The organism is Streptomyces doebereineriae, assembly GCF_031845645.1.
Lineage (GTDB): Bacteria > Actinomycetota > Actinomycetes > Streptomycetales > Streptomycetaceae > Streptomyces > Streptomyces canus.
Genome location: NZ_JAVREZ010000031.1, coordinates 1 through 57,671 on the forward strand (window position 1 = coordinate 1; position 57,671 = coordinate 57,671).

48 protein-coding genes and 1 pseudogene (1 of these 49 running past the window's edge) are annotated in these 57,671 nt (G+C 70.9%); 25 read left to right on the forward strand and 24 right to left on the reverse strand.

Annotated features, from left to right (window positions below):
• Window positions 1-362: 362 nt before the first annotated feature.
• Complete coding sequence (locus tag RNB18_RS47210; protein WP_311720358.1) at window positions 363-1,370, reverse strand: stage II sporulation protein M; 1,008 nt, start codon at window positions 1,368-1,370, stop codon at window positions 363-365.
• Window positions 1,371-1,500: 130 nt separating this feature from the next.
• On the opposite strand from RNB18_RS47210, the gene RNB18_RS47215 reads away from it, so the two are divergent.
• On the forward strand, window positions 1,501-2,457 hold the full coding sequence (locus RNB18_RS47215; RefSeq protein ID WP_311720359.1) for an RDD family protein: 957 nt from the start codon (window positions 1,501-1,503) through the stop codon (window positions 2,455-2,457).
• 69 nt (window positions 2,458-2,526) lie between these two features.
• Here the strand turns inward: RNB18_RS47215 and RNB18_RS47220 are convergent, their stop codons facing one another.
• Together RNB18_RS47220 and ahcY are read right to left on the reverse strand one after the other, a co-directional pair.
• Window positions 2,527-3,156: a hypothetical protein gene (locus RNB18_RS47220; RefSeq protein ID WP_311720360.1), complete on the reverse strand. Its 630-nt coding sequence runs from the start codon at window positions 3,154-3,156 to the stop codon at window positions 2,527-2,529.
• Between the two features lie 131 nt (window positions 3,157-3,287).
• On the reverse strand, window positions 3,288-4,745 hold the full coding sequence (ahcY, locus tag RNB18_RS47225) for an adenosylhomocysteinase (protein ID WP_311720361.1): 1,458 nt from the start codon (window positions 4,743-4,745) through the stop codon (window positions 3,288-3,290).
• A gap of 491 nt (window positions 4,746-5,236) precedes the next feature.
• Here ahcY and RNB18_RS47230 point away from each other — a divergent pair, with 491 nt between their 5' ends.
• A complete protein-coding gene (locus RNB18_RS47230; protein WP_311720362.1) occupies window positions 5,237-7,387 on the forward strand; it encodes a fructose-specific PTS transporter subunit EIIC in 2,151 nt (716 codons plus the stop codon).
• 88 nt (window positions 7,388-7,475) lie between these two features.
• Here the strand turns inward: RNB18_RS47230 and RNB18_RS47235 are convergent, their stop codons facing one another.
• The 7 genes from RNB18_RS47235 to RNB18_RS47265 form a co-directional block, all read right to left on the reverse strand.
• A complete protein-coding gene (locus tag RNB18_RS47235) occupies window positions 7,476-8,459 on the reverse strand; it encodes a cation diffusion facilitator family transporter (RefSeq protein WP_311720363.1) in 984 nt (327 codons plus the stop codon).
• Window positions 8,460-8,603: 144 nt separating this feature from the next.
• Window positions 8,604-9,755, reverse strand: a complete 1,152-nt coding sequence (gene manA / locus RNB18_RS47240; protein ID WP_311720364.1) for a mannose-6-phosphate isomerase, class I — start codon at window positions 9,753-9,755, stop codon at window positions 8,604-8,606.
• Window positions 9,756-9,800: 45 nt separating this feature from the next.
• Window positions 9,801-10,928, reverse strand: coding sequence for an SIS domain-containing protein (locus RNB18_RS47245; RefSeq protein ID WP_311720365.1), 1,128 nt, complete (start codon window positions 10,926-10,928; stop codon window positions 9,801-9,803).
• A gap of 156 nt (window positions 10,929-11,084) precedes the next feature.
• Window positions 11,085-11,255 (reverse strand): Trm112 family protein, encoded by a 171-nt coding sequence (locus RNB18_RS47250; protein WP_007382472.1) that lies wholly within the window; start codon window positions 11,253-11,255, stop codon window positions 11,085-11,087.
• A 155-nt stretch (window positions 11,256-11,410) separates the two neighbouring features.
• Window positions 11,411-12,778, reverse strand: a complete 1,368-nt coding sequence (locus tag RNB18_RS47255; protein WP_311720366.1) for a phosphomannomutase/phosphoglucomutase — start codon at window positions 12,776-12,778, stop codon at window positions 11,411-11,413.
• A gap of 114 nt (window positions 12,779-12,892) precedes the next feature.
• Window positions 12,893-14,509, reverse strand: a complete 1,617-nt coding sequence (locus RNB18_RS47260) for an L-lactate permease (RefSeq protein WP_311720367.1) — start codon at window positions 14,507-14,509, stop codon at window positions 12,893-12,895.
• Window positions 14,510-14,644: 135 nt separating this feature from the next.
• Window positions 14,645-15,019 (reverse strand): DUF3499 domain-containing protein, encoded by a 375-nt coding sequence (locus RNB18_RS47265; RefSeq protein ID WP_057611542.1) that lies wholly within the window; start codon window positions 15,017-15,019, stop codon window positions 14,645-14,647.
• Window positions 15,020-15,375: 356 nt separating this feature from the next.
• Between RNB18_RS47265 and RNB18_RS47270 the strand changes: the two genes are divergently transcribed.
• Window positions 15,376-15,819, forward strand: coding sequence for a metallopeptidase family protein (locus RNB18_RS47270; RefSeq protein WP_079072306.1), 444 nt, complete (start codon window positions 15,376-15,378; stop codon window positions 15,817-15,819).
• A gap of 22 nt (window positions 15,820-15,841) precedes the next feature.
• Here the strand turns inward: RNB18_RS47270 and RNB18_RS47275 are convergent, their stop codons facing one another.
• From RNB18_RS47275 to RNB18_RS47285, 3 genes are all read right to left on the reverse strand, one after another.
• Window positions 15,842-17,332, reverse strand: coding sequence for a DUF5719 family protein (locus RNB18_RS47275; RefSeq protein ID WP_311720368.1), 1,491 nt, complete (start codon window positions 17,330-17,332; stop codon window positions 15,842-15,844).
• Complete coding sequence (locus tag RNB18_RS47280; RefSeq protein ID WP_311720369.1) at window positions 17,329-20,985, reverse strand: glycosyltransferase; 3,657 nt, start codon at window positions 20,983-20,985, stop codon at window positions 17,329-17,331. The genes RNB18_RS47275 and RNB18_RS47280 overlap by 4 nt, the downstream gene beginning before the upstream one ends.
• 183 nt (window positions 20,986-21,168) lie before the next feature.
• Window positions 21,169-21,432, reverse strand: a complete 264-nt coding sequence (locus RNB18_RS47285; protein ID WP_003990679.1) for a WhiB family transcriptional regulator — start codon at window positions 21,430-21,432, stop codon at window positions 21,169-21,171.
• A 701-nt stretch (window positions 21,433-22,133) separates the two neighbouring features.
• Between RNB18_RS47285 and RNB18_RS47290 the strand changes: the two genes are divergently transcribed.
• From RNB18_RS47290 to RNB18_RS47305, 4 genes are all read left to right on the forward strand, one after another.
• Window positions 22,134-22,643 (forward strand): cysteine dioxygenase, encoded by a 510-nt coding sequence (locus RNB18_RS47290; RefSeq protein WP_311720370.1) that lies wholly within the window; start codon window positions 22,134-22,136, stop codon window positions 22,641-22,643.
• Between the two features lie 34 nt (window positions 22,644-22,677).
• Window positions 22,678-23,637: a 2-phospho-L-lactate transferase gene (cofD, locus tag RNB18_RS47295; protein WP_311720371.1), complete on the forward strand. Its 960-nt coding sequence runs from the start codon at window positions 22,678-22,680 to the stop codon at window positions 23,635-23,637.
• Window positions 23,638-23,960: 323 nt separating this feature from the next.
• Window positions 23,961-25,262, forward strand: coding sequence for a coenzyme F420-0:L-glutamate ligase (locus tag RNB18_RS47300; protein ID WP_311720426.1), 1,302 nt, complete (start codon window positions 23,961-23,963; stop codon window positions 25,260-25,262).
• Between the two features lie 121 nt (window positions 25,263-25,383).
• Window positions 25,384-26,406, forward strand: a complete 1,023-nt coding sequence (locus tag RNB18_RS47305) for a DNA-3-methyladenine glycosylase family protein (protein ID WP_311720372.1) — start codon at window positions 25,384-25,386, stop codon at window positions 26,404-26,406.
• 154 nt (window positions 26,407-26,560) lie between these two features.
• Here RNB18_RS47305 and RNB18_RS47310 read toward each other — a convergent pair whose 3' ends face one another.
• Both RNB18_RS47310 and RNB18_RS47315 read right to left on the reverse strand, forming a co-directional pair.
• Window positions 26,561-27,643, reverse strand: coding sequence for a mannose-1-phosphate guanylyltransferase (locus RNB18_RS47310; protein ID WP_311720373.1), 1,083 nt, complete (start codon window positions 27,641-27,643; stop codon window positions 26,561-26,563).
• A 162-nt stretch (window positions 27,644-27,805) separates the two neighbouring features.
• Window positions 27,806-29,272 (reverse strand): peptidoglycan recognition protein family protein, encoded by a 1,467-nt coding sequence (locus tag RNB18_RS47315; protein ID WP_311720374.1) that lies wholly within the window; start codon window positions 29,270-29,272, stop codon window positions 27,806-27,808.
• Between the two features lie 129 nt (window positions 29,273-29,401).
• Between RNB18_RS47315 and RNB18_RS47320 the strand changes: the two genes are divergently transcribed.
• From RNB18_RS47320 to RNB18_RS47345, 6 genes are all read left to right on the forward strand, one after another.
• Window positions 29,402-30,136, forward strand: a complete 735-nt coding sequence (locus RNB18_RS47320) for a TIGR03089 family protein (RefSeq protein ID WP_311720375.1) — start codon at window positions 29,402-29,404, stop codon at window positions 30,134-30,136.
• 122 nt (window positions 30,137-30,258) lie between these two features.
• Complete coding sequence (locus RNB18_RS47325) at window positions 30,259-31,440, forward strand: LCP family protein (protein ID WP_311720427.1); 1,182 nt, start codon at window positions 30,259-30,261, stop codon at window positions 31,438-31,440.
• A gap of 153 nt (window positions 31,441-31,593) precedes the next feature.
• Window positions 31,594-33,336, forward strand: a complete 1,743-nt coding sequence (locus RNB18_RS47330) for an LCP family protein (RefSeq protein WP_311720376.1) — start codon at window positions 31,594-31,596, stop codon at window positions 33,334-33,336.
• Window positions 33,337-33,421: 85 nt separating this feature from the next.
• On the forward strand, window positions 33,422-35,023 hold the full coding sequence (locus RNB18_RS47335) for an LCP family protein (RefSeq protein WP_311720377.1): 1,602 nt from the start codon (window positions 33,422-33,424) through the stop codon (window positions 35,021-35,023).
• Window positions 35,024-35,183: 160 nt separating this feature from the next.
• A complete protein-coding gene (locus RNB18_RS47340; RefSeq protein WP_311720378.1) occupies window positions 35,184-36,923 on the forward strand; it encodes an LCP family protein in 1,740 nt (579 codons plus the stop codon).
• Between the two features lie 63 nt (window positions 36,924-36,986).
• Entirely contained in the window at window positions 36,987-38,621 is a 1,635-nt protein-coding gene (locus RNB18_RS47345; RefSeq protein WP_394817782.1) for an LCP family protein, read from the forward strand.
• A 34-nt stretch (window positions 38,622-38,655) separates the two neighbouring features.
• Here the strand turns inward: RNB18_RS47345 and RNB18_RS47350 are convergent, their stop codons facing one another.
• Window positions 38,656-39,684 carry a glycosyltransferase family 2 protein gene (locus RNB18_RS47350; RefSeq protein WP_311720379.1) on the reverse strand — a complete coding sequence of 343 codons (1,029 nt, stop codon included), beginning with the start codon at window positions 39,682-39,684 and terminating at the stop codon, window positions 38,656-38,658.
• A 131-nt stretch (window positions 39,685-39,815) separates the two neighbouring features.
• On the opposite strand from RNB18_RS47350, the gene RNB18_RS47355 reads away from it, so the two are divergent.
• Window positions 39,816-41,276: an LCP family protein gene (locus RNB18_RS47355; protein WP_311720380.1), complete on the forward strand. Its 1,461-nt coding sequence runs from the start codon at window positions 39,816-39,818 to the stop codon at window positions 41,274-41,276.
• Between the two features lie 38 nt (window positions 41,277-41,314).
• Here RNB18_RS47355 and RNB18_RS47360 read toward each other — a convergent pair whose 3' ends face one another.
• Window positions 41,315-41,872 (reverse strand): acyl-CoA thioesterase, encoded by a 558-nt coding sequence (locus RNB18_RS47360; protein WP_311720381.1) that lies wholly within the window; start codon window positions 41,870-41,872, stop codon window positions 41,315-41,317.
• A 119-nt stretch (window positions 41,873-41,991) separates the two neighbouring features.
• Between RNB18_RS47360 and RNB18_RS47365 the strand changes: the two genes are divergently transcribed.
• Window positions 41,992-43,305 (forward strand): LCP family protein, encoded by a 1,314-nt coding sequence (locus tag RNB18_RS47365; RefSeq protein ID WP_311720382.1) that lies wholly within the window; start codon window positions 41,992-41,994, stop codon window positions 43,303-43,305.
• Between the two features lie 12 nt (window positions 43,306-43,317).
• Here the strand turns inward: RNB18_RS47365 and RNB18_RS47370 are convergent, their stop codons facing one another.
• The 3 genes from RNB18_RS47370 to RNB18_RS47380 all read right to left on the reverse strand — a co-directional run bounded on the left by RNB18_RS47370 (window position 43,318) and on the right by RNB18_RS47380 (window position 45,994).
• Complete coding sequence (locus RNB18_RS47370; protein WP_311720429.1) at window positions 43,318-44,091, reverse strand: class I SAM-dependent methyltransferase; 774 nt, start codon at window positions 44,089-44,091, stop codon at window positions 43,318-43,320.
• Window positions 44,092-44,295: 204 nt separating this feature from the next.
• Window positions 44,296-44,658: a four-helix bundle copper-binding protein gene (locus tag RNB18_RS47375; protein WP_057611561.1), complete on the reverse strand. Its 363-nt coding sequence runs from the start codon at window positions 44,656-44,658 to the stop codon at window positions 44,296-44,298.
• A gap of 178 nt (window positions 44,659-44,836) precedes the next feature.
• Window positions 44,837-45,994, reverse strand: coding sequence for an acyl-CoA dehydrogenase (locus RNB18_RS47380; RefSeq protein WP_311720383.1), 1,158 nt, complete (start codon window positions 45,992-45,994; stop codon window positions 44,837-44,839).
• A gap of 178 nt (window positions 45,995-46,172) precedes the next feature.
• Here RNB18_RS47380 and RNB18_RS47385 point away from each other — a divergent pair, with 178 nt between their 5' ends.
• The 6 genes from RNB18_RS47385 to RNB18_RS47410 all read left to right on the forward strand — a co-directional run bounded on the left by RNB18_RS47385 (window position 46,173) and on the right by RNB18_RS47410 (window position 52,046).
• Window positions 46,173-47,516, forward strand: a complete 1,344-nt coding sequence (locus RNB18_RS47385) for a UDP-glucose dehydrogenase family protein (RefSeq protein WP_311720384.1) — start codon at window positions 46,173-46,175, stop codon at window positions 47,514-47,516.
• Window positions 47,517-47,801: 285 nt separating this feature from the next.
• Window positions 47,802-48,440 (forward strand): hypothetical protein, encoded by a 639-nt coding sequence (locus RNB18_RS47390; RefSeq protein WP_311720385.1) that lies wholly within the window; start codon window positions 47,802-47,804, stop codon window positions 48,438-48,440.
• Window positions 48,437-49,756, forward strand: a complete 1,320-nt coding sequence (locus RNB18_RS47395; protein WP_311720386.1) for a copper resistance CopC/CopD family protein — start codon at window positions 48,437-48,439, stop codon at window positions 49,754-49,756. Before RNB18_RS47390 ends, RNB18_RS47395 begins: the two co-directional genes overlap by 4 nt.
• Window positions 49,757-49,798: 42 nt before the next feature.
• Window positions 49,799-50,821, forward strand: a complete 1,023-nt coding sequence (locus tag RNB18_RS47400; RefSeq protein ID WP_311720387.1) for a cupredoxin domain-containing protein — start codon at window positions 49,799-49,801, stop codon at window positions 50,819-50,821.
• Window positions 50,822-50,886: 65 nt separating this feature from the next.
• The gene (locus RNB18_RS47405; protein ID WP_311720388.1) at window positions 50,887-51,345 is read left to right on the forward strand and encodes a YceI family protein; all 459 of its coding nucleotides are present in this window, start codon (window positions 50,887-50,889) and stop codon (window positions 51,343-51,345) included.
• Complete coding sequence (locus RNB18_RS47410; RefSeq protein ID WP_311720389.1) at window positions 51,342-52,046, forward strand: cupredoxin domain-containing protein; 705 nt, start codon at window positions 51,342-51,344, stop codon at window positions 52,044-52,046. The genes RNB18_RS47405 and RNB18_RS47410 overlap by 4 nt, the downstream gene beginning before the upstream one ends.
• Window positions 52,047-52,084: 38 nt before the next feature.
• Here RNB18_RS47410 and RNB18_RS47415 read toward each other — a convergent pair whose 3' ends face one another.
• Complete coding sequence (locus tag RNB18_RS47415; RefSeq protein WP_311720390.1) at window positions 52,085-52,594, reverse strand: CGNR zinc finger domain-containing protein; 510 nt, start codon at window positions 52,592-52,594, stop codon at window positions 52,085-52,087.
• 117 nt (window positions 52,595-52,711) lie between these two features.
• Here RNB18_RS47415 and RNB18_RS47420 point away from each other — a divergent pair, with 117 nt between their 5' ends.
• Both RNB18_RS47420 and RNB18_RS47425 read left to right on the forward strand, forming a co-directional pair.
• Complete coding sequence (locus tag RNB18_RS47420) at window positions 52,712-53,071, forward strand: VOC family protein (RefSeq protein ID WP_069764055.1); 360 nt, start codon at window positions 52,712-52,714, stop codon at window positions 53,069-53,071.
• Window positions 53,072-53,099: 28 nt separating this feature from the next.
• Entirely contained in the window at window positions 53,100-53,483 is a 384-nt protein-coding gene (locus tag RNB18_RS47425) for a VOC family protein (protein WP_057611570.1), read from the forward strand.
• A 188-nt stretch (window positions 53,484-53,671) separates the two neighbouring features.
• Here RNB18_RS47425 and RNB18_RS47430 read toward each other — a convergent pair whose 3' ends face one another.
• Complete coding sequence (locus RNB18_RS47430; RefSeq protein WP_311720391.1) at window positions 53,672-54,784, reverse strand: dipeptidase; 1,113 nt, start codon at window positions 54,782-54,784, stop codon at window positions 53,672-53,674.
• Between the two features lie 178 nt (window positions 54,785-54,962).
• On the opposite strand from RNB18_RS47430, the pseudogene RNB18_RS47435 reads away from it, so the two are divergent.
• A pseudogene (locus tag RNB18_RS47435) lies at window positions 54,963-55,307 on the forward strand (hypothetical protein); the annotation flags it as partial.
• Here the strand turns inward: RNB18_RS47435 and RNB18_RS47440 are convergent.
• A complete protein-coding gene (locus RNB18_RS47440) occupies window positions 55,282-55,641 on the reverse strand; it encodes a MerR family transcriptional regulator (RefSeq protein WP_057611572.1) in 360 nt (119 codons plus the stop codon). The pseudogene RNB18_RS47435 and the gene RNB18_RS47440 overlap by 26 nt on opposite strands.
• 57 nt (window positions 55,642-55,698) lie before the next feature.
• Between RNB18_RS47440 and RNB18_RS47445 the strand changes: the two genes are divergently transcribed.
• The gene (locus RNB18_RS47445) at window positions 55,699-56,838 is read left to right on the forward strand and encodes an alkene reductase (RefSeq protein WP_311720392.1); all 1,140 of its coding nucleotides are present in this window, start codon (window positions 55,699-55,701) and stop codon (window positions 56,836-56,838) included.
• Here the strand turns inward: RNB18_RS47445 and RNB18_RS47450 are convergent.
• A protein-coding gene (locus tag RNB18_RS47450) for a dipeptidase (RefSeq protein WP_311720393.1) crosses the window boundary here: on the reverse strand, window positions 56,787-57,671 show its 3' portion. It continues 303 nt past the right edge of the window; the window shows 885 of its 1,188 coding nt (coding positions 304-1,188); the start codon falls outside the window, past its right edge; its stop codon occupies window positions 56,787-56,789. The genes RNB18_RS47445 and RNB18_RS47450 overlap by 52 nt on opposite strands.

The window sequence follows — 57,671 nt, forward strand, 5'->3', positions numbered from 1 at the left end:
ACTCACCCTCTCGGGCTTTCCTCCGGGCTTCCCTTCGGTCTTGCGTTTCCGACTCTATCAGACCGTTTCCGGTTCCGATTTCCTCGGTGCTTTCCAGGTTCCCGCTCTCGCGTTTCCCTTTCCGGCGTTCCCAACATTATCAGAACTTTCAGACCGGACTGACCGGCCATCTGTTTCCGAATTTCATCGGGAAGGGGCTTCTCTGAAATCAAGATTTCCAGAAGCAGACAGACACTCACTGCTACCGAGCGGGATGAACCCAGCTCCAGGCAACTGTTCGAATCTACCTCCCCACATGCTCCGTGTCAACGGCTCCTGTGGGGCGAAGGAGACAGTAGCAGCTCAGCAGGGTCCCCTGCACATCAGGCGGCGCTAGGGACAGTGGCGCTGCGTTCGGCAGCCTCGACGTCGCCCGTGTCACCCGCACGCGCCGCTCGCCCGCCCAGGACAAAGACGTAGGCGAGGAAGGTCAGCTCGGCGACGATCCCGATGGTTATGCGGGCCCAGGTGGGCAGACCCGAGGGGGTGACGAAGCCTTCTATGGCGCCGGAAACGAACAGGACCAGCGCGAGGCCTATCGCCATGCCCACGGCTGCTCGGCCCTCCTCCGCCAGTGCCGTGCGTCGGGAGCGAGGGCCGGGATCGATCAGGGTCCAGCCGAGACGCAGGCCTGTGCCGGCCGCGACGAAGACCGCCGTGAGTTCGAGGAGGCCGTGCGGGAGCACGAGGCCGAGGAAGGTGTCGAGACGGCCGACCGACGACATCAGGCCCATGCCGATTCCGAGGTTGAGCATGTTCTGGAACAGGATCCAGAGGACCGGGAGCCCCAGGAAGATCCCCAGGACCAGGCACATGGCGGCCGCCTGGGCGTTGTTCGTCCAGACCTGGGCGGCGAAGGATGCCGCGGGATGGCTCGAGTAGTACGTCTCGTACTGGCCGCCCGGGCGGGTGAGCTCGCGCAGTTCACTGGGGGCCGCGATGGATGACTGGACCTCGGGGTGGGTGCCGATCCACCAGCCCAGGAGGGCTGCCACGACGGTGGACAGCAGCGCGGTGGGCACCCACCAGTGCCGCGATCGATAGACGGCGGCGGGGAAGCCGTAGGCGAGGAAGCGTGTGACATCGCGCCAGGAGGCGCGGCGGGTTCCTGTGACGGCACTACGCGCGCGTGCCACGAGTTGGCTGAGCCGGCCGGTGAGCTGCGGGTCGGGGGCGCTGGACTGGATCAGCGAGAGGTGAGTGGCGGTGCGCTGGTAGAGGGCGACGAGTTCGTCCGCTTCGGCGCCGTTGAGGCGGCGCTGGCGCCGGAGCAGGGCGTCGAGGCGGTCCCATTCGGCTCGGTGGGCGGTGACGAAGACGTCGAGGTCCATCGGTTTGCCTGCTCCTCGGCTGATCGTCGGCGGTCCGTCATGAGTGTCAGCTTGTCGTACTGCGACGCGATGCGCCCTCAGCTTGGCAGACTGGCCGTTGACCGGTCGGGTCAGGGGAAGGACAGCAGGCGTGAGTGAGCTCGTGACGGGCGAGGCGGTGGCGCTTGAGCTGCGCCCTGCGAGGCTGCCCAGCAGGGCGATGGCCATTGTGATCGATCTGATCGTGGCCATGGTCGTGTACATCGCCGTGACCGTCGCTCTGGTGGCCGCTTCCGCTTCTTTGGACGACGCGGCCCAGGTGGCGCTCTCGATCGCCGCGTTCCTGCTCGTACTGGTGGGCGGTCCGATCGCGGTCGAGACGCTCAGCCATGGGCGATCGCTGGGGAAGCTCGCTGTGGGGCTTCGCGTGGTCCGGGACGACGGAGGGCCCATCCGCTTCCGGCACGCGCTGGTGCGGGGCGCGATCGGTGTGATCGAGATTCTCATGACGTTCGGGGTCGTGGCCTGTATCGCCTCGCTCGTGTCGGCGCGGGGGCGTCGGCTCGGAGACGTGTTCGCGGGGACGCTGGTCGTGCGGGAGCGGATTCCGGTGGGGCCCAGCGGATTCCTGCCGCCGCCTCCGCCCTGGCTCGCCGGCCGGTTCTCCGGGCTCGACCTGTCGGCGGTTCCCGATGGCCTGTGGCTTGCCATCCGTCAGTACCTGACGCGGATGCACCAACTCGACCCGCAGGTCGGCTGGGCCATGGCGGAGCGGCTGGCGTCCGATCTCGCGGCACATACGGGAACTCCTGCGCCGCAGGACGTGCCGCCGGGCGCGTATCTGGCGGCGGTGGTGCAGGAACGGCAAGCCCGCGAGGCCCGGCGGGCCTACGGCAGCGGCACGACGGAAGCTGGGCCCTCTCCTGCGTCGAGGCCCGGCCCTGGGGTCGGGGTGCAGGGCGGTTACCCGTATCCGGGGGCGCAGCCCGCTGCTCCGTTGTCTCCACAGCCGCCTGCCTCCTACGGCGTCGAGGCGGCTCCGGAGGGGCCCGCGCCCGCCGTGCCGCCGGAGGGCAGGTCCGCGTCCGGGTTCGTTCCGCCGGCGTGATCCCGCGGGTCACCGGGCGCCGCTGATGTCAGGTGCGGGAGGGGACACCTGCTGAAGTCTGAGGTCGCTTCAGTCCAGCGGTGGTGCAGGGAACGTCGACGGCGGTGATTCGAGGTCCTCCAGCTCGATCCCGGGGGCCGCGAGGACCACGTCGCCGGCGATGTGCACGGTGTGCTGTTCGCCCGTGTCCAGGGCTGTGACCTGGTATTCGTCCACGGTCAGCGGGCCGTTGTCAGTGGCGTGTGTTTCTCTTTTCAGCAAGGTCCAGGACTGGTCCACGGTGCGCGGGGCGAGGACGGGGTCCGTGAAGGCCACGAGGCGTACGCGGGTTGCTGATGCGGAGGGAGTGAGGCGCAGGAGACGGGTGGTGGCGACGAGGAAAGCGGGAGATGCGCCGGTGAAGGCGTGTGCGGCGACATTGCCTTCTGTGGCGTGGGCCCCGGTGGGGTCTGTGCGGACCCAGGTGACGCCGTCGAGCGCGGCACCGCGCACCTGCCAGCTCGCGGCGTGCAGTTCGAGGCGGATGGGGCGGCCGAGTTCGTCGAGGGTGAGGTCGACCGAGCCGCTGTGATCGCCCGCGGGGGTGGTCAGTTGGGAGAAGTAGCGCCAACCGGACGGGCCGGGGGCGCACTGGAAGTGTTCTTCTGCGAGGGGGGTGTGATCGTGCGGATCGTGGAGCGAATAACGGCCGCGGGGCATGGGGGTCCTGGGTTCTGACGGGCTGTCCGGCCTGACGGTCACACGGCGAGGGTCACAAGGCCAAAGGGGCAGGCCCCCGACACGGGGGTGCGGGGGCCTGCCTCGGAGGGTCTGCTGCTGTGCCGTACGGCTCAGTAGCGGTAGTGGTCCGACTTGTACGGGCCGTCGACCTCGACGCCGATGTACGCCGCCTGCTCCGGGCGCAGCTGGGTCAGCTTCACGCCGAGCGCGTCCAGGTGGAGGCGGGCGACCTTCTCGTCGAGGTGCTTGGGCAGCACGTAGACGTCGGTCGGGTACTCGTCGGGCTTGGTGAACAGCTCGATCTGGGCCAGGGTCTGGTCCGCGAAGGAGTTGGACATCACGAACGACGGGTGGCCGGTGGCGTTGCCCAGGTTCAGCAGACGGCCCTCGGACAGCACGATGAGTACCTTGCCGTCGGGGAACTTCCAGGTGTGGACCTGCGGCTTGACCTCGTCCTTGACGATGCCGGGGATCTTGGCGAGACCGGCCATGTCGATCTCGTTGTCGAAGTGACCGATGTTGCCGACGATCGCCTGGTGCTTCATCTTGGCCATGTCCGAGGCCATGATGATGTCCTTGTTGCCCGTCGTGGTGACGAAGATGTCGGCCTTGTCGACGACCTCGTCGAGGGTCGTGACCTGGTAGCCGTCCATCGCAGCCTGCAGAGCGCAGATCGGGTCGATCTCGGTGACGATGACCCGGGCGCCCTGGCCGCGCAGGGACTCCGCGCAGCCCTTGCCCACGTCGCCGTAGCCCAGGACGACCGCGGTCTTGCCGCCGATGAGGACGTCGGTGGCGCGGTTGATGCCGTCGATCAGGGAGTGGCGGCAGCCGTACTTGTTGTCGAACTTCGACTTGGTGACGGCGTCGTTCACGTTGATCGCCGGGAACAGGAGGATCCCGTCGCGCTGCATCTCGTACAGGCGGTGAACGCCGGTCGTGGTCTCCTCGGTCACGCCGCGGATCTCAGAGGCCAGCTGGGTCCACTTCTGCGAGCCGTCCGTGATGGTGCGGTGCAGGAGTTCGAGGACGCAGCGGTGCTCGTCGGACTCGGCGGTGTCGACGGAGGGAACCTTGCCGGCCTTCTCGTACTCGACGCCCTTGTGGACGAGGAGGGTGGCGTCACCGCCGTCGTCCAGGATCATGTTCGGGCCGCCGGTGGGGGTGTTCGGCCAGGTCAGGGCCTGCTCCGTGCACCACCAGTACTCCTCCAGGGTCTCGCCCTTCCAGGCGAAGACCGGGACACCCTGGGGGTTGTCCACGGTGCCGTTCGGGCCGACGGCGATGGCGGCGGCCGCGTGGTCCTGGGTGGAGAAGATGTTGCAGGACGCCCAGCGGACCTCGGCGCCCAGGGCGACGAGGGTCTCGATGAGGACGGCGGTCTGCACGGTCATGTGCAGGGAGCCGGTGACGCGGGCGCCGGCGAGCGGCTGCGTCTCGGCGTACTCCTTGCGGATCGACATCAGGCCGGGCATCTCGTGCTCGGCGAGGGTGATCTCCTTGCGGCCGAACTCGGCCAGGGAGAGGTCGGCGACCTTGAAGTCCTGTCGGTTGTCGACAGTCGTCATGTGGTGCTGCTCCTCGGGTTTGGGGCGCGGAAGTACTGCTGGTCTGCGCGGCGGCGGACACAGGGGTGCCCGAAGAGGACACAGGCATGCCCGGTGCGCGCAGCGCAGTCCGTCGGAGGCCCTCTCTCCCTCGGCCAGTCCGCGTGCGAACCGCCCGACCGCCATCAGCAGCGACGTCTGGCTCCGTCCCAAGCTACACCGGTCGGCCGGGGCAACCCCAGTCCGCCTCCGCATACATCAGGCCGATCACGGGCGGCCGGCCCGGACGCCGGCGACGTGCCGCCAGTCGTCCTGACAGGGTGCCGTGACTGCGGCGACGACATGGCTCAGTACTGCGGAACGGGCGACAACAGACCAGGTCATCCGGGGACTTTTGCTTCTTGGGTGGTCTGGGCAGGTGAGGGGAGATGCGAAGAGATCGGAAGATCTGATCGATCCTGCGGGGCGTCCGGGACGGCGTTTCCGCGGTGCAAAGGCGTGAGGAGATCGACGTGACCAGTCCGGCCGGACCTCCCCCCACGGGCGGCGGCAGCGAGCAGAAGCGGTTGAAGCTGCTCGCGGTGACCGCGTGCCCGACCGGCATCGCCCACACATATATGGCCGCTGAGAAGCTCGCGCAGGCCGCCGCGAGCCGTGGCATCGACATGAAGGTGGAGACCCAGGGCTCTATCGGGGCTGAAAACGTCCTCGATGACAACGATGTCAGCAGTGCGGACGGCGTCATCATCGCCGCGGACAAGGACGTGGACCTGAGCCGTTTCGTGGGCAAGCGCGTTCTGACCGTGGGGGTGGCGGAAGGGATCCACCACCCCGAGCAGTTGATCGAACAGGTGCGGTCCGCGCCGGTGCACACGGCGGGCGCCACCCCGGCCGCATCGGCATCGGGCGGCGGCAAGGAGCGGAGCGTCGCGTACAAGGCGCTGATGAACGGGGTCAGTTACATGATCCCGTTCGTGGTGGTCGGCGGGCTGCTGATCGCGATCTCCCTCTCGCTCGGCGGTCACACCGACCCGTCCGGCGGCCTGGTCATCCCGAAGGACTCCTTCTGGATGGACGTCAACAACATCGGTGTCATCGGCTTCACGCTGATGGTGCCGATTCTGTCCGGATATATCGCCTACGCCATCGGGGACCGGCCCGCCCTCGTGCCCGGCATGATCGGTGGCTGGATCGCGAACACGGGTGACCTGTACGACTCGAAGGCGGGCGCCGGGTTCATCGGGGCGATCGTGACCGGGTTCCTCGCCGGGTATCTGGTGCTGTGGATCAAGAAGGTCAAGGTCCCGAAGTTCGTGCAGCCGATCATGCCGATCATCGTGATCCCCATCGTGGCGACCACGACGCTGGGGCTGTTCTTCATCTACGTCATCGGGAAGCCGATCTCCTGGGTGTTCGAGCACCTCACCGACTGGCTCAGCGGGATGACGGGCACGAGCGCGATCCTGCTGGGCGCGATTCTGGGGCTCATGATCGCGTTCGACATGGGCGGGCCGGTCAACAAGACGGCCTTCCTGTTCGGCACCGGGCTGATCGCGACCGGCAACCAGACGGTCATGGGCATGTGTGCGGCCGCGATCCCGGTCATGCCGCTCGGGCAGGGACTGGCGACGTTGATACGGAAGCGGCTCTACACCGAGCAGGAGCGGGAGACCGGTCTGGCCGCGCTGTTCATGGGCTGTTTCGGCATCTCCGAGGGTGCGATCCCGTTCGCGGCGGCGCGGCCCGCACAGGTGATTCCGGCCAACATGCTCGGCGGCGCGGTGGCCGGCGCGATCGCCGGTGTCGCCGGGGTCGAGGACGCGGTGCCGCACGGCGGGCCGATCGTGGCGGTGTTGGGCGCGGTGAGCGGGGTGCCGATGTTCTTCGTGGCCGTGTTGATCGGCACCGCGGTCACCGCGCTGACGACGGTCACGTTGGTCGACGTCAGCGAGCGGAGGCGCAAGGGTGCGGCGCCGGTGCCCGGACTGGGCGTGGTCGGGCCGCTCGAGCCCGCGCTGGTCGGGGTGGGCGCCGGTGCGGCGGCCGGTGGAGCCGCCGGTGCCGTGGTGGCTCAGCGGGTGGTGGCCTCGTCGAGCGCGCCCGCCGCGGAGGCGGTATCGACCGGGACGCCGAACGTCGGGGGCACCGGCGCCGACAAAACGGCCAACGCCGACGCTGGCACCAAAGCCGCCGCCGAAGCCGACGGTGAAGTCCTCTCCGGCTATCTCACCGAGCGGACCGTGAAGGTCGCCCTCGACGCCCGTGACAAAGAGGCCGCAATCCGGGAGATGGCCGAGCTGCTCGCCCGGACCGGCAAGGTGGCGGACTTGGACGAACTGGTCGCCACCGCCTTGCGGCGGGAGGAGCAGGGAACCACCGGGCTCGGGGAGGAGATCGCGATTCCGCACGCCAAGACGGATGCGGTGACCGGGCCTGTCGTCGGGTTCGCGCGGTCCGCAGAGGGTGTCGAGTGGGGTTCGCTGGACGGTACGAAGGCCAGGCTGATCTTCATGATCTCCGTGCCGGAGGCGGCCGCGGGCGATGAACACCTACGGATCCTGGCGCTGCTGTCGCGCAAGCTGATGGACCCCGGGTTCCGGGAGCGGCTCATGGCGGCGCCGGACGAGGGGGCGGTGCTGGAGGTGCTGAGCGAGGTCCGGTAGCTGCCGGAGCACCGAGAACCGACGGGCCCGCCGAGAAAGTCGGCGGGCCCCGTCTTGTACAGCACAAAATCCGTACCGCGGCAGAACCTCAGTGGCCGGGCGTCGGCTGCTGGGCCGGTCCCCCGGGGGTCGCCTCCCGGTCTGCGCCCTTGGCGGCCTCGGTCTCGCTGTAGATGTCCGGCTCCAGGTAGATGACGCGGGCGATCGGGACGGCCTCGCGGATGCGGGACTCGGCGGCGTTGATCGCGGAGGCGACCTCGGCGGCCGTGTCGTCGTGCTGGACGGCGATCTTGGCGGCGATGAGCAGTTCCTCGGGGCCGAGGTGGAGCGTGCGCATGTGGATGATGCCGGTGACGGTGTGGCCGTCGACGATGGCGGCCTCGATCTTCTGGACCGCCTCGATGCCGGCGGCCTCGCCGAGCAGCAGGGACTTGGTCTCCACCGCCAGGACGAGGGCGATCAGGATGAGCAGGATGCCGATGCAGAGGGTGCCGATGCCGTCCCAGACGCCGTCGCCGGTGAGCAGGGCCATGCCGACGCCGCCGAGGGCGAGGACCAGGCCGACCAGCGCGCCGAAGTCCTCCAGGAGGACGACCGGGAGCTCGGGCGCCTTGGCGCGACGCACGAACTCCTTCCAGGAGAGGTTGCCGCGCAGCGGGTTGGACTCCTTGATGGCCGTCCGGAAGGAGAAGCTCTCGGCGATGATCGCGAAGACGAGAACGCCCACCGGCCAGTACCAGTGCTCGATCTCGTGCGGGTGCTTGATCTTCTCGTAGCCCTCGTAGACGGCGAACATGCCGCCGACCGAGAAGAGGACGATGGAGACCAGGAAGGCGTAGATGTAGCGCTCGCGGCCGTACCCGAAGGGGTGTTGCGGGGTGGCCTCGCGCTGGGCCTTCTTGCCGCCGAGCAGCAGCAGGAACTGGTTTCCGGAGTCGGCGAGGGAGTGCACGCCCTCGGCGAGCATCGACGAGGAGCCGCTGAACGCGAACGCCACGAACTTCGATGCCGCGATCGCGAGGTTGGCGCCGAGTGCCGCCACGATCGCCTTGGTTCCGCCTGACGCGCTCATCTGCTCGCGTTGTCCCTTCGCCTCAAGTGCCTCTGTGCCCGTCCAGGCCTTTGCCCGTCCTTTGCCGGGGGCCATTCTTGCAGCCTCGCCCGGCACGGACGTCTCAGCCGTCCACAGGCCCGGTCATACGATCACATGTCACGGTCACACGATCACCGTTGCCCGGAAGACCGTGCCCGCGCCGGACACCTCGGCCTTCTCGCCCGCCGGCACGAACACCGACTGGCCGGGGCTCAGTTCGTGTTCCCCGGCTCGCACGGAACCTGCCGTGCAGAGCAGGATCTGCGGGGTCGGGCGGGTCAGGTCGTGGGTGGCGCCGCCTTCGGGAAGGACGTAGCGGGAGAGCCGGAACTCGTCGATGGGGGTCTCGTAGACCTCCTCGCCGTCGGGGGACGCCTCGGGGCGCAGGACGCCGGGGTCGGCGGCCTCGAAGCGGACGATGCGCAGGAGTTCGGGGACGTCGACGTGCTTGGGGGTCAGGCCGCAGCGCAGGACGTTGTCTGAGTTGGCCATGATCTCGACGCCGAGACCGCTCAGGTAGGCGTGCGGGATACCTGCGCCGAGGAACAGGGCCTCGCCGGGCTGGAGTCGGACGTGGTTGAGGAGCATCGCGGCGATGACACCCGGGTCGCCCGGGTAGTGATGGGCGATGTCGGCGTACGGGGCGTGGTCGCCGCCCAGGCGGGTGCAGGCGGCCGCGGCCTCGGTGACCGTGTGGGCCATCTCCGCGCGGTCGGCGGTCAGGACGGCCGTCAGGACCTCGCGCAGGGCCGCCTCCTCGGGGCGGGCGTGCAGGAGGTCGACGTACGGCTTGAGGGAGTCGACGCCGAGCGCGTCGAGCAGTTCGGCCGCGCGCGCGGGTTCGCGGAAGCCGCACAGGCCGTCGAACTCGGTGAGCGCGCAGATCAGTTCGGGCTTGTGGTTGGCGTCCTTGTAGTTGCGGTGGCCCGCGTCCACGGGGATGCCGCGGCGCTCCTCGTCGTCGTAACCCTCTTTCGCCTGGGCGAGGTCGGGGTGTACCTGGAGGGAGAGCGGGGCGCCCGCGGCGAGGATCTTGAGCAGGAAGGGCAGCCGGGGGCCGAACTTGGCGACGGCCTCGGCGCCGAGCTCCTTCGCCGGGTCTGTGGCGATGACCTCGACGAGCGTGCCCCGGCCGGTGCGTGAGGGGGCTCCCGGGTGGGCGCCCATCCACATCTCCGCCTGCGGTTCACCGGTCGGCCGGACGCCGAGGAGTTCGGGGATGGCGGTGGTGGAACCCCAGGCGTAGGGGCGGATGGTGTTGTCGAGGCGGTCCATCAGGCTCTTTCTGTGCGTACGGCGATCAGGGCGTCCTGGGCGACGTCAGGCCCCCGAGGCGAGCGCCAGGTAAACGGCGGCGAAATCCGTGACGGCGATCAGTTCCGCGAGGGTCTCGATCTCGCCGCCGGACTCCGGTTCCAGCTCGCTGATCGGCGTGTCGTGGCTGAGGGCCAGGTCACGGGCGGCCGGAGCGGCGCTGAGACCGCCGATCGGACGGTCGCGAAGGAGCACCACGCGCGCGTGCAGCGCGGGAGCTTCCTCGACGCGGTCGCGGAAGAAGTCGTCCGGGTCGGCGCTGGCGGCCAGCGGCCCGGCGAGCAGCGTGCTGTGCGCGGCGAGGGCCTCGGGCAGTTCGGAGACCACGGCGGGGCGGCCGGAGAGCTCGGCGAGGGCAGCGGCGAAACGGCGGCCCGCGGGCCCCGCGGAGGTGCCCTCGGTCCAGATCACCGGGAGCGCGTCGGCGAGTTCGGCGGCGAGGGTCTTGGCCGGGTTGCTGTAAGTCGCGATGGCGGGCCCGCAGCGCTCGGCGATGTGGTCAAGGCGGTCGGCGACCTTCTCGAGCGTGTCGGGCGGGGCGGTGAGCAGACCGGTGCGGTCGAGGATCGCGAGGAGCGGCGTGAGCAGGGCCCACAGGACGCCGGGGGCGGATGCGGTGAGGGGTGTGGCCTGCTCGTACGGGGCCGTGGCCATGGGCACGAACAGGCCGTGGGCGCCCTCGACCGCCTCGCTGAGCGGGGTACGGCCGGGCGCCACGGCGACGACCGTGCAGCCGCGTCGGTAGGCCTGGTCGGCGAGCAGGGACAGGCCCGGTTCGGCGCCGTCGGGAGTGGCGATCAGAAGCAGGTCGACCGAGCCCGCCCAGCCGGGAAGTTCCCAGCGCAGGGCACCCGCGGCGGGGGCAACTCCGGTGGGGGCGAGGCGGGTGACGGGGCTGCCGGCGCCGGCGAGTGTGCCGAGGAGGTCGGCCGCGCAGGTGGCGGCGGCACCTGGCCCTGCGATGAGGACGGCACGGGGGCGGCCATCGGGCTTGAGGTCGTTCACCCCCGCCTCGGCGGCATGGCGCGCTGCCGTGCGGACGCGGGCGCCTGCCTCTGCGGCGCCGCGGAGCAGGCCTCGGCGGTCGGCCTCCGAGAGTGCCTCGGGGGTGTCTAGCAGCGATTCGTCGAGCATGGGGCGGCAGCCTCCGATCGCCGGGTCTCCGGGGACGCCGGGTTGTCGCTTCGCCGGGTCGTCGGTCGCGCGGGTCCGGGACACCGGTGGTCGCTGTGTCGTTGTCGCTCTTGCGGCAACTGGGGCGCTGTCTCGCCTACGGCGGCAGCGGGGCGCTCACGCGGGGCGGCGGGCCTCGTCGACGAGGAGGACGGGGATGCCGTCGCGGACCGGGTACGCCAGGCCGCAGTCCTGGCCGGTGCAGATCAGCTCGGTGTCCTGCTCCTTGAGGGGGGCGTGACAGGCCGGGCAGGCGAGGATCTCCAGGAGGCCGGCTTCGAGCGGCATGGGGGTTCCCTTCGGGGGCGGTACGGCTGCATGTGCGGATGTGCCTGGTCAGGGTACCGCCGGGGAGAGGAGGGCGCCGGGGTTGGGGCGAGGTCGGCGGGTGGGGGTTGCCGTCGCGGTTTTCGCCCCCTGCACCCCCGGCAGCCAACGTCCCGTCAGGCTCTGATGATCGCCAGTACTTCGTCGCGTATCTTCGCCGTCGTCGCCTCGTCCCTCGCCTCCGCGTTGAGGCGCAGGAGGGGTTCCGTGTTGGAGGGGCGGACGTTGAACCACCAGTCGGGGGCGGTGACCGTGAGGCCGTCGAGTTCGTCGAGTTGTACGCCCTCCTGGCCCTCGTAGGCCGCCTTGATCGCGGCAAGCCGGTCCGTCTGGTCGGCGACGGTGGAGTTGATCTCGCCGGAGCCGACGTAACGGTCGTACTGGGCCACCAGGGACGAGAGCGGGCCGTCCTGTCCGCCCAGTGCGGCAAGGACGTGGAGGGCTGCCAGCATGCCCGTGTCCGCGTTCCAGAAGTCCTTGAAGTAGTAGTGCGCCGAGTGTTCGCCGCCGAAGATCGCGCCGGTCCTCGCCATCTCGGCCTTGATGAAGGAGTGGCCCACGCGCGTGCGTACCGGTGTGCCGCCGTTCTCCCTGACGACCTCCGGGACCGACCAGGACGTGATCAGGTTGTGGATGACCGTGCCCTTGCCGCCGTGCCTGGCGAGCTCGCGGGAGGCCACCAGGGCGGTGATGGCGGACGGGGAGACCGGGTTTCCTCGCTCGTCGACGACGAAGCAGCGGTCTGCGTCACCGTCGAAGGCGATGCCGAGGTCGGCCCCCTCCTCGCGGACCCGCTTCTGGAGGTCGACGATGTTCGCCGGGTCGAGGGGGTTGGCCTCGTGGTTCGGGAACGTGCCGTCCAGTTCGAAGTACATCGGGACGACGTCCAGGGGCAGGCCCGCGAACACCGTCGGGACAGTGTGCCCGCCCATGCCGTTGCCCGCGTCCACGACGACCTTCAGGGGGCGGATGGAGGTCAGGTCGACGAGGGAGCGCAGGTGGGCCGCGTAGTCGTCCAGCGTGTCCCGCTGCGTGATCGTGCCGGTCCCGGCGGCGGCTTCCGGGGCGCCCGCCTCGCTCCACCGCTCGACCAGTTCGCGGATCTCGGCGAGGCCGGTGTCCTGGCCGACCGGGGCCGCGCCCGCCCGGGACATCTTGATGCCGTTGTACTGGGCGGGGTTGTGGGAGGCCGTGAACATCGCGCCCGGCAGGTTCAGCGCGCCGGAGGCGTAGTACAGCTGGTCGGTCGAGCACAGGCCGATCTCGGTGACGTCCACGCCGCGGGCGGCCGCTCCGCGGGCGAAGGCCCGCGACAACCCCGGGGACGTGGGGCGCATGTCGTGGCCGGTCACGATCGCGCTCGCCCCGGTCACCTGGACAAAGGCGGCACCGAAAAGCTCGGCCAGCGTCTCGTCCCACTGGTCGGGAACGACTCCGCGCACGTCGTACGCCTTCACGAGCTGTGACAGATCAGCCACGGCCAACCCTTCTGAAAGTCCTGTCGGTCACCACAAACTACCCGTGGCCACTGACAGTGGGATGTGCGGGAGCTGAGTGGACTCCGAGCCCTTACCTGAGGTCAGACGGCGTCGGGGTGGTCAGGGCAGCATCCAGCCCAGCACCGGTGAGCTCTGTCCGACCACGATCAGGCACATCACCAGCAGCAGTCCGAGGCTCCAGGGCAGCACCTTGCGCAGCAGGTCCCCCTCGCGGCCCGCGAGCCCGACGGCCGCGCAGGCGATGGTGAGGTTCTGTGGCGAGATCATCTTGCCGAGCACCCCGCCCGAGCTGTTGGCGGCGGCCAGCAGCTCCGGGGAGAGCCCGGACTCCCGCGCGGCGGTCACCTGCAATGCCCCGAACAGCGCGTTGGCCGAGGTGTCAGAACCGGAGACGGCCACTCCGAACCAGCCGAGTACCGGCGACAGGAAGGCCAGTCCGGCACCCGCGGCCGCCACGAAGTGGCCGATGGTTGCGGCCTGTCCGGAGAGGTTCATGACATACGCGAGCGCCAGCACGGACGTCACGGTCAGGATCGCGAACCTCAACTCATGGACGGTCGCCGCCCATTCACGGACCGCCACGCGCGCGTGCACGCCGAGCACGAGGGCCGTCAGGATCCCAGCGAGCAGCACGAGAGTGCCGCCGGTGGAGACGATCGGCCAGGTGAAGAGGTTGCCGCCGACCGGATCCCCGTCGGGATTCAGGACGTTGAGGAAGGGCCAGTCGTACGTCCGGGTCGCCTTCGCCAGCCAGTCCTTGACGGCCGGGATCTGCGCGACGGAGAAGATCACGACGATCAGCGCGTACGGGGCGTAGGCGCGCAGGACTTCACCGCGCGTGTCCGTCTCGTCGAGGTCCTCGCTGCGCGCGCCGGTCAGCACGGACGCACGTACGGACTCGTCGGCCGGTACGCGCGCGTGCGGTACGGCGACCAGGGCGCCCGCTCCGGCCAAGGCGGCCCCGATGTCGGCGAGTTGCGCGGAGACGTAGTTGGAGGCCGCGAACTGGGCGACGGCGAAGGCGATTCCGCAGACCAGGGCGGGCACCCAGGTCTCGCGCAGCCCCCGTCTGCCGTCGACCAGGAAGACCAGCACCAGGGGCACCACGAGGGCCAGCAAAGGCGTCTGACGACCCACCACGGACGCCACGCCGTCCAACGGCAGCCCGGTGACCTGCGCGAGTGTCACGACCGGTGTGCCCATCGCGCCGAAGGCCACCGGGGCGGTGTTGGCGACCAGCGCGACAACCGCGGCGCGCACCGGGTCGAAGCCGAGGGCGACGAGCATGACCGAGCAGATCGCGACCGGTGCGCCGAACCCGGCGAGTGCCTCCAGGAGCGCGCCGAAGCAGAAGGCGACGACAAGGGCCTGGATGCGCGGGTCGTCGGACAGCCTTCCGAAGGAGCGGCGCAGGATGTCGAAGTGCCGGGTGCGGACGGTCATCCGGTACACCCACAGGGCGTTGACGACGATCCACAGGATGGGGAAGAGGCCGAAGGCGGCTCCCTGTGCGGCGCTGGAGACGGTCTGGCCCAGCGGCATGCCGTAGGCGAGCCAGGCGACCAGAGCGGCCGCCAGGAGGCCTGTGAGGCCTGCCAGGTGCGCCTTCATGCGGACGCCGCCGAGCAGGACCAGGACGATCACCAGGGGAAGGGCCGCGACGAGGGCGGACAGCCCGAGCGAGTCGGCGACGGGTTCGAGTTCCTGGACGTACACGGGCGCCTCCCCGATTCCGTCATGCGGAAAGCGATTTCTCACTTCGACTTACGGAATGGTCGTGTCCGCGCCAAGTCACGTCAATGGGTGTGCGTCACCGAGCGGAAAGCGCGCCGAACGCACCCAGAAGACGGGTCAGTTGTCGGGAGAGCGCAGGACCCGCAGATGGCCGCGGCGCGCGACCTCCATCGGGTCGGCCGCGCGCGCTCCGCCGCCGGCTTGGCCGGCACGCTCCTGCGGACGGGCCGCTTCGCGCACGGCGTTGGCAAGCGCTTCCAGGTCGTCCCCGCTGGGCCGGGCCGGGGCCGAGGCGTCGAGGAGCCTGACGACCTCCCAGCCGCGCGGGGCGGTGAGGCGCTCGGAGTGCTCGGCGCACAGGTCGTAGCAGTGGGGTTCGGCGTAGGTGGCGAGCGGGCCGAGGACCGCGGTCGAGTCGGCGTAGACGTACGTCAGCGTCGCGACGGCGGGGCGGCCGCAAGCGGTGCGCGAACAGCGACGTACAGGGCTCACGACGTTGGACGGTACCGCACTCTTGAACGGGCCGCGACGACTCTCCCCCAGGTCACCCCACCGTGTCGTGTTGTGAAACGCCCCACACGGCACTCCCGTCCCACCGCGGTGACCTGCACGGACAACCGCTTTCGAGGGGCCGAACACACCTGAAACCGATCACCAGTTGGTACAAACCATGTCAATTGCCTTGAGATCGACGGTCTCGGAGAGATACGGATTCGAGCCCAACCTTGGCTGGAATGGTCAACTGCCGACATGCCGTACGAGGTGGCCGTACGTCGTTTCGGGCCGCGTCCGGGGTACCGCGTGGGCGGCGGGCGCGCGAGTGCGGTGAGGATTACCCTTCACCAGTGATGGACAACCCTGTACCGCCCCGCGCCACCGGCCCCGGGCCCCGCCGCCGTGATCGCCACGGCCGGGGCATGCGCGGCCCGATCGCCCCGCCGCAGGTGCCCCTCGCCGCTAGTCGAGCCGAGGCGTTCGCGGACCTGGTGCAGGACTCCGTGGAGCGCCTGGAGCGGCGCTGGCCGCAGCTCGCCGAGATCGATTTCCTGGTCCTGGAGGTGCCTCGGCTGGACGGACAGTCCTGGAACGACGAGGCGGTGCCGCTCGGCGGGACGATTCCGGCGCGTGAGGGACGCCCCGCGCGCGTGGTCGTCTACCGGCGGCCGGTGGAGATCCGCACCAAGGGGCGCGACGAGCGGGCGGCGCTGGTGCACGAGATCGTCGTGGAGCAGGTGGCCGAGCTGCTGGGGCTCACTCCGGAGACGGTGGATCCGCGGTACGGCGAGGACTGAACCGCCCGCGGATCGCCCCGGGCTACTTCTGCAGCACCGACAGGTCCTGGTCCGCCTCCGGCACCGCCACCATGCCCCGGTCGTCCGGGAGGGCCTGGATGGTGAAGCCCGGCACTCCGTCCGCGGTGGCCGCCAAGGTGCGGGCGCCGTAGACCGGGCCTCCCGAGACATGCTCGACCGTGAGGGCGTACGTGCCCTTGAGGCCGGTCGGGGTGGGGGCTTCCACATTCTCGGTGGTGCCCGCCTTGAGGGTGAACGTCTTCGTCACCGCCTCACCGCCCTCGCTGCCCGCCGAGGCCGTGACCTTGACGGTGGCCGCCCGGCTGGGGGCGGTCAGCGAGAGCGTGGTGCCCTTGGCCCTGTTGTCGGCGACCGTCGCGCGTGTGCCGACCGGACGCGTGGCCGGGATGAAGGCCGTCTCCTGGTCGTCGCCCTTGCCGCGGACGACCCTCAGGGCGGCGACCACCGGCACGGATGCGTCGGTGGGGGTCAGGACCAGCGAACCGGCCTCCCCGCGTGTGACGTCGCCGAGGTCGGCGGAGGTGGTCATGCCCGCCTTCACGTGCAGTGTCTCGTTCCCGGCGGGGGTGATCAGGCCGGAGGGGGACGCGAGCTGCACCTTCAGGTCGGCGTCGGAGTCGCTGGGCGTGAAGGCGACCAGGCGCACGGCGGTGGCGTCCTTCGGGATACCGGGCAGCACCAGGCTGCCGGACGGGTCCGTCGACGCGGCCAGCCAGTCACCGCCGAGCTTGTCGTCCAGCGCCTGCACGGCCGCGCCCACGCGCCCGCTGCGGACGTTCACATGGACGGTGAGGTTCTCCTGCTTCTCCTCGGTGAGCGTGGACAGCAGGATCGGGTCGCTGGAGTGCGGCGCGACCGTGATGCCCTCCCCCAGCGTGGAGTCCAGGGCACCGTCCTTGCCGTAGAGCTCGATGTCGACGACGGCGGCGGAGTCGTCGGGGTTGGTCAGATGGACGTAGTCGGTGCGGTCGGAGGCCGTGCTCGCGCCCGGGAACCAGAACTCGGTGTCGGGGGCGGAACAGTTGACGCCCTGCAGCCCGCGTCCGGAGCCCGCGGCGACCTCCGTGGTCTCCTGGACGGTCCAGCCGGGCGCGAACTTGCCCTCGGCGGTGCCGACGAGTGCCGGCGCGTCGCCGCCGGAGGTGTCGCCGGTGGCGGGCTTGCCGGGCTCCTCGGGTTCGAGGACCGGCTTGCCGGCCTTCTTGCCGGCCTTCTTGCCCGCGCTCTTGCCGTCCGACTTCGCGGTGGCCGCCTGCAGTTCGGCCTTGCCGCCGCCGTCCGCGTCCTTCGTGACAGGCGTGAAGGACGTGTACGACGTCTCCGCGATGTCGGAGGTGCTGGGCGCCGGGCACAGCAGACTGGTGCGCTCCACGGGCAGCTCTGCGGCCGTCCCGGCGGTGCCGGCGGCCTGCGGTGAGCTGAGCGTGGCGAACCCGGTGACGGCGGCGAGCGCGGCGGTGCCGGCGATGAGGGACACGGTGGTGCGGTTCACTGCTGACTCCCGTCGGGGCGCTCACTGCCGGTGTCGTCCGGGTGCTGCTGCGCCGGGTCGTACGCGGGGTCGTAGCCCTGGTCGTACTGCTGCTCGTACTGGCCGCCGTACGTCTGGTCGTACGACGCCTGCTGGTTCTGGCCGCCGTAGGCGTACGGGTCGTACTGGCCGCCCTGGTAGGGGTCCGCCTGGTACGGCTGCTGGTCGTAGCCGCCCGCCGGGTACTGCTGGGCCGTGTCCTGGTACTGCTCGCCGCCGTAGGTGCCGTACTCGGCGTTCGCGTAGGTCGGGGCGTCCCAGTCGCCGTAGGACTGCTGGTGCGGGACCGCGGCGGGGGCCTCCTGCGGAAGAGGGGGGAGGTCCTCGGGGCGCGCGGCCTCCTCGGCCTGGGCGCGCAGACGGCGGGCGCGGCGGCCCTCGCCCGCCACTGCCTGGGCGGGGACCGACGGCTCCTCGGGAAGGTCGTCGTCGACGTCGCGGCGGCGGCCGGGCAGGGCCATGACCACGAGGACGACGGCGAGGAAGCCCTGGATCCACAGCCACAGGGTGTGGGTGAAGGGATCGTCGAAGGTGACGTCCAGCCTGCCGCCGGAGGCGGGCAGTTCGAAGCCCTGGGCCCAGCCGTCGACGGTGGTGCGGGTCAGCGGCCTGCCGTCCAGGGTGGCGGTCCAGCCCTCGTCGGCGGTGTCGGCGAGGCGCAGGATCCTGCCGTCGGCGCCGGACGGGACCGTGGTGTGGATGTCCACGGGGCCCGCGGCCACCGGCTGCGCGGTACCGGCACCGGACTTGGCGACAATGGTGGCGCGCGCGACCTCCTGGTCGACCCGCCACAGTCCGCTGCCGTCCTGCTGGCTGAGCCGGGTCAGGCCGGGCGTGGCGTCCAGCACGCGCGTGACCTCGCGGGGCGCGCCCTTGTGGACGAGGACGTAGCGCACGGCGAAGCCGCCGAGCTGGTTCGCCTGGTCGGCACCGGAGCCGGCGACGAGGTTGGCGACGACCTTGTCCAGCTTGTCGTTCTCGCCGTCGGCCGCGGCGAGTTCGGCGTCGCCGAGGCGGGCGCCGGAGCCGCGCACCAGCATGTAGCCGACGTGCGCCGCGGAGTCGCTGTCGAGGACGAGGGTGCGGGCCTGGTCGCGGGTGCCGCTCTCCTCGGCGACGAACGCGGGCACCTGTACGGGGTCGCGGCGCTCCAGCGGTCCGTCGGCGCCGCCGATCATCCAGCCCGCGGCGACGAGCAGCGGGCCCGCGGCGGAGGCGAAGGCGATCAGGGCGGCGACCGGCTGGCGCCAGCCGAAGCTCTGCTCGGCCACGCGTGCGCGTGCCCCGTCGGCGCCGAGCATGGCGGCGGCCAGCAGGGCGAGGCCGTAGACGAGGGTGGCGGGACCCGCCCAGGTCGAGTCGTTGGACAGGACCGCGAAGACGAGGCCCACCAGGGCCACAGCCCAGGCCGTCCAGATGCCGAACTGCCGCTCGGTGCGCAGCAGGGCGGCCAGGGCAGCCAGCACCACACCGATGAGCATCAGCCCGTCGACCGTGCCGGGGCCACCCGGACTCGCGCCGAGCAGGTCGAGGGCGGAGGCGGCCGAGGAGCCGTACTCGAGACCCGCCTGCTCGAAGAAGCCGAACGGGAGCAGCGTCAGCGACCAGGGGGCGAGGACCAGCAGGGGGGTTCCGAACTGGGCCAGGAAGCGCAGGCCGTAGGCGGTGATGTCGGTGCGGCGCACGACCAGCAGGCCGATGCCGAGGAGCAGCGCGATCGGCCAGATGATCGGCGTGAACGCGGTGGTGATCGTGAGCAGGAGCGCGAACGCCCAGGTGGCGCGCCAACTGCCACGCGTGCCAGCGGTGTTCGTCAGGCCGCCGGCCACGACGCCCGCGCGCGCGATGAGCGGCAGCAGGACGGCGAGAACGGCGGTGCCGACGCGGCCGCCGGCGAGGGCGCCGGTGGCGGCGGGCAGGAAGGCGTAGACGACGGCCCCCCATGCGCGCAGGAGGCGGGACTCGACGAGCGGGCGGGAGGCGAAGTAGGCCGTGAAGCCGGCCAGCGGCACCGAGCAGACCAGCAGGACCGTCAGTGCGAGGCCGGTCGAGCCGAACAGTACGGAGGACAGCGCGGCGATGATCGCCAGATACGGCGGCGCCGACGGGGTGCCGCCGGCGCCCACCGCGTGCCACGCGTCCGCGTAACGAGACCACAGCTCGCTCGCGTCGGCCGGGGCGGGCAGCAAGGCGCCGCCCGCGAGCGCGCCGCCTCCCAGAAGGTTGCGGCAGGCGACCAGGGCGACGAGGAGCAGCGCCAGGAAGAGCACCGGTCCCGGCTTGCGGGCGACGCGCTTGAGGCGGGCGAACTGTTCGATCTCCAGGAAGTCCGCGTCGTCGCCGCCGGGCCCGGACTCGATGCCGCCGCCATGGCGTCCGGCCGCGGAGGCCTCGGCGTCGGAGCCGCCGAAGAAGTTGCCCGCGATTTGTTCCACGGTGGCCCGGACGGTCGCGCCGGGCGGCGGGAACAGCTGCCTGAGCTCGTCCTTGTCGACGACCGGCGTGCCTCGCTTGCTCCGCCCGGCGATGATCCGCTCGGGCCGCAGCAGGGTGCCCAGGAGGCCGCGGATCTCGTCGAGGGCCTGTCCGGGGACCTTGCCGACGAGGTAGGCGACCGTCCGCAGCAGGGTGCCCAGGACCAGGCGCACGAGCACCCAGGGCAGCGCGGCCGTACGCGTGTTGACGAGCAGGGTGTAGACGGCTCCGGCCTTGTCGACCTTGTGCGGGGACGCGGTGGTGCGGCCCGCGCAGTCGACGGTACGGCGCTCCCGGGAGGCCGCCTCGGCGTGGCGTACGACGGCTTCGGGGGCGATGAGGACGCGGTGGCCGGCGGCCTGGGCGCGCCAGCACAGGTCGACGTCGTCACGCATGAGGGGCAGGCGCCGGTCGAAGCCACCCAGCTGCTCGAAGAGGTCGCGGCGGATCAGCATGCCCGCGGTGGACACGGACAGCACGGACCGGACGTGGTCGTGCTGGCCCTGGTCCTGTTCGCGGCGGTCCAGGCCCGTCCAGCGGCGGCCGGAGTGGGCGATGGAGACGCCGACCTCCAGAAGCTGCCGTTTGTCGTACCAGCCGCGGAGCTTGGGGCCCACGACGGCGACGTCGTCCCTGCCGAGCTCCAGTTCGTTCTCCACGACGCGCAGCAGCTGGGCCAGGGCGTCGGGCTCGGGGGCGCAGTCGTCGTGCAGCAGCCAGAGCCACTGGACCGGTTCGCCGTGCGGCAGCTCCGGCAGGTCGTAGGCGTCGTCGCGCCACGTGCGCGTGACCGGGTCCCAGCCGCTGGGCCGCTTCAGATACGGCAGCTCGTCCGGCGTCAGGACGGGAGCGGTGCGGGCGGCCTCCTCGACGGCCTGGCCGAAGCCGGTGCGCCGGGCGAGGTGCAGCACCCGGTCGGCCCCGAGGACATCGGTCACCAGCTGCGCGGAGTCGTCCGCGCTGCCGGTGTCGGCGGCCATGGCGAACTGCACGGGACGCTCCTGGCCGAGCAGCCCGGCGAGCGCGTCGGGCAGCCAGCGGGCGCCGTCGTGGGAGACGAGCACCGCGGTCACCACATGACGCGGGAACTCAGGAGTGGCAGCGTGGTCTTGGGCTGCCGTGTGGCTGTGCACGGACATCGAGGTACGGGCCCCGGTTCGGTGGACTGCGGTGGGCGCCTGTGCCCTGAGGGGGCGGCGAGGCGTCTCGGACGAGCGCCCACACTATCGGCTGGGCAAGACGGCGGCCCGCCGCCTGTGGATAACCCACGCGCGACGGGCCGTTCGGTTGCGTACGAAAAGTGCTGCGAAGCGTGCCTCGTGTCAGACGGCGGCCTTCTTCAGCCTGCGGCGTTCGCGTTCCGACAGGCCGCCCCAGATACCGAAGCGCTCGTCGTTGGCGAGGGCGTATTCGAGGCACTCGGAGCGGACCTCGCAGGACAGGCAGACCTTCTTGGCCTCGCGGGTGGAGCCGCCCTTCTCGGGAAAGAAGGACTCGGGGTCGGTCTGGGCGCACAGCGCGCGCTCCTGCCAGCCGAGTTCCTCGTCCGCGTCGTCGACCAGCAGTTGCTGCACCAGCTCGGTCATGTGCGCCCCTCGTCTGTCTTCGCGTCCCCGTGTGACGGCCGTTACCGATTTCGGCTGAACGACACGAGTGAAATTACAAGTGTGCTGCTCCGGGCGAGTCAAGCCGAGATCTGCTATTGAGCCCCTTATTCACTCTGCGGAACCAAGGCCTTGCAGAAAGTGTTCAAATCGGCATAAACCTTGACAAGCAGACGAGACCCGAGAGGGGTGCCGAGCCGCGCCGGCCCTTTCGGACCTGTACGGGGAAGGACGCCCATCAGTTCGAACTCGTTCCGTGTGCGCCCGTGCAGGTCGTGCGAAGTCGCGGCCCGTGCGCCCGGTTGTGCGCCATGTGTCCCGGTAGACGCGTGAACAAACCTTTCATCAGGGAGTTGGACCGGATGAGGTGAAACATGTCCCACTTCCGGGGTGTCGAGTTGACAGTGAACGTGTGACCCGGTGTCCTTGTGGGCATGCTCGCGAACTTGGCACTCACCTCGACCCGCACGGCGGGGTCCCACGGTGCTGCCCGCGCTCGCTGTAGCTGTTGTTGCTGTTCCAGCTGTTGAGCCCAACGCGCTCCGGCTGCTCCTGAGTCCACCGTGACTCGGCTGCTTGTTCCCCGCCCGCACCAGGGCATTCCTGTCTTCCCGTGACCCGGGCGGACGGTACGCGACACCCAGCCAGCCCCCACACTCTTCGCCGAGGACCCATCGCACCCCATGAACAGCGACAACGACCTCCAGATCGCCGGCGACCTCCTCGAGGTCCCGCACCTCCTCCAGGCCCCCCGCGAGCACCCGGCCACCGTCGCCGACTTCGTCGGCCTGGCACGCTCCATCGCCGCCGACCGTTCGCAGTGGGCGCACCTCGTCCAGTACGACGCGACGAGCCGCTGGTACCACCGGCTGCGTACCGGACCCGGCTACGAGGTGTGGCTGCTGTCCTGGGTCCCCGGTCAGGGCAGCGGGCTGCACGACCACGGCCGCTCCTCCGGGGTCCTCACCGTCCTGGAGGGCACGCTGACCGAGCGCACCGAGCGGGGCACGCGCGCGCTGGGGGCGGGGGCACAGCGGGTGTTCGCGCCGGGGTACGTGCACGAAGTCGTCAACGACGCGCTGGAGCCGGCGGTGACTCTGCACGTCTACTACCCGGGGCTGACCGAGATGCCGATGTACACCGCCTGCACCGCCCGCGAGACCCACGACGAGGTGGACGTCGTAACCGCGTGACGCGTTGTCGTACCCGCCTGTAAGACTTGCTCCCATGCGCATTGTGGTTCTGGCAGGCGGCATCGGCGGTGCCCGGTTCCTGCGCGGTCTGAAGCAGGCCGCGCCGGACGCGGACATCACGGTCATCGGTAACACCGGGGACGACATCCACCTCTTCGGGCTGAAGGTCTGCCCGGACCTCGACACGGTGATGTACACGCTCGGCGGCGGTATCAACGAGGAGCAGGGCTGGGGGCGGGCCGACGAGACCTTCCACCTCAAGGAGGAGCTCGCGGCGTACGGCGTCGGACCCGAGTGGTTCGGGCTCGGGGACCGGGACTTCGCCACGCACATCGTGCGGACGCAGATGATCGGCGCGGGGTATCCGCTGAGCGCGGTGACCGAGGCGCTGTGCGACCGGTGGAAGCCGGGGGTGCGGCTGATCCCGATGACCGACGACCGGGTCGAGACGCATGTGGCCGTGGAGGTCGACGGCGAGCGCAAGGCCGTTCACTTCCAGGAGTACTGGGTGCGGCTGCGGGCGTCCGTTCCGGCCCACGCGGTCGTGCCGGTGGGCGCGGAGCAGGCCAAGGCGGCGCCGGGGGTGCTGGAGGCGATCGCGGAGGCGGACGTCGTGCTGTTCCCGCCGTCCAACCCGGTGGTGTCCGTCGGCACGATCCTCGCCGTGCCCGGCATCCGCGAGGCGATCGCCGAGGCCGGGGTACCGGTGGTGGGTCTGTCCCCCATCGTCGGGGACGCGCCCGTGCGCGGCATGGCCGACAAGGTGCTGGCGGCGGTCGGCGTCGAGTCCACGGCCGCGGCGGTCGCCGAGCACTACGGCTCGGGGCTGCTGGACGGCTGGCTCGTCGACACCGTGGACGCCGGAGCGGTCGAGCGGATCGAGTCGGCCGGCATCCGCTGCCGGGCCGTACCCCTGATGATGACCGACCTGGACGCGACCACACGGATGGCCCAGGAGGCGCTGGAGCTGGCGGAGGAGGTGCGCGGAGCTTGAGCGGCGAGGTGGCGGGTGAGGCACGGGGCCCTGCGGAAGCACCGGGAGCGGTGGCCGGGAGCCGGGGCGGCGCGCATGCTGCCGACGGCGGGCCGGTGAACGACGGCGCTGCCGCGAGCGGCGGGCCCGGGGGTGCGGGGGGCGCGGTGACTGGGTCCGGTCGTGGGTCGGCGGGCAGCTCGGCGGATGGGTCGGGTCATGGGATGGCGGGCAGCACGGCGAACCCGCCCAGCCACGAGACGGCAGACGGCACCACCACCCCGCCCGGCCACGAGACGGCAGACGGCCCGGCGAACCCGCCCGGCCACGAGTCCGTGAAGGGCATGGCGGGGGGCGGTTTCCGGGTGTGGGCCGTCTCCGGGATGCCCGAGGTCGCGCGGGGGGACGACCTCGCCAAGTTGATCGCCGCCGCCGAGCCGGGGCTCGTCGACGGGGACGTGCTGCTCGTCACCTCGAAGATCGTGTCCAAGGCGGAGGGGCGCGTCGTCGAGGCGAGCGACCGGGAGGCCGCGATCGATGCCGAGACCGTACGGGTCGTGGCGCGGCGCGGGGCGCTCAGGATCGTCGAGAACCGGCAGGGGCTCGTGATGGCCGCCGCCGGGGTCGACGCCTCCAACACCCCTTCGGGGACCGTGCTGTTGCTGCCCGAGGACCCCGACGCGTCGGCGCGGGCGATCCGGGACGGGCTGCGGGACGCCCTCGGGGTCGACGTCGGGATCGTCGTCACCGACACCTTCGGGCGGCCCTGGCGCGCCGGGCTGACCGATGTCGCGATCGGGGCCGCCGGGGTGCGGGTGCTGGACGATCTGCGGGGCGGCACGGACGCGTACGGCAATCCGCTCAGCGCGACCGTCGTGGCGACGGCCGACGAACTGGCCGCCGCCGGTGATCTCGTCAAGGGCAAGGCCGCCGGTCTCCCCGTCGCCGTCGTGCGCGGGCTGGCGCACGTCGTGGCCGAGGAGCACGGGGAGGGGGCGCGGGCCATGGTGCGTCACGCGCGCGACGACATGTTCCGGCTGGGGACCTCGGAGGCCGTCCGGGAAGCGGTCACCCAGCGCCGTACCGTACGGGCCTTCACGGACGAGCCCGTCGACCCCGGAGCCGTACGACGGGCCGTCGCCGCGGCCGTCACCGCGCCGGCGCCGCATCACACGACGCCGTGGCGGTTCGTGCTGCTGGAGTCCGAGGCCTCGCGGACCGGGCTGCTGGACGCCATGCGGGACGCCTGGATCGCCGATCTGCGGCGGGACGGCAAGTCCGAGGAGTCCATAGCCAAACGGGTGCGGCGCGGGGACGTGCTGCGGAACGCGCCGTATCTCGTCGTGCCGTGTCTGGTGATGGACGGGTCGCACACGTACGGCGATGTACGGCGGGACGCGGCCGAGCGGGAGATGTTCGTCGTCGCGGCGGGGGCCGGGGTGCAGAACTTCCTCGTCGCGCTGGCCGGGGAGCGGCTGGGGTCGGCGTGGGTGTCGTCCACCATGTTCTGCCGCGATGTGGTGCGGGAGGTGCTGGGGCTGCCGGAGGACTGGGATCCGATGGGGGCCGTCGCGGTGGGGCATCCGGCGGAGGAGCCCCGGCCCCGGCCGGACCGGGATGCGGGGAGCTTCATCGAGGTGCGGTGATGTGCGCCGGTTTCGTCGGGGTGCGGTGGTGGGCCTCGGCTTGCGCCTAGTCTCGTAGGGCTTCTCCCGGTTCCTCTCGTATCCCAGGCCCCGGTTCCTCTCGTACCTCAGGACTTCATTCGTGGCAGGACGTTTCGCTCCCCGGCCCACGCGTACGACCGTGCGCGGTGGGGAGGTCGTCGTGCCCGCCGCGCGGCGGGAGGCGCCGCGGGTGGAGGCGCCGCGGGTGGAGGCGCCGCTGGTGCGGAAGTGGGCGCCGGGGTGGCCCGTCGATCTCGGGCTGGTGCTCGGGGCGCTCAGGCGGGGGCCCGGGGACCCCACGTTCCGGGCTCTTCCGGACGGGTCCGTGTGGCGGGCCAGTCGTACGCCTGTCGGTCCCGGGACCCTGCGGGTCTGCGTGTACGGCGGTGAGGTGCGCGGCGAGGCGTGGGGGCCCGGGGGTGAGTGGCTGCTCTCGCGGTTGCCGGAGCTGCTCGGGGCCGCGGACGATCCTTCTGTCTTCGTGCCCCGGCATCGGGTGGTGGCTCATTCCTGGCATCGGCGGCCGGGGCTGCGGCTGACGCGGACCGGGCTGGTGCTGGAGTCGTTGATTCCTTCCGTGCTGGAGCAGAAGGTCACCACCGATGAGGCGTATCGGGCGTGGCGGTTGCTGGTGCGGAAGTTCGGGGAGCCGGCGCCGGGGCCCGCGGCGGGTGGGCGGCTGTGGGTGATGCCGTCTCCCCGCACGTGGGCGTTGATTCCGTCGTGGGAGTGGCATCGGGCCGGGGTGGACAACAAGCGGGCCTCGACGATCCTGCGGGCCGTACGGGTGGCGGCGCGGCTGGAGGAGGCGGTGGGGATGTCTCCGGCGGCCGCGCAGGCTCGGCTGGAGGTGGTGCCGGGGGTGGGGCCGTGGACGTCCGCGGAGGTGGTGCAGCGAAGTCATGGGGCGGCGGATGCGGTGACCGTGGGGGATCTGCATCTGCCGGGGATCGTGGGGTTCGCGCTGGCGGGGGATCGGGATGCGGATGATGCGGCGATGTTGGCGCTGCTGGAGCCGTATGCGGGGCAGCGGCATCGGGCGGCTCGGTTGATCCTGTTGAGTGGGCGGGTTCCGGGGCGGCGGGCGCCGCGGATGACTCGGGGGGACATCGGGCGGTTGTGACGGTGCGGCGGGTGGGGGGTGGCGTCGCGGTTTTCGCCCCCGCCGCCCCTGCCCGTCCCCTCTCCAGGGGCTGCCGCCCCTTCGACCCCGCACAGGGGGCTCCGCCCCCTGTGTCCTCAAACGCCGGACGGGCTGACTCGGCCGGAACCTCTCCTCACTGGTCCGACGAGAAGCGGACCGCTCCCGCGGGGATCTTCGCGTCGCACCAGACTCGCGCGCCGTGGCGCAGTTCGTTGTCGGCGCCGATGATCGCGCCGTCGCCGATGACCGTGCCGGTGAGGACCGAGCGTTCGCCCACGCGGGCCCTGGTGCCGATCAGGGAGTCGGTGATGACGGCACCTGGTTCGACCACCGCGCCCGGAAGGATCGTCGAGCCGGAGACCCTGGCACCTTCCGCGATGTACGCGCCCTCGCCGACCACCGTGCCGTCGGTCAGTTTCGCGTCCGGGGCGACCCTGGCCGTGGGGAGTATCAGGCGGTCGCCGCAGCGGCCCGGGACCGCGGGGGACGGGGCCCGGCCGAGGACCAGGTCGGCCGAGCCGCGGACGAAGGCGGCTGGGGTGCCGAGGTCCAGCCAGTACGTCGAGTCGACCATGCCCTGGAGGTGGGCTCCGGCCGACAGGAGTTCGGGGAAGGTCTCGCGTTCCACGGAGACCGGGCGGCCCCGCGGGATCGTGTCGATGACCGAGCGGCGGAAGACGTACGCTCCCGCGTTGATCTGGTCGGTGACGATCTCCTCCGGGGTCTGGGGCTTCTCCAGGAACGCCAGGACCCGGCCCGTCTCGTCCGTGGGGACCAGTCCGTAGGCCCGCGGGTCCGTCACCTTCGTGAGATGCAGGGAGACGTCCGCGCCCGTCGTCTCGTGCGTGCGCACCAGCGCCCTGATGTCCAGGCCCGTCAGGATGTCGCCGTTGAAGACCAGGACCGGCTCGTCGGGGGCGGAGTGCAGACGGTCGGCCACGTTGCGGATCGCGCCGCCGGTGCCGAGGGGCTCCACCTCGGTGACGTACTCGAGGTGAAGCCCCAGGGAGGAGCCGTCGCCGAAGTGCGGTTCGAAGACCTCCGCGAGGTAGCTCGTCGCGAGGACGATGTGGTCGACGCCCGCCGCTCTCGCTCTGGCCAGCTGGTGGGTGAGGAAGGGGACGCCCGCCGCGCGGACCATGGGCTTCGGGGTGTGGACCGTGAGGGGTCGCAGTCTCGTGCCCTTGCCGCCGACCAGGAGGATCGCTTCTGTCACCTGTCGTCTCCGCTTCCTGCCGGGACCGGCCCGAACTGTCTTTCGACCGGCCAGTGTATGCAGACCGTTGTGCGGCACCTTCGGCGGCCGTGCGGCATCCGCGCCTGCCCCCCGACGGCGGTGAAACGGGTGGTACGAACTCCCCTCGGTCCTCAGCGACCGTCACCGACCTTGGAGACGGGCGGCTGTCGTACGGGTGGATCCGAGTTTGCGGTAGAGCTTCCGTCCGGGGCACTCCGTGGCGAAGCCGTCCCGGTGGCCGGAGATCACGTTCAGTCGTACCTTCTTACCCTTCGGATAGCGGTTGCCACCGCCCGACTTCAGATACGTCTTCCCCTTCGGGTTTGCGCCGTACAGGCCGAGCTTCCACGCGGCGAGCCGTGCGACGGCAGTCGTCGCGGCGGCGGGCGGCTTCTTGGAGCCGTAGCTGCCGACGACGGCGATCCCCATGCTGTTGGTGTTGAACCCGAGGGTGTGGGCGCCGAGGACCGCCTTCGCGACGCCGCCCGCCCGGCCCTCGTAGATGTTTCCGCACTTGTCGACGAGGAAGTTGTAGCCGATGTCACGCCAGCCCATGCTCTTGACGTGGTAGCGGTAGATACCGCGAATGAGCGAGGGCACCTGCGTACAGCGGTACCCGTTGCCGGACGCCGTGTGGTGCACGAAGGCCGCCTTGACCTTCTTCGTGTAGACGAACCTCCGCTCGCGCAGCCCCTCGTCGGCGCCCCAGCCGCGCCGGGTGACGATGCGCGGGCGCGCTCCGATGTACGGCTTCGCCCGCTGCCGCTCCGTCAACTCCCCCGCGCGCAGGGCGAACAGCTCCTGTTCGGTCTGCTGCCGGTCCAGCGCCGGGATCTCGATGGCGCCGGGAGCGGCCAGTCCGGCGTTGGCGGCGGACGCGTCCATCGCGGCGGGGTCTTCGGGCGGTTCGGCGGTGGGAGCGGACGTGTCCATCGTGGCGGGATCCTCGGCCGGTTCAGGGGTGGGGGCGGAGCGCGCGACGGCGCGGTGGGGGGCGCCTGCCGCCGCGGCTTCCCGCCGGGTGGACGCCGGTGCACTCTCCCCCGGGTCCACCAGTTCCAGACGCAGCCCCGCCGGGAGCGGAGCGGTCGTGGTCACCGTACGGGAGCCGCGGGCCATGCCCTCGGCCCTGTGGTCGGCTTCGGCCCGGACCCTCACCTCCACGCCGTCCGAGTCGCCCACCCACAGCGGTGCCGTGGCGCCGTGGACGCGGCCGGAGATGCGCTCGGCCGTGCCGGGGTCGGCGATGTCGTCGTTGTGGGCCTCCAGGTCCTGCCAGCCGGACCAGGTGCCGGTGCCGGCCGCACGGGTGCGGATCTGGACGCGGCCGTGCAGCTCGGTGTCGGGGTCGTCCCAGATCACGCCTGCGAGGGAGAAATGCCGAACGTCCCGGCGGGGCAGGCCCTGTTCGTCGGCCGGGGCGAGGGTGAAGTCGCGGGAGGCGAGGGGCGCGAGGGGCAGCGACTGGGTGCTGCCCGGGGCTTCCGCGCCCGCCGGTCTCTCGGCCGCCGGGGACACCGGTCTCGCCGCGACCGCGGGCGAGGTGAGGGACAGGGCGAGGGCGGCCGCACAGGTGACGCCGACCGAGGAAGCAAGTAGTCCACGCATGCTCCCGATCCTGGACATAGTCATATAAATCTGTCCATCGGGAAACTGACGGACCGTCGGGTTCTGTTGCGCCGAACCGGTGGCCCCACGCTGGGGTGTCCGGCCGCGTGCCCGCGTACCCTTCTGCGGATGAACGCCACCGATCGCACCCCTGCCGACCTGCTGCGTTCCGCGCTCGCCGCGGATCCCGGACGCCCCCTGGTGACCTTCTACGACGACGCCACGGGCGAACGTGTCGAATTGTCCGTGGCCACCTTCGCCAATTGGGTGGCCAAGACCTCGAACCTCCTCCAGGGCGACCTCGCCGCGGCGCCCGGTGACCGGGTGACGCTGTTGCTGCCCGCGCACTGGCAGACGGCGGTGTGGTTGCTGGCCTGCGCGTCGGTGGGGGTGGTCGCGGATGTCGGCGGAGATCCGGCCGCGGCCGACGTGGTCGTGAGCGGGCCGGACACACTGGAGGCGGCGCGGGCGTGTTCCGGAGAGCGGGTCGCGTTGGCCCTGCGGCCGCTGGGCGGGCGCTTTCCGCAGACGCCGGACGGCTTCGTGGACTATGCCGTGGAGGTGCCGGGACAGGGGGACCGGTTTGTTCCGTTCGCTCCGGTGGACCCGGATGAGCCCGCGTTGATCGTGGCGGGGCGGGAGTTCAGCGCGGCGGAGGTCGTCGAGCGGGCTCGGGCCGAGGGGACGGGGGACCGCGTGTTGTCGGGGTTGCCGTACGACACATGGGACGGGTTGAACGCCGGGTTGTACGGGGCGCTCGCCACCGGGGGGTCCGTGGTGCTGTGCCGTCATCTGGAGCGGTTGGGCGAGGAGGGGCTGGCCAAGCGGATCGAGAGTGAGCGGGTCACGGCCGTTCGTCGCTGACCGGGCGGTCGCACGCCGGGGGCAGTCACCCGAGTGGAGCAGTACCGGCCGCCCTCGGGAACCGGTCCGCGTCATGGTCGTAAGTACAGATCCGTACGCCATGAGGGGTGGGCCGACTCGTGATGGACAGCGCTCGCGCCCTCGGACCCGGCCTTGGGGCGTCGGCCGGCGGTGAAGGGCTCATACGCCGCCGGCGGCGGCGGTGGCTGCGCGGTGCCGGGCTCGCCGTCGCCGTGGCCGTGGCCGCCACCGCCGGTGCCGCATGGGCCCTCTACGCCAAGCTCGACGGGAACATCACCCCGGACGACGCGGCCGCCGCCGAGCTCGCCCGGTACGAGAAGGAGCGGCCCACCTCGCTCGTCAAGGACGCGCAGAACATTCTGCTGATCGGGTCCGACTCACGGTCGGGGGACGAGAACGCGCGGTACGGGCGGGACTCGGGGACCGAGCGGTCGGACACCACGATCCTGTTGCATCTGTCCGCCGGACGGCGCACCGCGACGGCCGTGTCGCTGCCGCGGGACCTGATGGTGGAGGTGCCGGCCTGTCTGGGGTCGGACGGGACCCGCGGTGAGCCCGCGTTCACGATGTTCAACAGCGCCTTCCAGAAGGGCGGTTCGGCCTGCACGATCCGCACCGTCGAGAAACTCACGAACATTCGCGTGGACCATCACATGGTCGTCGACTTCCACGGGTTCAAGGACATGGTGGACGCCGTCGACGGAGTGACGGTCTGTCTCGACGAACCGATCAACGACAAGGCGGCCAAGCTGCGGCTTCCGGCGGGGCGGGTGACGCTGGACGGCGAGGAGGCGCTCGGCTATGTGCGGGCCCGCAAGTCCCTCGGCGACGGCAGCGACACCGAGCGGATGGACCGTCAGCAGCGTTTTCTCGGGGCCCTCGTCCACAAGGTGCAGAGCAATGACGTACTGCTGAATCCGGTGAAGCTCTATCCCGTGCTGGACGCGGCGACTTCCTCGCTCACCACCGACCCCGATCTGGCGAGTCTGCGCGGGCTGTACGAACTCGTGCGCGGCTTGCGTCACATCCCTACGGAGCGTGTGCAATTCCTTACCGTGCCGCGGGAGCCGTACGTCGGCGACGCCAATCGTGATCAACTCGCGGAACCCGAGGCCCGGCGACTTTTCGAACGGTTGCGCAAGGATGCGCCGGTGAAGGTGACGGAGAAAGCCCCGAAGTTTTCAGAACATTCTCATGACGAAGAACCCTATGGAGAATCTGAGAACGAGAGCGCGGCGCCCACCTTCCGCGGCAACACGGCCGCCGAGGACAGCTGCGGGTAAAGCGTTTCCCAAGGCGGTGAACCGGTGTCCGAGCAAATGGGCGGATTGCCCAGTTGTAGGGGCGTGGAATTTGTCACCGTCGTAACCTGTCGGCGAATCGGACGGCTAGTGTGAGCGCTCCGGTGCATCCGGCCGACGGAGGATTCAGCAACCGTGGACGCACAAGGCCGTGGGCAGGCGGGCGACATCGACCCCGCAGACCAGTGGGTACTCAACCCGCACACCGGTGAATACGAACTGCGACTGACCCCTTCCGCAGCGCAGTCGGGTATTCCCGGTCCCCGTAGAGCCGCGCCCTCCCCGAACAGGGCGGGCGCAGCCGCCGGTCGTACGGCCAGTCCCGTGGCGCCGGGCCGTACGGTGCCACCTCCGCGCAGGCGGGGTGCACCGCCTCAGGAGCCGCTGCCGGGGCGCCGTGGGCGCCGGCCGGTCAAGAAGAAGTCGACGGCGAAGAAGGCCGTGCTGTGGACCGGCGGCACGATGGCGTTCGTGCTGGTCGCGGCGGCGGGCGGCGGCTATCTCTACATCCGGCACCTGAACGGCAACATCACCTCCGTCTCCGACGACGGCGCGAGCACCGGTGGCTTCCAGACCGACAAGGCGATCAACATCCTGCTGATCGGCACCGACAAGCGCACCGGCGCGGGCAACGGGAGCTACGGCGACAAGGACAGCGTCGGGCACGCGGACACCACGATCCTGCTGCACGTCTCGAAGGACCGTACGAACGCGACCGCGCTGAGCATCCCGCGCGACCTGATCGTGGACGTCCCCGACTGCGAGACCACGCAGTCGGACGGCACCACCAAGGTCATCCCCGGCACGGACGACGTCCGCTTCAACACGAGCCTGGGCCAGGACGAACGCACCGCCAGCTGCACCGTGCGGACCGTCACCGAGCTCACCGGGATCCAGGCCGACAACTTCATGGTGGCCGACTTCAACGCGGTCAAGACGCTGACCACGGCGGTCGGCGGGGTCGAGGTCTGTCTGGCCAAGGACATCGACGACGAGGACTCGAAGCTCAAGCTGTCGAAGGGCACCCACACCATCTCGGGCGAGCAGGCTCTCGCCTTCGTGCGCACCCGGCACTCGGTCGGCTTCGGCGGTGACCTGAGCCGGATCGGGCTGCAGCAGCAGTTCCTGAGCGCGCTGATGCGCAAGCTGAAGTCGAACGACACGCTCACCAACCCGACGAAGATGATCAAGTTGGCGGAGGCGGGCACGAAGGCGCTGACCGTCGACTCCAACCTCGACAGCATCGGCAAGCTGAAGGACCTCGGTCTGGAGCTGGGCAAGCTGAACGTGAAGAACCTGACGTTCACCACGGTGCCGGTCGTCGACAACCCGACGGAGAAGGTGAAGGCGACGGTCGTTCTCAACGACGCGACGGCTCCCACCGTCTTCGACATGATCAAGAACGACGTGTCCTTCACCGAGGTCAAGAAGAAGGCCAGCGCGTCCAAGAGCGCCGAGGCGGCCAAGGAGGCGGCCCGGCTCAAGGGCACCAAGTCGGCCGCGTCCGAGGTGCGGGTGCGCATCCTCAACGGCGGTGCGGCGGCGGGCAGCGCGCAGGCCGAGCTGGAGTACCTGCAGAACGAAGAGGGCGTACTGAAGTCGGAGAACGCGGGCAACGCGGATGCGGCGCTGAGCAAAACCACGCTGGAGTACGCCCCCGACCAGGCCGACCAGGCACGCAGGCTCGCGGCCATCCTGGGTCTGTCCGGGGCCCAGCTGAAGCCCGGCAAGAGCGTCACCAACTCCCAGGGCCTGCCCACCATGACCCTCACCCTCGGCAAGGACTTCAAGGGCGCCGGGGTGTCCTTCACCACGGCGACGAAGGCACCCGAGGGGGTGCAGCAGTCCACGGCCGACAAGGTCGAGTGCGCCAAGTGAGGTGACCTAAGGGGCCTGTCGTGCGTCTAACCAGACGTACGGCAGGTCTTTTCGTTCGTTCTGCGTGAGGGTGGGGAGACAGGGGATGGGGCACAGCAGTGTGCACGAGGAGGGGGCGCGGCCGGATGTACGGCCCGCAAAGGCGCCCGGTCCGGACAGACCCGGGCGGCACGGGCGGCGGCGGGCCAGGGCCCAGCGCAAGCACCGGGTGCTCAGATGGTCGGCGACCACGCTCGCCGTGCTGATACTTGGCACCGCTGGTGCGGGATACCTCTACTACCAGCATCTGAACGGCAACATCCGCAAGGGAGAGCGCAGCAGCGGTGACTCCAAGGCGCAGAAGGCCGAGGCCAACGCGGCCGGGCAGACGCCGTTGAACATCCTGCTGATCGGCTCGGACAGCCGTAACTCCGACGAGAACGTGAAGCTCGGCGGCAGCAGGGACAACCGCGGCAACCCGCCGCTGGGCGATGTGCAGATGCTCATCCACCTGTCCGCCGACCGCAAGAGCGCCGCGATGGTGACCATCCCGCGCGACACCCGGGTCGACATCCCCAAGTGCACGGACCCGGACACCGGGAAGACGTACCCGCCGATCACCGAGATCATCAACTACTCCCTGGCGCGCGGCGGCGCCGGCTGCACGCTCGCCACCTGGCAGAACCTCACCGGGGTCTACATCGACCACTGGATGACGATCGACTTCTCTGGTGTGGTGAGGATGGCGGACGCCATCGGCGGTGTCTCCGTCTGCGTGAAGCAGAACGTGTGGGACCACCCGACGGCCCAGGTGCCCGGCGGCTCCGGGCTGAAGCTGACGGCGGGGAGGCACAAGGTCCAGGGCAAGGAGGCCCTGCAGTGGCTGCGGACCCGGCACGCCTGGGGCAGCGACCTGATGCGGGCCAGGGCCCAGCACATGTATCTGAACTCGATGATCCGGACGCTGAAGGGGCAGAACGTCTTCACCGACACCCCGCGGCTGATGGGCCTCGCCGAGGCGGCCACGAAGTCCCTCAAGGTGTCCGAGGAGATCGGCTCGGTCAAGGAGCTCTACGACCTGGGCATGCAGCTCAAGTCGGTGCCGCCGGACCGCATCACCTCGGTGACGATGCCGAACGTCCAGGACCCGAAGAACAAGGAACACGTCGTACCCGACGGCGCGAACGCCGACAAGCTCTGGGAGATGCTCCGCGACGACGTGTCCCTCGACAAGAAGGGCAGGGCCTCGAAGGGGAAGAAGACCGTCGCGGCCACCAAAGCCCCGTCCGCGCCGGACGCCGAGATCGGCGTGCTCGTGCAGAACGCGACGGCGACCTCCACCCTCGCCCCGGTGGGCGGACGCGCCGGCACGATCGCCGAGGAGCTCGTGCGGAAAGGTTTCTCGCAGGCGTCCAAGGACGCGACGGCGGGCCTCTCCGAGGACCGCACGGTCGTGCGCTACCCGAGCGCCGACCTGGAGGGGGACGCCCAGCGCATCGCCAAGTCCCTGGGAATCCCCATGAGTTCGGTGAAGAAGTCGACCGATGTCTCCGGGGTCACCCTCGTCGTGGGCGCCGACTGGCGTACCGGGACGGCGTATCCGAAGCAGTCCGAGGCCAAGGCCGGTGACCTGCCGGGCAACTCGGACGCCATCAACGGCTCGGACACCGGTCAGTGCATGGACGTGTACTCGGTCTACCAGTGGTAGGCGAACGGGACGGCCGGGGGCCGAACGGAGGGGTCCGGGCGTACGTACATACTTACAGAATCAGCACAGGAACAACTCACGTCGCTCAAGGCCCAACCGGGCGGATAGTGTGAGCGATCCAGCGATCGCCGCGTGGCCCTGACGGAGGATTCGGACAACCGTGGACGCACAAGGCCGTGGGCGGGCGGACGACGTCGACCCCGCAGACCAGTGGGTGCTCAATCCGAACACCGGTGAATACGAACTGCGACTGAGCCCTTCCGCACCGCAGTCGGGTATTCCCGTTCCGCGTAGAGCCGCGGCCGCGCCCTCGCCGAGCAGGACGGGCGCACCGGGCAGTCGTACGACCGCACCCGTGGCCCCCGGCCGGGACGTACCGCCGCCGCGCAGGCGCCGGGGCGCGCCGCCCGAGGAGCCGCTGCCGGGGCGGCGCGGACGGCGGCCGGTCAAGCAGAAGTCGAAGGCGAAGAAGGCCCTGCTGTGGACCGGCGGCACGATGGCGTTCGTCCTGGTCGCCGGTGCCACGACGGGCTACTTCTACCTCAAGCACCTTGAGGGCAATGTCGGCACGACCGACGTCGGCGACGCGGCCGCGAGCAGCTTCAGCAAGGACGAGGCCTTCAACATCCTCATCATCGGCACCGACAAGCGCACCGGTGAGGGCAACGAGGGCTACGGCGACGCGGGCAGCGTGGGCCACGCAGACACCAACATCCTGCTGCACGTCGCCAAGGACCGGACGAACGCGACCGCGCTCAGCATCCCGCGCGACCTGATCGTCGACATACCGGACTGCAAGACCAAGCAGGAGGACGGCACCGACACGGTCGTCGCGGGGCAGGACGGGGTCCGCTTCAACAGGAGCCTCGGCGAACGCGGCCGGGACGCGGGCTGCACGATGCGCACGGTCGAGGCGGCCACCGGCATCAAGCCCGACCACTTCGTGATGGCCGACTTCAACGCGGTGAAGACCCTGACCACGGCGGTGGACGGGGTCGAGGTCTGTGTGGAGAACGCCGTCAACGACAAGAAGTCGAAGCTCGTCCTGCCCGCGGGCACGTCGAAGGTGGAGGGCGAGCGGGCCCTTGCCTTCGTGCGCACCCGGCACGCCTTCGGCAACGAAGGAGACCTGGACCGGATCAAGGTGCAGCAGCAGTTCCTGGGCTCGCTGATGCGCAAGATGACCTCCGGCGACACCCTCACCAGCCCCGCCAAGCTGCTGAAGCTGGCGGAGGCCGCGACCAACGCGCTGACCGTGGACGAGGCGATCGGCAAGGTCGGCACGCTCAAGGACATCGCCCTGGAGCTGAAGAAGGTGCCGACGAAGAACATCAGCTTCATGACGATCCCGGTCAAGGACAATCCCGCCGAGACGGTCAAGGCCACGGTGGTCATCGAAGAGACGCAAGCCCCCGCCATTTTCGACGCGATCAAGAACGACGTCTCCTTCACCGAGGTCAAGAAGCAGGAGAAAAAGGAGAAGGCGGAGGTCGCGGCCCGGCTCAAGGGCACCAAGTCCGCCGCGTCCGACGTGCGCGTGCGCATCCTCAACGGCGGTGCGGCGGGGGGCAGCGCGCAGCAGCAGCTCGCCCACCTCCAGACCGAGGAGGGCGTGACCAAGTCCGAGAACGCGGGCAACGCCGAGGCGGCGCTTGCGAAGACGACCCTGGAGTACGCCCCCGACCAGGCCGACCAGGCGCGCCGGCTCGCGGAGATCATGGGGCTTTCCGGCGCGGCGATGAAGCCGGGCAAGAGCGTCACCAACGCGCAGGGCCTGCCGGCCATGACCCTCACCCTGGGCAAGGACTTCAAGGGCGCGGGCGTGAAGCTCAACTCCTCCACGGCGGCCGCACCGGGCGTGGACAAGTCCACGGCGGACAAGGCGCAGTGCGCGAGCTGAGGTCCCCCGAGGCAGGCCCCAGGTCTCACACAGGTTCGTAGGGCAACCTCACGGGCCCGTCGTATGTCTAAGACGTGCGGCGGGCCCGACGCATGGCGTGCGGGCCCGGTGGGGTGGGTGGGGAGGACGGAAACGTTGACAACGCAATACAGCGTGCAGGAAGTCGCGCCGGGGACCGACGCGGAATCCGGACGCGGCAGCCGTAGGGCGCCGCGCAAGCACCGGATGCTCAGATGGTCCGCGACGACGCTCGCGGTGCTGATACTCGCGGTGGCCGGGACCGGCTACCTCTACTACCGGCACCTGAACTCCAACATCGAGCAGGACGACCTGAACCTGGGCGACAACAAGGTCGCCGAGCCCACGCCGAACGCGGCGGGCCAGACCCCGCTGAACATCCTGATCATCGGTTCCGACGCGCGGGACAACGAGGAGAACCAGAAGCTGGGCGGCGCCAAGGAGACGTTCGGCTCCACTCCGCTCGCGGACGTGCAGATGCTGCTGCACCTGTCCGCAGACCGCAGCAACCTCTCGGTCGTCAGCATGCCGCGCGACACCCTCGTGAAGATCCCCAAGTGCACGGATCCGGACGACGGCAAGGTGTACGCGGCGAGCAACGGCCGGACGATGACCAACCAGAGCCTCGGCCACGGCGGCCCGGGCTGCACGGTGGCCACCTGGCAGGAGCTCACCGGTATCCACATCGACCACTTCATGATGGTCGACTTCTCGGGCGTGGTGTCCATGGCCGACGCCATCGGCGGGGTCCCGGTCTGCGTGGACGCCAACATCCTCTCGCGGGACAGCGAGGGCCACGGCTCCGGTCTGAAGCTGGAGAAGGGCACGCACCCGGTCAAGGGCGAGCAGGCCCTGCAGTGGCTGCGCACCCGCTACGGCTTCGAGGACGGCAGCGACCTGGCCCGCGCCAAGGCCCAGCACATGTATATGAACTCGATGGTCCGCGAGCTGCGCGCCAACGCCACCCTGAGCAGCCCGAACAAGCTGCGCAAGCTGGCCGAGCAGGCCACGAGCGCGATCACGGTCGACTCCGGTCTCGGCACCGTGAAGAAGCTCTACGACCTCAGCAACGAGCTGCGGAAGGTGGAGCCGGAGCGCATCACCATGACCACGATGCCCAACCGGTACGTGGGCGCCCGGGTGGAGCCCACCGAGGACGCCGAGAAGCTCTTCCGGCTGGTGCGCGAGGACATCGCGCTGGACGGCAAGGACGCGAAGCAGGCGATTGCCGAGAAGGCCGAGGCGGCCTCCGACGACCCGGCCGCCGCGAAGGACGAGATCGGGGTCCTGGTCCAGAACGGCACCCGCACCGACGCCCTGGCCGCGGCGAGCGGCCGCGCGAGCACGGTGGCGGGACTGCTGGTGGAGGAAGGCTACGACAAGGCGGTCTCCGACCGGACGGGGTCCCTGAGCGAGGCGACGACGCTCGTGCGCTACCCGAGCGCCGAACTGGAGGGCGACGCCCAGGCGGTCGCCAAGTCCCTGGGAATCCCCATGAGTTCGGTGAAGAAGTCGACGGATGTCTCCGGGGTCACCCTCGTCGTCGGTGCCGACTGGCGCGAGGGTACGACGTACAAGGCACCCAAGCAGGACGACACGACCCCGAAGACCGCGGAGGCCCTCAACGGCGCGGACGACACGGCCTGTATGCACGTGAACCCGGGCTTCACCTGGTCCTGACAGAAAGGCGCCCCTCGGGACGAGGGGCGCCTTTTCAGGCCTCGCTCAGCACCGCGGGCCGCCGCGAGGCGATGACCCGCCTGGCCAGCGAGCGCGGGCTGGTCAAAAAGCCGTAGCCCCAGCACATGTGCATGGTGGCGAGCGCCACGGGGATCTGGAGCCGCGCCTTCAGCGGGAGCCCCTTGCCCGCCGGCAGCGAGCCGAGGACGATCGCCGCGAGGTAGCCGCCGGGGACGACGAAGCCGAGCGGGGTCAGCGCGGCGCCGACCACGATTCCGGCCGCGATCGCGCACACCGCGGTCGGCGGGGCGAGGTAGCGCAGGTTGATGGAGCCCTCGTGGTAGCGGGCGACGACGTGCCGCCAGCGGCCGTAGTCCTTGTACTGCTTGGCGAGGGCCTTCACGCTCGGCCTCGGGCGGTACGACACCCTGAGCTCCGGCGAGAACCAGATCAGCCCGCCCGCCTCACCGATCCGGAAGTTGAGCTCCCAGTCCTGGGCGCGGATGAACTCCTCGTTGTAGCCGCCCTGTTGCTCCAGCGCCTCGCGCCGGAAGACACCGAGGTAGACGGTCTCGGCCGCCTGTGCCTCGCCACCGGTGTGGAAGGCCGCGTTGCCCACACCGATCTTCGAGGTCATCGCGGCGGCGACCGCGTGCTCCCAGTCGTTCTCGCCCTCGGCGTGCATGATGCCGCCGACGTTCTGCGCGCCGGTCTCCTCCAGGAGCCGTACGGCGGTCGCGATGTAGTTCGGCGAGAGCATGCCGTGCCCGTCGACGCGGACGACGATCGGGTGGCGGGAGGCCTTGATCGCGGCGTTGAGGGCGGCGGGAGTGCGGCCGGTGGGGTTCGGGACGGTGTGGACGCGGGAGTCCTCTGCCACGAGCTGAGCCGCGATCTCGTCCGTGCGGTCCTTGGACGGACCGAGGGCGATCACGACCTCCATCTCGCCGGCGTACTCCTGCGCGAGGATCGCTTGGACGGCTCCGCGCAGATGCCGTTCCTCGTCGAGGACGGGCATGATCACAGATACGGCGGGGAGCTGCACGTCGGGCTTGGCGTTCATAGGGGGCTCACGTTACCGCGAACGGGGGACACCGCCGCGCCCCGCCCGGGGCGGTGCCGGTCGTCGCAGATCGTATGGGCCTACGGTGCTCACGATCCCTCGTTCGGCTGCCCTCGCGGAGGTGTCCCCCCATGCCCAGCACGCCGCCCCGCCCCTCCGCCGCCCGCCCTCGCCGCCCGCAGCGCCGGCCCGCCCGGCCCCCCGTGCGACGCAAGCGGCCCCGTTGGGGCATGCGGGCGGCGACCACGCTGTCCGTCGTCGTGCTCGCCTCCGCCGGGATCGGACACGCGGTCGTCACCAGCCTCGACGCGGACATCGCGCGCGTGGACCCCTTCAAGGACATGAAGAACCGGCCGCGCGCCGGAGACGGCATGAACGTGCTGCTGGTCGGCACCGACGGCCGCGACAAGATCACCGAGGCCGACCGGCAGAAGTACCGGCTGGGCGGCGCCCCCTGCCACTGCACCGACACGATCATGATCGTGCACATCTCGGAGGACCGGGAGCGGGCGAGCGTGGTGAGCCTGCCGCGCGACTCCTACGCGATGACGCCCGAACACGTCGACGTGACCACGGGGGAACGCCACCAGGAGCACCCCGTCAAGATCAACGCGGCTTACGCGGAGGGCGGGCCCCAGCTGACGGTCCGGACCGTCGAGAACATGACCCATGTGAAGATCGACCACTATCTGGAGGTCGACTTCACCAGCTTCATGAAGACGGTGGACGTGCTCGGTGGCGTCGACATCTGCAACGCCGACCCGCTCAAGGACGCGTACACCGGCCTCGACCTCGCGGCCGGCCGGCACCGGCTGATGGGCGGGCAGGCACTGCAGTACGTCCGCTCCCGGCACGCCGACGGCTCCTCCGACCTCGGCCGGATGAAGCGGCAGCAGCGCTTCCTCGCGGCGCTGATCGACCGGGCGACCTCGTCCGGCATCCTCCTGAACCCGATGAGGTTCCGCGACGTGACCCGGGCCGTCCTCGGCTCCGTACGCGCCGACAAGGGCTTCGGCACGGACGAACTGCTCGGTCTGGGCCGGGCGATGCGGAACTTCTCCCCCTCCTCCTCGGAGTTCACGACCGTGCCGATCGGGCAGATGGGATACGTCGTCAAGGGCGTGGGGTCGACCTTGAAGTGGGACCCGGCGAAGTCGTCGCGGCTCTTCAAGTCCCTGCGCGAGGACCGGCCGCTGGCCGCGTACAAGCCGAAGAACAAGGCGCTGCTGGTCCCGGTGGCCCCGCAGCAGATCCGCGTCCAGGTCGAGAACGGCACGGCGGCGGGCGGACTCGGCAAGCGCGTGGACGCGGCGCTGGCGGCGACGGGGTTCCGTACGACGGGGTTCCCGGTGAACTCCGCCGACCGCACGCTGAAGCGCACGGTCGTCGCCTACGACCCCCGCTGGGACCGCTCCGCCCGCTCCCTGGCGGCGGCCCTGCCCGGCAGCGAGCTGCGGGCGGTGAAGGGCCAGGGGGCGGTGCTGAAGGTGATCGCGGGCGCGGACTTCGAGCGGGTGCGCAAGGTGCGGGCCGAGGACGAGCTCCAGGGGGAGTTCGGGGTGGTCACGGGGGACGAGGTGGGGTGCGTGTAGGCGGACCGCTGTTCGTGACCTCTCTCACGGGGGCGGCCTCAGTCCTCGAAGCCCTCCGCGGCCCGCTTCTCCCGCAGCTCCATGATCGCCCGGCGTCGCGCCAGGCGGTGGGTGCGGCGGATCTGGGCCTCCTGGTAGCGGCGCTCGTCCCGTTCCGTCTCCGGGAGCACCGGCGGGACCCTGCGCGGCTTGCCGTCGGCGTCCACGGCCGCGAAGACGAGGTAGGCGGAGCCGACCTGGGTGGCGGGCGTGGATTCGTTCCAGCGCTCGGCCAGGACCCGTACACCGACCTCCATCGAGGTGCGGCCGGTCCAGTTGACCTGGGCCTTCACATGGACGAGGTCACCCACCCTGACCGGCTCCAGGAACGCCATCTCGTCCATGGAGGCGGTGACCGCGGGCCCGCCGCTGTGCCGCCCGGCCACCGCGCCCGCCGCGTCGTCCACCAGCTTCATGATCACGCCGCCGTGCACGGTACCGAGGAGGTTGGTGTCGGCCTGGGTCATGATGTGGCTCAGCGTGGTGCGGGACGCCGAGGTGGGCTTGCCCGGGATCTCCGGAGTGCCCGGTTGCGGGACGGTGGCCTGGTCTGTCATGGCCTCCACCATATGCCGTGATGACAATCGCGGAATTTGTGTCAGCTTGGCAACAGCGCTGCCCTGATTTTCCGACGACCCTTGTATAGGGCACTGCCGGTACCTGCACACTGGGCCCCATGAACGATTGGCCCGAGGGACGGTCCGGCGACAACCGCGACCAGTACGGACGCGGCAGCGCGAGCGCACAGCCCGAGAGCGCCCGCGTGATGCGGCAGGTCCGCCGCGGTCAGGCGGCGCCCGGGCAGGGCCCGTACGGCCGTCAGGGCCCCTCCGCGCCGCCGTACGGCAACGGCGTACCCCAGCAGCCGTCGTACGTCGACGGCCAGGGCCACGGCGGTGGCTATGACAGCGGCTACAACACCGGCCAGGTCTACGGCGCCCCCGGCGGGGGCGGTGGCTACGGCGGCCCCGGCGAGCCGGGCGGCGGCGGCCGTGGTCCGCGGCCCGCGCCGAACTGGCGCAAGCGGATCAAGTGGACCGCGATCGTCGTGATCACCGGGCTGATCGTGACGACCGTCGCCACCTACTTCTGGGCCGACTCCAAGCTCAACCGCGAGGTCGACCTGTCCAAGGTCATCGACCGGCCGGAGCAGGGCGACGGCACCAACTACCTCATCGTCGGCTCCGACAGCCGCGCCGGGCTCTCCTCGGAGCAGAAGAAGCAGCTGCACACCGGCTCCGCCGCGGGCAAGCGCACCGACTCGATGATGATCCTGCACACCGGCAGCAACGGCGACACGCTGATCTCGCTGCCGCGTGACTCGGACGTGGAGATCCCGACCTTCGTGGGCTCCGAGTCCGGCAAGACCTACAAGGGCACCGGCCGGCACGTGAAGCTGAACGCCGCCTACGCCGAGGACGGCCCCGAACTGCTGGTGCGCACGGTCGAGTTCAACACCGGCCTGAAGATCGACCACTACGTCGAGATCGGCTTCGCCGGCTTCGCGAACATCGTGGACGCGGTCGGCGGGGTCGAGATCGACATCCCGAAGGGCGGCATGAAGGACACCAAGTCCGGTGCCGACTTCACGGCGGGCAAGCAGACCCTGAACGGCGACCAGGCCCTCGCCTTCGTCCGCACCCGGTACGCGCTCGCGGGCTCCGACCTGGACCGCACGAAGAACCAGCAGAAGTTCCTGAACGCGCTCGCCAACCAGGTCGCCACCCCGAGCACCATCCTGAACCCGTTCAAGCTCTACCCCACGATGGGCGCGGGCCTGGACTCGCTGATCGTCGACAAGGACATGGGCCTGTACGACCTGGGCAAGATGTTCTGGGCGATGAAGGGCGTCAACGGCGGTGACGGCACGTCCATGAACATGCCGATCTCCGGCTCCACGGGCGGCAACCTGCTGTGGGACAAGGCCAAGGTGAAGACCCTGGTCGACGAGCTGAAGAACGACGAGAAGGTCACGGTCTCGGGCAACTGAGGGCCAGGGTCCTCAAGCCCGCTGTCCCGAGCCGAGCAGCGCGATGTGCGGAAGGGCCAACTGCCCTTCCGCCACCGTGTGTTCGGCGCTCAGACGCTCGTACTCCCGCCGGATCCGTACGACGGTCTCCGGGGCCTGCGAGGTGACGATCAGTCCGATCGTGGCGACCCCGCCCACGGCAGCGCTCCACCACTCCTCGACGCCGGCGCGGTGCTCCCAGGTGAGTTCGGCCGCCTCCGCCTCGATGAATCCGGCCCCGCCGAGCAGTTCGGCGAGGCCGTCCTCCGTACGGGCCCAGTCCTGCGCCGGATCCAGCCGCGGGAGGTAGGCCGGCGGTACGGCCCCGCCCGCCTCGCAGGCCCGGCCCAGCAGGTCCTGTCCCGCGCCGCGCCGTGCGCTCCACGTCGTGAGGGCGATCCGGCCGCCGGGGCGCAGGAGGCGATGGAGTTCGGCGAGGGCGGCGCGGGGGCGGCCGACGTGGTTGAGGACGAAGTTGCCGACGACGGCATCGAACTCGCCGTCACGGTAAGGGAGTTCGGGCAGCACACCGGTGCGCGCGTCGAGTCCGCGGGCACGCGCCGCCGCCACCATTCCGGCGTCGGCGTCCACGGCACTCACCCGGGCACCGCGCTCGCGTGCCGCCACGGACGCCGTACCGGTGCCGGTCCCGACGTCGAGGACCCGCGTCCCCTCGCCGACTCCGGCCGCGTCGAGCAGGGCCCCCACCGGGTGGGCGCACAGCCGCGCGAAACTTCCGGCGTAGGCCTCGGTCCGCCCTTGCCACATGTCCCGCTCGGCGGCGTCGAAGGCTTCGGTGGCGTCCGTCGCCGGGGGCAGCGGCGGCGGCTGGAAGAGCCGGTCCGCGGGCCGTCCCCGCTCGTCCGTGTAGGGCGGCGTCGTGTTCTCGGGCGAGGTCATGTCCGGCAGTCTGCACCCCCGGTGATCAAGGGCACCCCAGCGGGTGCCCTTGATCCAGTCAGCCGGCAGGCGTCACATCGCCATCCCCGACATCGCTCGACAGGTCTGCACGCAGCGACGACACGCCTCCGCGCAGCGCATCATCTGGGCATCGTCCGGCATGGACATACACGCCTCGGCGCACATCTCGCACGCCTTGGCGCACATCGCGCACATCTCCGCCGACAGGGGCGAGCGCCGCATCATCATGTCCGCGCACATGCGGGTCATCTCGGCGCAGTCGATGAGCGCGCGCATGATCTGCATCTGCGCCTGGCCGCCCATCTGCATGCAGGAGCTCATGGTCTCCTCGCAGACACTGTGGCACTCCATGCACGCCGCCACGCAGTCCTGCATCTCCTTGCTCATCGTGGACATGCTCTCGGCCTGGGTCATGGCTCCTCCTGGGGGATGCGGGGACCCGGGGCGGGCCCCGTGCTCTTCCGTCCTACGCCCCTGTCTCGCGCGGCGCCATCGGGCGGACGCGAACAATCCACCCCGAAATGCCCCAGCCGTGGTACGACAAAAGCCCCCGGAACGCCTCCGGGGGCTCGGTCGTCGCCGGTCGGACCGGCTACGGCAGGTTGCGCGCCATGACGATCCGCTGGACCTGATTCGTGCCTTCATATATCTGCGTGATCTTCGCGTCGCGCATCATGCGCTCCACCGGGTAGTCCCGGGTGTAGCCGTACCCGCCCAGCAGCTGGACCGCGTCCGTGGTGACCTCCATCGCCACGTCCGAGGCGAAGCACTTGGCGGCGGCGCCCTGGAAGGTGAGGTCCTTGTCGCCGCGTTCGGACTTCGCCGCCGCCTGGTACGTCAGGGCGCGGGCCGCCTCGATCTTCATGGCCATGTCGGCGAGCATGAACTGGATGCCCTGGAAGTCGGCGATGGCCTTGCCGAACTGCTTGCGCTCCTGGACGTAGCCCTTGGCGTAGTCGAGGGCGCCCTGGGCGACGCCGAGGGCCTGGGCGGCGATGGTGATGCGGGTGTGGTCCAGGGTCTTCATCGCGGTGGCGAAGCCGGTGCCCTCGTCGCCGATCATGCGGTCGGCGGGGATGCGGACGTTGTCGAGGTAGACCTCGCGGGTCGGGGAGCCCTTGATGCCGAGCTTCTTCTCCGGGGCGCCGAAGGAGACGCCCTCGTCGGACTTCTCGACGACGAACGCGGAGATTCCCTTGGAGCGCTTGGTCGGGTCCGTGACCGCCATGACCGTGTAGTACTCGGACTCGCCCGCGTTGGTGATCCAGCGCTTCACGCCGTTGAGGATCCAGTGGTCGCCGTCGCGGACCGCCTTGGTCTTCATGCCGGCCGCGTCGGAGCCGGCGTCCGGCTCGGAGAGGGCGTACGAGAACATCGCGTCGCCCTTGGCGAGCGGACCGAGGTACTTCTTCTTCAGGTCCTCGGAGCCGGAGAGGATCACCGGGAGCGAGCCCAGCTTGTTCACCGCCGGGATGAGGGAGGAGGACACGCAGGCGCGCGCGACCTCCTCGATCACGATCACCGTGGCCAGGGCGTCGGCGCCCGCGCCGCCGTACTCCTCGGGGACGTGCACGGCGTGCAGGTCGTTGGCTACCAGCGCGTCCAGCGCCTCGCGCGGGAAGCGGGCCTCCTCGTCGACCGCGGCGGCGTAGGGCGCGATCTTCGCCTCCGCCAGCGAGCGGATGGCGTCCCGGAGCATGTCGTGCTCCTCGGACGGGCGGTACAGGTCGAAGTCAGCCGATCCGGCCAAGGTCTCTCACGCTCCAAGGACGCTGCAATGCCTGTGCTAATTACCGTTAAGTAACTCAAATTTTAGGGCCCGGCCCACGGGAGTGATACGTGAGCTTGGCGACAGCGGGAAAAATGCCCGCCAGACCCTCCGACTATGCTCGGGCGCGCACTGGCCCGTCCCCCTTTCTGGAGTCTCCATGGCCCTCAAGATCACCGTGATCGGCACCGGCTACCTCGGCGCCACCCACGCCGCGGCCATGGCCGAGCTCGGTTTCGAGGTGCTGGGGCTCGATGTGGTGCCCGAGAAGATCGAGAAGCTGGAGCGGGGCGAGGCCCCGATGTACGAGCCCGGCCTCGACGAACTGCTGCGCAAGCACGTCGTCGGGATCGAGGGTTCCACCGGGCGCCTCCGCTTCACCATGGACTGGGCCGAGGTCGCCGCCTTCGGTGACGTCCACTTCGTCTGCGTGACGACCCCGCAGAAGCACGGCGAGTACGCCTGCGACATGTCGTACGTCGACTCCGCGATCGCCTCCCTCGCCCCGCACCTGACCCGCCCGGCCCTCGTCGTCGGCAAGTCGACGGTGCCCGTCGGTTCCGCCGACCGGCTGGCCCGCTACCTGGCCGACCACTCCCCCGCGGGTGCCGGTGCCGAGCTGGCCTGGAACCCGGAGTTCCTGCGCGAGGGCTTCGCGGTGGACGACACGCTGCACCCCGACCGGATCGTCGTCGGGGTGCGCAGCGAGCGTGCGGAGAAGCTGCTGCGCGAGGTGTACGCGACTCCGCTCGGCGAGGGCACGCCGTTCGTGGTGACCGACTTCCCGACCGCCGAGCTGGTGAAGACGTCCGCGAACTCCTTCCTGGCGACCAAGATCTCGTTCATCAACGCGATGGCGGAGGTGTGCGAGGCCGCGGACGGCGATGTGGCGAAGCTGGCGGAGGCCATCGGCTACGACGACCGGATCGGGAAGAAGTTCTTGCGGGCCGGGATCGGTTTCGGCGGCGGCTGTCTGCCGAAGGACATCCGGGCCTTCATGGCCCGTGCGGGTGAGCTCGGCGCCGACCAGGCGCTGACCTTCCTGCGCGAGATCGACTCGATCAACATGCGCCAGCGCGGCCAGATGGTGGAACTGGCCCGGCAGATACTGGGCGGCGGGCCGTTCCTCGGCAAGCGCGTCGCGGTGCTCGGCGCCACCTTCAAGCCCGACTCGGACGACGTCCGGGACTCGCCCGCGCTGAACGTCGCCGGGCAGATACACCTCCAGGGCGGCCAGGTCACGGTCTACGACCCGAAGGGCATGGACAACGCCCGCCGCCTCTTCCCGACCCTCGGCTACGCCGACACCGCCGTGGACGCGGTCCGGGGCGCCGACGTCGTACTCCACCTCACGGAGTGGCGGGAGTTCCGCGAACTGGATCCGGCGGCCCTCGGCGAGGTGGCGGCTGCAAAGGTCGTCCTGGACGGCCGCAACGCGCTGGACCCGGTGCTGTGGCGGAAGGCCGGGTGGACTTACCGGGCGATGGGGCGGCCGACCGCCTGACCCCGGAGACAGGTCGTACAGGGCCCCGGCGTGTTCCAGCGCCGGGGCCCTGCCGTGCGCCGACCCGGCATATGCCAGCCCTCCCCGGAATCCTCAACACGAGTTCGATTTGCATTCGAGCACGGTGCGGAATCGACCGTTCTCACAGACCACACCCCCGTGGTGGAGAGGTAGGCAACCATCGGTTAACCGGTGCGTAGTGATGCGGAATCCACGCTCCACTCCACTGTTCGTCATCGGCCGCGTTCTCCGGTCGGATTGAGCTGAGCATGTCAGGAGTGAGTCATGCCCTTGTTCCGCAGGGCGACGGGTGTCCCTCCGCGTGACCACCGCGACGAACTGGTCGCCGGGGCGCTCGTCGGCACCGTGGTGATCGTGCTGGGCTATGCGTCGGGCATCGGCGCCCCCGCCTCCGGCGCGGCCGAGGCCGCTCCCCCAGTCACCCCGCCCGCGGCCACGGCACCGGCGACGACCTCCCCGGGGGCCGGTCAAGCCCCGGTGGGCTCCGGGGAGTTGCCGTCGTACGGCGGAGTCGGCGGGGGCCTCGGATACGGCGGCGGGTACGGCACCGGCGGCGGGGGCGTGGTGACCGGGACCGTCCCCATCGGCTCCGGTGGCGGCCAGGGCGGCGGGCACGCCGGCCACGGGACCACGCCGGTCCCGGGCACCGGCTCCCCCACGCCCACGCCCACCACCCCCACGCCCTCCCCCTCGGGCACGGACAGCTGCACGGACGGCGAGGTCAAGCTCGTACAGCCGCTGCTCGTCGGGGTCACCGACTCCGTCCTCGGCCTCCTGGACGGCCCGGCGGCGACCCCCTCCCCGTCGCCGACCTCCTCCCCCTGCGTCGGGCTCGCCCCCGCCGCCGGCCTCCTCGGCGGCATCCTCGCCCCCGCCTCCCCGCAGCCGGAGGCGACCCCGTGAGGACCCTGCGCCGGACCCTGCTCCTCCTCGCCGCCCTGCTCTGCGCCCTGTTCGGCGCGGTCCAACCCGCCTCCGCTCACACCGGGTTGGTGAGCTCCTCCCCCAAGGACGGGGCCGACCTGGCGAAGGCCCCCGACCGGCTCACCCTCACCTTCGACGAGGCCGTCGACCTGGCCGACGTGCGGGTGCTGACGGTGGACGGAGACCGGCTGCCGGTGTCGGGTACGGCGAAGAAGAGTGTCGTGCGGGTCGCTCTCAACAGCCCGGCGGACGGGAGGTTCGCCGTCGTCTGGTCCGTCGTGGACGAGGAGGACGGGCACGCCTCCTCCGGCCGGATCGCCTTCACCGCCGGCACGGCCGCCACGAAGACCGACGGCGACGATGCCCCGGCTGCCGCTCCCGCACCGTCCCCCTCGGTGCGCAAGGGCCTCGTCGCCGTCCGCTGGGCCGGATACCTCGCGCTGGCCCTGTTCGTCGGCGGGCTCGCGTTCGTCGCGCTGCTGTGGCCGGGCGGCACCCACGAACCGCGGGCCCGGGCGCTGCTGGGGCTCGCCTGGACAGGCGGGCTGCTCGCGACCGTGGCGGCCGTCGGGCTCCAGGGCGCCTACACCTCCTTCGGCGGGCTGCGGGACGCGCTGCGCCCGGCGACCTACGCGGACATCCTGGCCACCGAACCCGGCATCGTGCTCGCCGCACGGGGGCTGATGTGGGTGCTCGCGGCCGTGGTGCTCAGCGCGCTGCTCCAGGGCGGCGCGGCCACCTCCCGCTCGCCGGGCTGGCGGGTGGGCGCCCTCGCCGTGACCTTCGGGCTGCTGCGCACGACCGGCATGACGGGCCACAACTCCGAGGGCACCGAGCCCACTTGGGGTGCCGTCGCCGACTTCGTGCACCTGCTCGGGGCCGCGCTGTGGATCGGCGGGCTCGCCATGCTCGCGCTGGCCGTGCTGCCCCGCCGCCAAGCCGGGGAGCTGGCGCGGGTCGTGCCGGGCTACTCGAAGCTCGCGGCCGTGAGCGTCACAGGCATCGTCGGCGCCGGGCTGGTGCTCGCCTGGCAGGTGGTGGGGTCGTACGGCGCCCTGCTGCACACCTCGTACGGGCATCTGCTGCTCGTCAAGACAGCCGTCCTCGGGGGCGTCCTGGTGGCCGCGTACGCGAGCCGCCAGTGGGTACGCACCCGCCTCGATCTCGCCGTGCTGCTGCGCGGCGACGCCGCCACCGTGCGGCCCTTCGGTTACTCGGTCGCGGTCGAGACGGGGCTGGTCCTCGTCGTCCTCGTCGTGACGAGTCTGCTGGTCACGGCCGATCCTGGCCGCTGAACTCCATGGGAAACAACTCCCTGGGAAACAATAGGAGTTGAAGTGAAAAGAAGCGATGAGACCGGCGAGCGGCGGCTCCAGCCGCCGACGGCCAAGGCCGGTAGGTCCGGGGGCCGGTCCCTGCTGTTCGTGGGGCTCGGTGCGGCACTCGCGGCCGTGCTCAGCCTCGGACTGCTGAACGCGGCCTCGGGTTCCACCAGTTCCTCGCAGCAGACCGCGGGCGCGGCTCAGGCGCCCGCTGCCGCCGCTGCCGAGGTCCAGCCCGCCGCGGCCGCCAAGGCGGACTACCAGGTCGACATCATGAGCTACAAGTTCGGCGACGGTAAGCAGCTCGTCGTCGAGGCCGGCCAGACCGTCCAGTGGACCAACCACGACAGCGCACCGCACACGGTGACCACGACCAAGGCCCCGGTGGCCTTCGACTCGGGGACGCTGAAGCAGGGACAGTCGTGGTCGTACACCTTCACCAAGGTGGGGACGTACGAGTACTACTGCGCGGTGCACCCGGACATGGTGTCGTCCGTGAAGGTCGTCGCCGCGTCCGGTGGCGGCGGTGGCGGTACGACGCCCACGCCCACCCCGACCGCGACGCCGACCGGCACGCCCACGGCCACTCCGACGGCCACCCCCACCTCGACGCCGCCCGCCGGCACGCCCACCGCGACTCCGACGGCCACGCCGACCTCCGGTGGCGGTTCCGGCTCCGGCGAGCAGTGCGCCAGCATCAACAACGAGCTGCTGCCGATCCTCCAGCACCTCTACGCGGCGCACCTGTCGGAGTCGCCGGGCCAGCAGGTACAGGACGCGCTGGCGCTCGACTCGTACCTCAAGATGCACACCGTGTGGATCGAGTCCATCCTCAAGCCGGCCGTCAGTGACGGTGGTTCGGTGGCCGACGACACCCTCACCGTGCTGCTCCAGCACATCTACTCGGCACACCTGGAGGAATCGCTCGGACAGCAGGTCACCGACCTGCTCGACGTCGACGGCTACGTGAAGATGCACACCGTCTGGGCCGGGCACATGCTCCAGCCCACCACGGACTTCCTCACCGCCAGCTGCTGACGCGTCCACGACCCATTCTCCACACCCCCGCCACATTTCGGGAACCGCTTTCCAAGGAGTTCGGGATGACAACCGTCACCCTGCCCACCGTTCCTCCGCCCCAGCGCTACACCGTGGCCCCCGGCCGCTCGCTCGCCGAACTCACCGCCTGGTACGGACCGTTGCCGCTGCGGCGACGGCGGGTACCGCTCGCCGAGGCGTCCATGGAGAAGTCCCCGGACGCCGAGCAGCCCGCCTTTCGCTTCTCGTTCGACGACCGTGAACTGCGGGCCGTCCTCACCTCCGAGCGGGTCGACGCCGTGCCCGGCGACCGTCTCCAGCTCACCGGCGACCTCGACCTGAACGGCGTCGCCTTCCCCGTCCTGCTGCGGCTGCGGGTGGTCGAGCGGGCCGAGGACCGGTTGCTCGTCGTGGGCGCGGCCAAGCTGCCGTACCGGCTGCTGCGCCGGGCCACCGGGTTCCGGCTGCCGTGGCGGCTTCCGGCCACGCGCCTCAGGCTGCTCGTCGCGGCGGAGTTCGCATGAGGGGGGTACTGCGGGCCGCGGCGGTGCTCGCGCTGCTCGTCGTGGGGATGCTGCCGTACGGTCACGAGGCGTCGGCGGCGACATTCCAGGTGGCGATGAAGGGGTACGCGTTCTCGCCGGCGTCTTTGAGTGTGCCCGCCGGGTCCACGGTGACGTGGACCAACTACGACACGGCGCCGCACGACGTGAAGACCACCTCCGGCCCGCTCGCGATCCACTCCCCCATGCTGAACAAGGGCGAGAGCTGGAGCTTCACGTTCACCACGGCCGGTGCCTACGGCTACGTCTGCACGGTCCACCCGGACATGACGGCGGGCATCACGGTCCGGGCGGCGGCTCCGGCGCCCACCCCGGCGGCACCGACGCGGCACGAGCACACGCAGCCGTCCACGGGTCAGGAACAGCACTCGACGATGCCGGGCATGACGACGAGCCGCAGCCCCGCGGCGACCCGAGCCGGCTCGTCGCCCTCACCCACGGCGTCCCAGGCGGCCGTACCGCAGACGGCGCCGTCGCCGCAGGCCCCGCAGGCGGCGCAGGCAGCGCCGGCCGCGACCCAGGCTGCCGCGTCCACGGCCCGGCCGCTGGATCCGCTGCTGGTCCTGGCCGGTCTGGTCGCGGGGGTCGCGGTGTTGTGCCTGCTTCTGGTGGGGTCGCGGGCCGCGGCTTCGGCTCCGCGGGGAGGAGAGGAGGGCGTGTAGGTCGGGGTGCGGCACCGTCGTGGCCGCACCCGCACCTTCTAGGACGCCGCCTTCCCCCGGTACCTCCGCATCTTCGCCCGTGCGCCGCACACCTGCATGGAGCACCAGCGCCCCCGGCCCGCCGGGCTGCGGTCGTAGTACGCCCAGTGGCAGTCCGCCGCCTCGCAGGCCTTCAGCCGCATCCAGGTGCCGGCGATCAGGGACTCCGCGACGGCGGCGGCGACACGGGAGAGGAGCGGACGGGGGTCGGCGGGGGCGAGGGCGGCCGAGCCGTCCGACGCGGCCACCGTCAGGACCAGGGGCGCCGCCGCCAGCAATTCCCCCAGCGGTGTCACCGCGCGATGGGCCGGATGCCCCGCATGGGCCAGCAGAGCGACCCGCAGCGACTCCCGCAGCTCGCGCGCCTCCTCGACCCCGCCCTCGGCGATCCCGAAGCGCGTCCGTCCCTCCGCCGTGTCCAGCGAATCGGCACCCGACTCCAGATCCACCGTGTTGACCAGGGCCTGGACCAGGTCCAGCCCCCCGGGCGCGGGCGATCGTTCACTCATGGCTGCACGCTACCTAGCTGTTGAATCCCCTTGCGAGGTTACCTCCAATGCGGGAGCATGCAGTAACGGTTACTGGTTACCCGGCTCTACAGGTAACACCGCTTCAAGGAGGAAGCCATGGCCATCGCCGAACTCGGAGTCGTCGTACTGGACTGTCCGGACCCCCGCGCGCTCGCCGGTTTCTACGCCGGTGTCCTCGGCGGCAGCGTCGAGGGCGAGGGGGACTGGGTGGACCTCAGGACCCCCGGCGGACCGTCGCTGGCCTTCCAGGCCGCCCCCGGTTTCGTACCGCCGAAGTGGCCCGCCCCCGACGCCTCGCAGCAGTTCCATCTGGACCTGACCGTCGAGGACCTGGACGCGGCCGAGAAGGAGGTGCTGGCGCTCGGGGCGAAGCCGTTGGACGCCGAGGACCGCTCCCGCACCTTCCGTGTGTACGCGGACCCGGCGGGGCACCCGTTCTGTCTCTGCGCCTGCTGAACCGCCGGTCGAACCAGGAGGATCCCTCGTGACTGTCGCACGCTTCCGTTCCGTCGTGATCGACTGCCCCGACCCCCGCGCGCTCGCCCGTTTCTACGCCGGGATCGTGGGCGGCACCCCGGAGGACGACGACCCCGAGTGGGTGGTCCTGCGCGTCCCCGGCGGCCCCCGGCTGGCCTTCCAGAGCGCACCGGGGCTCACCCCGCCGGAGTGGCCGCGGGCGGACCGCAACTCCCAGCAGTTCCACCTCGACTTCGACGGCGGGACCACCTGGGAGGAGATCGACGCGGCCGAGGCCCGGGTGCTGGAGCTGGGTGGACGGCCGCTGCACGCGGAGGACAAGGAGGACTTCCGGGTGTACGCGGACCCGGCGGGACACCCCTTCTGCCTCTGCCGGATCGACCCGGTGTAGCGCTGCCGGTCGTCCGTCGAGCTCGGCGATTCCGCCGCTGCCCGCTATCCGTCGACCTCGGCGATCTTCGCGGTGGACGGCTCGCGCCGCTGCTGCGCCGCCCGCGCGGTGAAGTCGGGCGCCGTCGGCCCAACCGCCCAGCCCGGCCATGCCGCCTCCGCCGGAGCGGCCCGGTGTGGCGCCGCCGGCTATCCGTCGAGCTCGGCGATCTTCGCCGTGGACGGCTCGCGCCGTAGCTGCGCCGCCCTCGCGGTGAAGTCGGACTCGCGCAGCACCCGCTGGACGTTGCCCCAGGTCAGCAGCGCGAGGTCGGCCTCCTCCCAGCCGCGGCGCAGCAGCTCGGCGACGAGATGGGGGTAGCAGGCGGCGTCGTCGAGCTCCTGGGGGTGGGCGATGCCGGCGTCGTAGGTGCCGGACAGACCCACGCACTCGGCGCCGGCGACCGCGCGCAGATGGTCGAGGTGGTCGGCGACCTCCCGGACCGTCGGGCCGGTCTGCTCGGCGGTCAGCGGCACCATGCACAGGCCCCGGGCGGCGCCCAGCTCGGCGAGCAGGTCGTCGGGAAGGTTGGCCGGGTGGGGCCGCAGGGCGCGGGCGGCGGAGCGGGTGAAGAGCACGGGCGCCTTGGCCACCGCCAGGGTCCGCCGGACGGTGGCCTCGGAGGCGCCGGAGAGGTCGGCGAGGACTCCGAGCCGGTTCATCTCGCGCAGCACCTCCTCGCCGAAGCGCGTGAGCCCCGCCTCGCTCGCCCAGGACACCTCGGACAGGGTGAGGACGCGCAGGCCGAGGGTGTGCAGGGAGCGCAGGATGCCGAGCGAGTCGCCGAGGGCGGCGGCTCCGGCGGGGCCGAGCAGGACGGCGACGCGGCCGCAGTTGCGGGCGTCGGTGGTCTGTCCGGCGGTGCAGGCCAGACGCAGCCCCTCCGGGTGATTCCGTACGACCGTCTTCACCAGGTCCAGCTGTTCCAGGGTGGCGCCGACGGCACGGTCCCCGTCGAGCCCCTCGGGCAGGTGCAGCGACCACATCAGGGCGCCGACGTGGCCCTCCCTGAGCCTGGGCACATCCGTGTCCACGGCGCTCTCGCCGACCTCCAGGTCGAACCAGGGCAGGTGTCTCAGGGCCCCGGGCAGTCCGCTGTAGCCGTCGGCGACGGGGTGTGCGGCGAGGATCGCGCGGGCACGGTCCAGGGGCTCGCTGTCCGGGTCGGAGACGGGGGTGTACAGCTCCGGCACAGCCTCGAAGAGCCGGGGCAGCTCTCCCACCTCGGCCGTGGGGTGCCGTTCGTCCTGGAGGTCTGCCATGACGGGCTCCGTACGTCGTGATCTTCCTCATCGCCGTACGGCCACCGTCGCACGGAGCGCGGGGGGCTTCCTGGTGGGCGGGGCGTTCGGGGGTTGGGAACTGCTGCTGGTGTATTGAGCAGGAGTGACTTCTGGTGAGTGTGAGTGCGCGCCTGGGGCGCCGTGCGGTGGCTGGGGGCGGTTTATCTCCCGGCACGATGCGGCAAGCATCGCGATCGGGCGACGCGCCCTCGGACACCCGATCAGGCGACGGACGACACCGCCCCCGCCCCACCAGAGTGATGGTGCGGGGCATCGGACCGTCCAGGCCCGACCGGAGATTCGTCGACGCGCGGAAACCCGCCCCCGTATCCCCGGACCACGGACACGCTCCGTGTCACCGGACACGGAGCGAAAGCGGGCGACCAGGACATCCAACACCGTTCGGGATGTCCGCAGTGACCAGATATGGGTCCAAGGCCCACTCCTGCTCACTGATGAGGAACGGTACGGCGGTGTCAGGTGCCGCGTGCCGCCTCGATGACGTCGTCGAGGGTGTCCCGGGACCGCTTCAGATCGGCGATCATCCGGTCGATACGGGCGCGCTCCTCGGTGAGGTCGGCGACCAGGCGCGGGGTGGCGGTCGCGGACGGCCCGCCGTCCTGGTCGCGCATGCACGGCAGCAGCTGCCGGATCCTGTCGCTGTGCAGCCCGGCGGCGTACAGCTCCTGGATCCGCACGACCCGGTCCACGGCCGCCTCCGGGTAGTCACGGTGCCCGCCGGGCGTGCGGTCGGCCGCCAGCAGCCCCTGGGTCTCGTAGTAGCGCAGCGACCGCTCGCTCACGTTCGTCCGCCCCGCCAGTTCACCGATCCGCACGGACAGCCACCCCCAGGACTTGAATCTGACATCAGTGTCAGGTTCTAGCGTACGGTCATGACGAAGACACCGGACTTCCTGGCACCGGCCCGGCTCGGCCGGCTCGAACTTCCCCATCGCCTGGTGATGGCCCCGCTCACCCGCAACCGCGCGGAGGCCGACGGCACCCCGACCGACCTCATGGTCACCTACTACGCCCAGCGCGCCTCCGCCGGCCTGATCATCGGTGAGGCCGCCACACCGAACGCGGTCGGGCAGACGTATCCGAACATCACCGCGCTCCACACCGACCGGCACACGGCCGGCTGGCGGGGGGTGACCGAGGCCGTGCGGGCGCGCGGCGGGCGGATGTTCCTCCAGCTCCAGCACGGCGGCCGGGTCGGCCATCCGGCGACCACGGGCCTGATGCCGGTCGCGCCGTCCGCCGTACCGCTTCCGGAGACGATCTTCACTCCGGGCGGACACCGGGCGGCCGTCGTGCCCCGGGAGATGACCGCGGCCGATATCCGGTCCACCGTCGCCGACTTCGCCGCCGCCGCCCGCCGGGCCGTGGAAGCGGGCTTCGAGGGCGTCGAGGTGCACTCGGCCAACGGGCATCTGCTGCACCAGTTCCTCGCCGGAAACACCAATCGCAGGACAGACGGCTACGGCGGGTCGGTGGAGCGCCGGGTGCGGTTCACGACGGAGGTCACCGAGGCGGTGGCCGACGCGATCGGCGCGGACCGGGTGGGCGTACGGCTCTCTCCCGGGAGCACGGTCAACGGTGTCGAGGAGGACGACACCGAGGTCCTCTACCCGGCTCTGCTGGCCCGGCTGAAGGGCCTGGACCTGGCCTACCTGCACCTCGTGCACGCCGACCCCGGCACACGGTGGTACCGCGGGATCCGCGCCGACTGGCCCGGCGTCCTGATCGGCAACCCGGTGCTGTCCGGGCTCACCACCGGGGCCGTCACCCGGGCGGCCCACGACATGCTGGCCGCCGGGGCCGACCTGGTCGCCCTCGGACGGCCGTTCCTCGCCAACCCGGACCTGGTGGACCGGCTGCGGCGGGGCGCGCCCCTCAATCCGGTCCGGGACCGGTACCTGATGTACGTGGGCGGGGCGGACGGCTACACCGACTACCCCGCCCTGGAGACCGATGGCGGTCAGCCGTCCAGCGACTCGATGGTGGCGTTGGACGGCGCACGGGTCGCCTGAAGGCCCCGGGCCACGTCCTCCGCCGCGCCCAGCACCCGGACCGCGTTCTGCCAGGTCAGCTTGGCGAGGTCGGGCTTCGACCAGCCGCGGGCCAGGAGTTCGGCGATGAGGTTGGGGTAGCCGGAGACGTCGCTGAGGCCGTCGGGGGTGAAGGCCGTGCCGTCGTAGTCGCCGCCGATGCCGATGTGGTCCACGCCGGCCACCTCGCGCATGTGGTCCAGGTGGTCGGCCACCGTCGAGACCGTGGCGACCGGGCGCGGGTTGCGCTCCTCGAAGGCGCGGTGCACCTTCATCGCCTCCGGGGTGGTCGCGAGGTGGTGGAAGCCGTGCTCGCGCATGTTCTCGTCGGCCGCGGCCGTCCAGTCGACGGCGGCCTGGAGGACGAACTTCGGGACGAAGGTCACCATCGCCATGCCACCGTTGGACGGCAGACGTTCCAGGACGTCGTCCGGGATGTTGCGCGGGTGGTCGCACACCGCCCGCGAGGAGGAGTGCGAGAAGATCACCGGTGCCTCGCTCACGTCCAGCGCGTCCCGCATGGTCGTCGCCGCCACGTGCGAGAGGTCCACGAGCATGCCCTCGCGGTTCATCTCCCGGACCACCGCACGGCCGAAGGCCGACAGCCCCCCGACGCCGGGCTCGTCGGTCGCCGAGTCCGCCCAGTCCACGTTGTCGTTGTGGGTGAGGGTCATGTAGCGCACGCCGAGCGCGTACAACGCGCGTAGCGTGGCGAGGGAGTTGGCGATGGAGTGGCCGCCCTCGGCACCCATGAGGGAGGCGATACGGCCCTGAGAGCGCGCCGCCTCCATGTCGGCGGCCGTCAGCGCGGGCGT

Bases quoted from the DNA above. Each gene is read 5' to 3' on its own strand.
- RNB18_RS47290 (WP_311720370.1), top strand. From the start codon at position 22,134: ATGAACAGCGACAACGACCTCCAGATCGCCGGCGACCTCCTCGAGGTC.
- RNB18_RS47370 (WP_311720429.1), bottom strand. From the start codon at position 44,091: ATGTGGCAAGGGCGGACCGAGGCCTACGCCGGAAGTTTCGCGCGGCTG.
- RNB18_RS47220 (WP_311720360.1), bottom strand. From the start codon at position 3,156: ATGCCCCGCGGCCGTTATTCGCTCCACGATCCGCACGATCACACCCCC.
- RNB18_RS47335 (WP_311720377.1), top strand. From the start codon at position 33,422: ATGGGGCACAGCAGTGTGCACGAGGAGGGGGCGCGGCCGGATGTACGG.
- RNB18_RS47320 (WP_311720375.1), top strand. From the start codon at position 29,402: ATGAACGCCACCGATCGCACCCCTGCCGACCTGCTGCGTTCCGCGCTC.
- RNB18_RS47235 (WP_311720363.1), bottom strand. From the start codon at position 8,459: ATGAGCGCGTCAGGCGGAACCAAGGCGATCGTGGCGGCACTCGGCGCC.
- RNB18_RS47360 (WP_311720381.1), bottom strand. From the start codon at position 41,872: ATGACAGACCAGGCCACCGTCCCGCAACCGGGCACTCCGGAGATCCCG.
- RNB18_RS47280 (WP_311720369.1), bottom strand. From the start codon at position 20,985: ATGTCCGTGCACAGCCACACGGCAGCCCAAGACCACGCTGCCACTCCT.
- ahcY (WP_311720361.1), bottom strand. From the start codon at position 4,745: ATGACGACTGTCGACAACCGACAGGACTTCAAGGTCGCCGACCTCTCC.
- RNB18_RS47350 (WP_311720379.1), bottom strand. From the start codon at position 39,684: ATGAACGCCAAGCCCGACGTGCAGCTCCCCGCCGTATCTGTGATCATG.
- RNB18_RS47345 (WP_394817782.1), top strand. From the start codon at position 36,987: ATGTCTAAGACGTGCGGCGGGCCCGACGCATGGCGTGCGGGCCCGGTG.
- RNB18_RS47375 (WP_057611561.1), bottom strand. From the start codon at position 44,658: ATGACCCAGGCCGAGAGCATGTCCACGATGAGCAAGGAGATGCAGGAC.
- RNB18_RS47285 (WP_003990679.1), bottom strand. From the start codon at position 21,432: ATGACCGAGCTGGTGCAGCAACTGCTGGTCGACGACGCGGACGAGGAA.
- RNB18_RS47300 (WP_311720426.1), top strand. From the start codon at position 23,961: ATGGCGGGGGGCGGTTTCCGGGTGTGGGCCGTCTCCGGGATGCCCGAG.
- RNB18_RS47250 (WP_007382472.1), bottom strand. From the start codon at position 11,255: ATGCCGCTCGAAGCCGGCCTCCTGGAGATCCTCGCCTGCCCGGCCTGT.
- cofD (WP_311720371.1), top strand. From the start codon at position 22,678: ATGCGCATTGTGGTTCTGGCAGGCGGCATCGGCGGTGCCCGGTTCCTG.
- RNB18_RS47355 (WP_311720380.1), top strand. From the start codon at position 39,816: ATGCCCAGCACGCCGCCCCGCCCCTCCGCCGCCCGCCCTCGCCGCCCG.
- RNB18_RS47420 (WP_069764055.1), top strand. From the start codon at position 52,712: ATGGCCATCGCCGAACTCGGAGTCGTCGTACTGGACTGTCCGGACCCC.
- RNB18_RS47390 (WP_311720385.1), top strand. From the start codon at position 47,802: ATGCCCTTGTTCCGCAGGGCGACGGGTGTCCCTCCGCGTGACCACCGC.
- manA (WP_311720364.1), bottom strand. From the start codon at position 9,755: ATGGACCGCCTCGACAACACCATCCGCCCCTACGCCTGGGGTTCCACC.
- RNB18_RS47405 (WP_311720388.1), top strand. From the start codon at position 50,887: ATGACAACCGTCACCCTGCCCACCGTTCCTCCGCCCCAGCGCTACACC.
- RNB18_RS47245 (WP_311720365.1), bottom strand. From the start codon at position 10,928: ATGCTCGACGAATCGCTGCTAGACACCCCCGAGGCACTCTCGGAGGCC.
- RNB18_RS47445 (WP_311720392.1), top strand. From the start codon at position 55,699: ATGACGAAGACACCGGACTTCCTGGCACCGGCCCGGCTCGGCCGGCTC.
- RNB18_RS47315 (WP_311720374.1), bottom strand. From the start codon at position 29,272: ATGCGTGGACTACTTGCTTCCTCGGTCGGCGTCACCTGTGCGGCCGCC.
- RNB18_RS47430 (WP_311720391.1), bottom strand. From the start codon at position 54,784: ATGGCAGACCTCCAGGACGAACGGCACCCCACGGCCGAGGTGGGAGAG.
- RNB18_RS47415 (WP_311720390.1), bottom strand. From the start codon at position 52,594: ATGAGTGAACGATCGCCCGCGCCCGGGGGGCTGGACCTGGTCCAGGCC.
- RNB18_RS47365 (WP_311720382.1), top strand. From the start codon at position 41,992: ATGAACGATTGGCCCGAGGGACGGTCCGGCGACAACCGCGACCAGTAC.
- RNB18_RS47325 (WP_311720427.1), top strand. From the start codon at position 30,259: ATGGACAGCGCTCGCGCCCTCGGACCCGGCCTTGGGGCGTCGGCCGGC.
- RNB18_RS47385 (WP_311720384.1), top strand. From the start codon at position 46,173: ATGGCCCTCAAGATCACCGTGATCGGCACCGGCTACCTCGGCGCCACC.
- RNB18_RS47210 (WP_311720358.1), bottom strand. From the start codon at position 1,370: ATGGACCTCGACGTCTTCGTCACCGCCCACCGAGCCGAATGGGACCGC.
- RNB18_RS47410 (WP_311720389.1), top strand. From the start codon at position 51,342: ATGAGGGGGGTACTGCGGGCCGCGGCGGTGCTCGCGCTGCTCGTCGTG.
- RNB18_RS47270 (WP_079072306.1), top strand. From the start codon at position 15,376: ATGGACAACCCTGTACCGCCCCGCGCCACCGGCCCCGGGCCCCGCCGC.